Origin of the sequence: Olsenella sp. HMSC062G07 (assembly GCF_001811895.1) — a bacterium.
In the GTDB taxonomy this organism is placed as follows: domain Bacteria; phylum Actinomycetota; class Coriobacteriia; order Coriobacteriales; family Atopobiaceae; genus Olsenella_F; species Olsenella_F massiliensis.
In genome coordinates this window covers 520,371-572,856 of the sequence record NZ_KV806951.1, presented here as the reverse complement: position 1 = coordinate 572,856, position 52,486 = coordinate 520,371, and the positions used below count along the sequence as shown (strand labels likewise).

General features: G+C 65.2%; 47 protein-coding genes. 13 read left to right on the top strand and 34 right to left on the bottom strand.

The genetic code is table 11. The features are described 5' to 3' along the window. Positions 1-306: 306 nt before the first annotated feature. Positions 307-888 carry a manganese efflux pump MntP gene (locus HMPREF2826_RS05755; protein WP_070640022.1) on the bottom strand — a complete coding sequence of 194 codons (582 nt, stop codon included), beginning with the start codon at positions 886-888 and terminating at the stop codon, positions 307-309. 147 nt (positions 889-1,035) lie between these two features. Here HMPREF2826_RS05755 and HMPREF2826_RS05750 point away from each other — a divergent pair, with 147 nt between their 5' ends. Continuing rightward, a complete protein-coding gene (locus tag HMPREF2826_RS05750; RefSeq protein WP_070640019.1) occupies positions 1,036-1,962 on the top strand; it encodes a zinc dependent phospholipase C family protein in 927 nt (308 codons plus the stop codon). 106 nt (positions 1,963-2,068) lie between these two features. On the opposite strand, the gene ligA is transcribed toward HMPREF2826_RS05750, so the two are convergent. Further along, a complete protein-coding gene (gene ligA / locus HMPREF2826_RS05745) occupies positions 2,069-4,282 on the bottom strand; it encodes an NAD-dependent DNA ligase LigA (RefSeq protein ID WP_083307295.1) in 2,214 nt (737 codons plus the stop codon). Positions 4,283-4,575: 293 nt separating this feature from the next. Here ligA and HMPREF2826_RS05740 point away from each other — a divergent pair, with 293 nt between their 5' ends. The 3 genes from HMPREF2826_RS05740 (at position 4,576) to HMPREF2826_RS05730 (ending at position 8,309) form a co-directional block, all read left to right on the top strand. Continuing rightward, positions 4,576-4,899 carry a metal-sensing transcriptional repressor gene (locus tag HMPREF2826_RS05740; protein WP_070640016.1) on the top strand — a complete coding sequence of 108 codons (324 nt, stop codon included), beginning with the start codon at positions 4,576-4,578 and terminating at the stop codon, positions 4,897-4,899. Between the two features lie 29 nt (positions 4,900-4,928). Continuing rightward, on the top strand, positions 4,929-7,568 hold the full coding sequence (locus tag HMPREF2826_RS05735; protein WP_148138343.1) for a heavy metal translocating P-type ATPase: 2,640 nt from the start codon (positions 4,929-4,931) through the stop codon (positions 7,566-7,568). Positions 7,569-7,688: 120 nt separating this feature from the next. Next, complete coding sequence (locus HMPREF2826_RS05730) at positions 7,689-8,309, top strand: NUDIX domain-containing protein (RefSeq protein ID WP_070640010.1); 621 nt, start codon at positions 7,689-7,691, stop codon at positions 8,307-8,309. Between the two features lie 68 nt (positions 8,310-8,377). Here HMPREF2826_RS05730 and HMPREF2826_RS05725 read toward each other — a convergent pair whose 3' ends face one another. The 3 genes from HMPREF2826_RS05725 to pfkB form a co-directional block, all read right to left on the bottom strand. Continuing rightward, positions 8,378-9,130 (bottom strand): DeoR/GlpR family DNA-binding transcription regulator, encoded by a 753-nt coding sequence (locus HMPREF2826_RS05725; protein ID WP_070641193.1) that lies wholly within the window; start codon positions 9,128-9,130, stop codon positions 8,378-8,380. A 200-nt stretch (positions 9,131-9,330) separates the two neighbouring features. Beyond that, a complete protein-coding gene (locus HMPREF2826_RS05720) occupies positions 9,331-10,596 on the bottom strand; it encodes a zinc-binding dehydrogenase (RefSeq protein ID WP_070641191.1) in 1,266 nt (421 codons plus the stop codon). A 67-nt stretch (positions 10,597-10,663) separates the two neighbouring features. Then, the gene (gene pfkB / locus HMPREF2826_RS05715; RefSeq protein ID WP_070640007.1) at positions 10,664-11,593 is read right to left on the bottom strand and encodes a 1-phosphofructokinase; all 930 of its coding nucleotides are present in this window, start codon (positions 11,591-11,593) and stop codon (positions 10,664-10,666) included. 346 nt (positions 11,594-11,939) lie between these two features. On the opposite strand from pfkB, the gene HMPREF2826_RS05710 reads away from it, so the two are divergent. Both HMPREF2826_RS05710 and HMPREF2826_RS05705 read left to right on the top strand, forming a co-directional pair. Continuing rightward, a complete protein-coding gene (locus tag HMPREF2826_RS05710) occupies positions 11,940-13,811 on the top strand; it encodes a PTS mannitol transporter subunit IICBA (RefSeq protein WP_070640004.1) in 1,872 nt (623 codons plus the stop codon). A 986-nt stretch (positions 13,812-14,797) separates the two neighbouring features. Next, positions 14,798-16,090: an Nramp family divalent metal transporter gene (locus tag HMPREF2826_RS05705; RefSeq protein ID WP_083307294.1), complete on the top strand. Its 1,293-nt coding sequence runs from the start codon at positions 14,798-14,800 to the stop codon at positions 16,088-16,090. Positions 16,091-16,166: 76 nt separating this feature from the next. Here HMPREF2826_RS05705 and HMPREF2826_RS05700 read toward each other — a convergent pair whose 3' ends face one another. Then, complete coding sequence (locus HMPREF2826_RS05700) at positions 16,167-17,444, bottom strand: sensor histidine kinase (protein ID WP_148138342.1); 1,278 nt, start codon at positions 17,442-17,444, stop codon at positions 16,167-16,169. After that, the gene (locus HMPREF2826_RS05695) at positions 17,431-18,165 is read right to left on the bottom strand and encodes a response regulator transcription factor (protein ID WP_070639998.1); all 735 of its coding nucleotides are present in this window, start codon (positions 18,163-18,165) and stop codon (positions 17,431-17,433) included. Before HMPREF2826_RS05695 ends, HMPREF2826_RS05700 begins: the two co-directional genes overlap by 14 nt. A gap of 316 nt (positions 18,166-18,481) precedes the next feature. Here HMPREF2826_RS05695 and HMPREF2826_RS05690 point away from each other — a divergent pair, with 316 nt between their 5' ends. Genes HMPREF2826_RS05690 through HMPREF2826_RS05675 form a run of 4 tightly spaced genes read left to right on the top strand, consistent with a single transcriptional unit; the run spans position 18,482 to position 22,961 of the window. Next, positions 18,482-20,215 carry an AMP-binding protein gene (locus tag HMPREF2826_RS05690; RefSeq protein ID WP_246824704.1) on the top strand — a complete coding sequence of 578 codons (1,734 nt, stop codon included), beginning with the start codon at positions 18,482-18,484 and terminating at the stop codon, positions 20,213-20,215. Between the two features lie 13 nt (positions 20,216-20,228). Further along, positions 20,229-21,395, top strand: a complete 1,167-nt coding sequence (gene dltB / locus HMPREF2826_RS05685; RefSeq protein ID WP_070639995.1) for a D-alanyl-lipoteichoic acid biosynthesis protein DltB — start codon at positions 20,229-20,231, stop codon at positions 21,393-21,395. 1 nt (position 21,396) lies between these two features. Beyond that, positions 21,397-22,692, top strand: coding sequence for a D-alanyl-lipoteichoic acid biosynthesis protein DltD (dltD, locus tag HMPREF2826_RS05680; RefSeq protein WP_070639992.1), 1,296 nt, complete (start codon positions 21,397-21,399; stop codon positions 22,690-22,692). Next, positions 22,689-22,961 carry a hypothetical protein gene (locus HMPREF2826_RS05675; protein ID WP_070639989.1) on the top strand — a complete coding sequence of 91 codons (273 nt, stop codon included), beginning with the start codon at positions 22,689-22,691 and terminating at the stop codon, positions 22,959-22,961. Before dltD ends, HMPREF2826_RS05675 begins: the two co-directional genes overlap by 4 nt. A 532-nt stretch (positions 22,962-23,493) precedes the next feature. Here HMPREF2826_RS05675 and HMPREF2826_RS05670 read toward each other — a convergent pair. The 27 genes from HMPREF2826_RS05670 to HMPREF2826_RS05540 form a co-directional block, all read right to left on the bottom strand. Then, positions 23,494-25,653 (bottom strand): FtsX-like permease family protein, encoded by a 2,160-nt coding sequence (locus HMPREF2826_RS05670; RefSeq protein WP_070639987.1) that lies wholly within the window; start codon positions 25,651-25,653, stop codon positions 23,494-23,496. Further along, on the bottom strand, positions 25,643-26,452 hold the full coding sequence (locus tag HMPREF2826_RS05665) for an ABC transporter ATP-binding protein (RefSeq protein WP_070639985.1): 810 nt from the start codon (positions 26,450-26,452) through the stop codon (positions 25,643-25,645). Before HMPREF2826_RS05665 ends, HMPREF2826_RS05670 begins: the two co-directional genes overlap by 11 nt. A gap of 77 nt (positions 26,453-26,529) precedes the next feature. Continuing rightward, positions 26,530-27,585, bottom strand: coding sequence for a sensor histidine kinase (locus HMPREF2826_RS05660; RefSeq protein WP_168163987.1), 1,056 nt, complete (start codon positions 27,583-27,585; stop codon positions 26,530-26,532). Beyond that, the gene (locus HMPREF2826_RS05655) at positions 27,582-28,247 is read right to left on the bottom strand and encodes a response regulator transcription factor (protein WP_070639978.1); all 666 of its coding nucleotides are present in this window, start codon (positions 28,245-28,247) and stop codon (positions 27,582-27,584) included. The genes HMPREF2826_RS05660 and HMPREF2826_RS05655 overlap by 4 nt, the downstream gene beginning before the upstream one ends. Positions 28,248-28,316: 69 nt before the next feature. Next, positions 28,317-28,631, bottom strand: coding sequence for a Gfo/Idh/MocA family oxidoreductase (locus tag HMPREF2826_RS05650; protein ID WP_070639976.1), 315 nt, complete (start codon positions 28,629-28,631; stop codon positions 28,317-28,319). Between the two features lie 26 nt (positions 28,632-28,657). After that, complete coding sequence (deoC, locus tag HMPREF2826_RS05645; RefSeq protein WP_070639971.1) at positions 28,658-29,341, bottom strand: deoxyribose-phosphate aldolase; 684 nt, start codon at positions 29,339-29,341, stop codon at positions 28,658-28,660. Between the two features lie 139 nt (positions 29,342-29,480). Continuing rightward, positions 29,481-30,491 carry a GTP-binding protein gene (locus HMPREF2826_RS05640; protein ID WP_246824703.1) on the bottom strand — a complete coding sequence of 337 codons (1,011 nt, stop codon included), beginning with the start codon at positions 30,489-30,491 and terminating at the stop codon, positions 29,481-29,483. A 56-nt stretch (positions 30,492-30,547) separates the two neighbouring features. Continuing rightward, a complete protein-coding gene (locus tag HMPREF2826_RS05635) occupies positions 30,548-31,606 on the bottom strand; it encodes an NAD(P)-dependent alcohol dehydrogenase (protein ID WP_070639968.1) in 1,059 nt (352 codons plus the stop codon). A 159-nt stretch (positions 31,607-31,765) separates the two neighbouring features. Further along, positions 31,766-32,479: an ABC-2 transporter permease gene (locus tag HMPREF2826_RS05630; RefSeq protein WP_070639964.1), complete on the bottom strand. Its 714-nt coding sequence runs from the start codon at positions 32,477-32,479 to the stop codon at positions 31,766-31,768. 13 nt (positions 32,480-32,492) lie between these two features. Beyond that, positions 32,493-33,446 carry an ABC transporter ATP-binding protein gene (locus HMPREF2826_RS05625; RefSeq protein ID WP_070639961.1) on the bottom strand — a complete coding sequence of 318 codons (954 nt, stop codon included), beginning with the start codon at positions 33,444-33,446 and terminating at the stop codon, positions 32,493-32,495. Then, a complete protein-coding gene (locus HMPREF2826_RS05620; RefSeq protein WP_070639958.1) occupies positions 33,446-33,832 on the bottom strand; it encodes a GntR family transcriptional regulator in 387 nt (128 codons plus the stop codon). Before HMPREF2826_RS05620 ends, HMPREF2826_RS05625 begins: the two co-directional genes overlap by 1 nt. 224 nt (positions 33,833-34,056) lie before the next feature. Then, on the bottom strand, positions 34,057-34,371 hold the full coding sequence (locus HMPREF2826_RS05615) for a DUF4298 domain-containing protein (protein ID WP_210388976.1): 315 nt from the start codon (positions 34,369-34,371) through the stop codon (positions 34,057-34,059). A gap of 142 nt (positions 34,372-34,513) precedes the next feature. After that, positions 34,514-35,959, bottom strand: a complete 1,446-nt coding sequence (locus HMPREF2826_RS05610) for a sensor histidine kinase (RefSeq protein WP_246824702.1) — start codon at positions 35,957-35,959, stop codon at positions 34,514-34,516. After that, positions 35,940-36,677 carry a response regulator transcription factor gene (locus HMPREF2826_RS05605; RefSeq protein WP_070639955.1) on the bottom strand — a complete coding sequence of 246 codons (738 nt, stop codon included), beginning with the start codon at positions 36,675-36,677 and terminating at the stop codon, positions 35,940-35,942. Before HMPREF2826_RS05605 ends, HMPREF2826_RS05610 begins: the two co-directional genes overlap by 20 nt. Positions 36,678-36,695: 18 nt before the next feature. Next, positions 36,696-37,244 (bottom strand): UBA domain-containing protein, encoded by a 549-nt coding sequence (locus HMPREF2826_RS05600; RefSeq protein WP_070639952.1) that lies wholly within the window; start codon positions 37,242-37,244, stop codon positions 36,696-36,698. 141 nt (positions 37,245-37,385) lie between these two features. Continuing rightward, on the bottom strand, positions 37,386-37,844 hold the full coding sequence (locus HMPREF2826_RS05595) for a PTS sugar transporter subunit IIA (RefSeq protein WP_070639949.1): 459 nt from the start codon (positions 37,842-37,844) through the stop codon (positions 37,386-37,388). 64 nt (positions 37,845-37,908) lie between these two features. Continuing rightward, complete coding sequence (locus HMPREF2826_RS05590) at positions 37,909-38,787, bottom strand: ROK family protein (RefSeq protein WP_371440572.1); 879 nt, start codon at positions 38,785-38,787, stop codon at positions 37,909-37,911. A gap of 41 nt (positions 38,788-38,828) precedes the next feature. Then, positions 38,829-39,731 carry a ketose-bisphosphate aldolase gene (locus HMPREF2826_RS05585; protein WP_070639947.1) on the bottom strand — a complete coding sequence of 301 codons (903 nt, stop codon included), beginning with the start codon at positions 39,729-39,731 and terminating at the stop codon, positions 38,829-38,831. A gap of 52 nt (positions 39,732-39,783) precedes the next feature. After that, positions 39,784-40,641 (bottom strand): class II fructose-bisphosphate aldolase, encoded by an 858-nt coding sequence (locus tag HMPREF2826_RS05580; protein WP_070639943.1) that lies wholly within the window; start codon positions 40,639-40,641, stop codon positions 39,784-39,786. A gap of 100 nt (positions 40,642-40,741) precedes the next feature. Further along, entirely contained in the window at positions 40,742-41,842 is a 1,101-nt protein-coding gene (locus tag HMPREF2826_RS05575) for a PTS fructose transporter subunit IIC (RefSeq protein WP_235814994.1), read from the bottom strand. A gap of 56 nt (positions 41,843-41,898) precedes the next feature. Next, positions 41,899-42,216: a PTS fructose transporter subunit IIB gene (locus HMPREF2826_RS05570; RefSeq protein WP_070639940.1), complete on the bottom strand. Its 318-nt coding sequence runs from the start codon at positions 42,214-42,216 to the stop codon at positions 41,899-41,901. 304 nt (positions 42,217-42,520) lie between these two features. After that, positions 42,521-43,393 carry a MurR/RpiR family transcriptional regulator gene (locus HMPREF2826_RS05565; RefSeq protein WP_070639937.1) on the bottom strand — a complete coding sequence of 291 codons (873 nt, stop codon included), beginning with the start codon at positions 43,391-43,393 and terminating at the stop codon, positions 42,521-42,523. 278 nt (positions 43,394-43,671) lie between these two features. Continuing rightward, positions 43,672-44,796, bottom strand: a complete 1,125-nt coding sequence (locus HMPREF2826_RS05560) for a DUF1648 domain-containing protein (protein ID WP_070639935.1) — start codon at positions 44,794-44,796, stop codon at positions 43,672-43,674. Beyond that, the gene (locus HMPREF2826_RS05555) at positions 44,793-45,203 is read right to left on the bottom strand and encodes a GntR family transcriptional regulator (RefSeq protein ID WP_070639932.1); all 411 of its coding nucleotides are present in this window, start codon (positions 45,201-45,203) and stop codon (positions 44,793-44,795) included. The genes HMPREF2826_RS05560 and HMPREF2826_RS05555 overlap by 4 nt, the downstream gene beginning before the upstream one ends. Positions 45,204-45,446: 243 nt before the next feature. After that, positions 45,447-46,235 carry a nucleoside/nucleotide kinase family protein gene (locus HMPREF2826_RS05550; RefSeq protein WP_168163986.1) on the bottom strand — a complete coding sequence of 263 codons (789 nt, stop codon included), beginning with the start codon at positions 46,233-46,235 and terminating at the stop codon, positions 45,447-45,449. Between the two features lies 1 nt (position 46,236). Then, positions 46,237-47,172, bottom strand: a complete 936-nt coding sequence (locus HMPREF2826_RS05545; RefSeq protein ID WP_070639927.1) for a hypothetical protein — start codon at positions 47,170-47,172, stop codon at positions 46,237-46,239. 125 nt (positions 47,173-47,297) lie between these two features. Further along, complete coding sequence (locus tag HMPREF2826_RS05540; protein ID WP_058269864.1) at positions 47,298-48,215, bottom strand: magnesium transporter CorA family protein; 918 nt, start codon at positions 48,213-48,215, stop codon at positions 47,298-47,300. A 265-nt stretch (positions 48,216-48,480) separates the two neighbouring features. Here HMPREF2826_RS05540 and HMPREF2826_RS05535 point away from each other — a divergent pair, with 265 nt between their 5' ends. From HMPREF2826_RS05535 to HMPREF2826_RS05525, 3 genes are all read left to right on the top strand, one after another. Continuing rightward, positions 48,481-49,641 carry an extracellular solute-binding protein gene (locus HMPREF2826_RS05535; protein ID WP_070639924.1) on the top strand — a complete coding sequence of 387 codons (1,161 nt, stop codon included), beginning with the start codon at positions 48,481-48,483 and terminating at the stop codon, positions 49,639-49,641. Between the two features lie 162 nt (positions 49,642-49,803). Further along, positions 49,804-51,522, top strand: a complete 1,719-nt coding sequence (locus tag HMPREF2826_RS05530) for an ABC transporter permease (protein ID WP_070639921.1) — start codon at positions 49,804-49,806, stop codon at positions 51,520-51,522. Positions 51,523-51,525: 3 nt separating this feature from the next. Continuing rightward, positions 51,526-52,486 (top strand): ABC transporter ATP-binding protein (locus HMPREF2826_RS05525; protein ID WP_070639919.1); only part of this gene is annotated, 961 nt, incomplete at its 3' end.

Below are 52,486 nucleotides of genomic sequence, written 5' to 3'. Positions count from 1 at the left end.
GCGGAGCAGGACCTCTACTACCACGACGAGGTCATGCCCGTCATGAGGCGCCTGCGCGCCTCCGTCGACGCCATGGAGAAGGTCTGCGGCCACGACTGGTGGCCCGTGCCCAGCTACAACAGGATGCTGTTCTGGGTCTGAGGGCCCCTTGGCGGCCTGCGCCCGTCAGCGGTTTTCTCGGGTGGATGCCGGGGATGCTCGGCGCCCCCCGGCCAAAGTGTGCGTTGCGAAGGCTAGCTTCTGCGTCTATCCAGGATTCGATTATCAAGTCCCGTCCAAACGTACACGTTGAGACGGGACGCCCCGCTACAGCCCCACGAAGGCCCTCACGCCGATAAGGACGAGGACGATGCCGCCCGTCACCTCGGCGCGCTCTCCCAGGAGGCAGCCGAGTCGCCTCCCGATGACGAGGGTGACGACGCAGCAGGCGAACGTGGTGAGGCCGATGACGCTCACCGCAACGGGCAGGCTCACGACCTGCGCGCGCAGCGAGATGCCCACGGCAAAGGCGTCGATCGCGGTGGCGACGGCTTGGAACGTGAGCTGGGCCAGCGAGAGGTGCCGCACCGAGCCGTCCTCGTTGAGGCCGTTGGGGCACTCGGTTTCGCTGCGCAGCGCCTGCGTCCCCTCTTTGATCATGTTGCCGCCGATGACCAGGAGGATGACGAGCGTCACGACGCCGGAGTACCTCTCGATGAGCTCGGCGGCCATGCCCCCCAGCAGGTAGCCTCCCAGGGGCATGAGCGCCTCAAACGCGCCAAAGAAGAGGGGCATCAGCATAAGCCGCCGCCGGCTCTCGTGGGCGTACGCGAAGGAGTTCGAGACGGTGACGGCGAAGGCGTCGGCAGAGAGCGCCAGGCCAAGAACGACGATGTCAGCAGGACTCATGTCCCTTCCAAGGTCGATATGGTGCCACGGATGCGGCCGCAAGACAGCCAGACCATGGTACCCGAGACGAGCGGACGGCTGGCGCACGCCACCAACAAGCAGAAATCGACTACCCTAGACCTGCCGTCCCTTTGAATCGAGGTCCGCATGCCCGCCATCATCACCCATCACCTCTTTGGGGAGGAGGCCTCCCTCCTCCTGCCCGCCCAGCTCCTCTCCACCGAGGGGGAGAAGCTCGCCTTCCTCCTGGGAAACCAAGGTCCCGACCCCTTCTTCTTCCGAATCAGGGCACTGCCTCCCACGGTCGCCTCCTGCCATGAGCTTGGCAACCGCATGCACGAGGGGCAGGTCTTTGAGGCCTTCTCGAGCCTGCGGGAGGGAGTCGGGCATCTCCGCGCCGCCGACACCTGCGTGGGACGCGCCTTCGTGCTTGGCCTTTTGGCCCACTATCTGCTCGACAGCACCGCCCATCCCTTCGTCTACGCCCAGGAGAACGCCATCTGCGGCGCGGGCGTGGGGCTCGAGGACGCCCACGGGCAGGTCCATGCCCTCATCGAGAGCGACATCGACGTCTGGATGCTCAGGGAGCTGCGCGGACGCGCCGTCGCCGAGGCGACCGCGGCGGGCATGCTCGCCCGAACGAGGCAGATAGGCCAGGTGGCGAGCGCGCTTCTCTCGCAGACGGCGCTCGAGGTCTTTGGCATCGAGCTCAGCGCCAGCGAGTATGCCCGCTGCGTGGATGACTGCGAGTTCGTGTACGCCGCCATCGAGCCGGCGGGCTCGCCCCGCTCTCGCGCGCTCACGGCGCTCGAGCGCGCGGGCAGACGCTTCTCGCTGCTCGACGCCCTGGCGCACGCCCCCGCGAGGGACGACGACTGCCCTGCGGCAAACCTGGCCAGGCGCCCTTGGGCCGACCCTACCACGGGCGAGGTCAGCACCAGGAGCTTTCCCGACCTCTTTCAGGAGGCCCTTGACGCGTGGGGCGGCCTTTCCGAGGCGTACGTGCGAAGTGACGCCGACGCCCTCGGGGCGCGCCTGCGTCAGCGCAACTACAACGGCGAGCTGATGGGCTAGGGCTGCCGGCGTGCTCGGGTCGGCGCACCCGACGCCGCGCTGGCACGGCGGGCGTGTCGGCCACGCCCGAGACCGCACGGCCCCTGCCTGGCGAGGCGCCTTGTGCCTAGCGAGGAGCCTCGCCCGTTGACAGGATGCGCTCAAGAGCGGCCTCGTCGAGCACCGGCACGCCCAGCTGCCGGGCCTTCGTGAGCTTGGAGCCCGCCGCCTCGCCCGCCACCACGAAGCTCGTCCTCTTCGAGACGGACCCTGACACCTTGGCGCCCAGGGCCTTGAGCAGATCGCCTGCCTCCGCACGACTGTGCCTCTCCAGCGCGCCCGTGAGCACGAACGTCAGGCCGGCCAGCGCCTGGGGGCGCTCAGGCCCCCTGCCGAACGACTCGTCCTCAAGGACCACCCCCGCCTGCCGCAGGCGCTCCACGACGGCGACGTTCTTGGGGAGCGAGAAGAACTCGCGCACCGAGGCGGCGATCTTGGGACCGATGCCCTCCACCTGCGAGATGTCATCCTCGCTCGCCGCCATGAGCGCCTGCACGGAGCCAAAGCGCGCCGCGAGCGCCGCGGCGACGTTGGCTCCCACATGGCGGATGCCCAGCCCGAAGAGGACCTTTGCGAGGCCCGCGCGCTTGGACGCCTCGACCTCGGTCATGACCTTGCCGGCGATGGTGGCTCCCACGAGGATGGGGTCGCCCTTGCGATGGTCCTTGGAGCTCGTCTCGTAGCTGCGGCCCGTCTCGACGCCGGCGAGCGTGGGCTCGTCGAGGCGGTCGTAGTAGTCCGCCACGTCCGTGAGAAGCCCCTGCTCGACCATGCGAGAGACGATCTCCTCCCCCAGCCCGTCGATGTCCATGGCAGGACGGCTCCCCCAGTGGATGAGCCGCTCGACGGCCTGGGCGGGACAGTCGATCGACACGCAGCGAACGGCCACCTCGCCCTCCTCGCGCACGACGGGACTCCCGCAGGCGGGACAGGCGTCCGGCATGTCCCACAGGGGCCTGGCCTCATGGGCCCGGGCCTCGTCGCCCTCGACGACGGGACCGACGACCTCGGGAATCACGTCGCCCGCCTTATGGACCACGATGACGTCGCCCTCGCGGACGTCCTTGCGGCGCACCTCGTCGATGTTATGGAGCGTCGCCCGCGCGATCGTGGAGCCGGCGACCACCACCGGGTCAAACTCGGCGACGGGCGTGAGCACGCCGGTGCGACCAACCTGCACGCGAATCTCGCGCAGCACGGTGCGCCTCTCCTCCGGGGGAAACTTGAAGGCGACGGACCAGCGCGGCGCCCGCGCCGTAAAGCCCAGCGCCTGCTGGGCGGCAAAGGAGTCTACCTTGACCACGACGCCGTCGATGTCGTAGTCAAGGTCCTCGCGATGGGCGAGGGCCTGCTCGCAGAAGGCGTGCACCTCGGCGGAGCTTGCCACGCGGCGGGCGTGGGGGTTTACCGAGAAGCCGCACGCGCGCAGCCACGAGAGGAAGTCCCACTGCGTGCGCACGGACAGGGTCGCCTCGTCGGCGACGGCATAGATGAAGGTCCTGAGGTCGCGCAGCCTGGTGATGCCGGCCTCCTTCTGCCTGAGGCTGCCGGCGGCGGCGTTGCGGGGGTTGGCAAAGGGCGGCCGTCCGGCGGCGTCATTCTGCTCGTTGAGTCGGACGAAGCTCGTCTTGGGCATGTAGACCTCGCCGCGGACCTCGACCTCCCAACCCAGGCCGCCGCCTTCGACGGCACCAAGGCCCGCGCGCGCCAGCGCCCGGGGAACGTCCTTGATCGTGAGCGCGTTCGCCGTCACGTTCTCGCCGGTCGTGCCGTCGCCGCGGGTGGCGGCGCGCAGCAGCTGGCCGTCACGATACGTGAGGGCGATGCCCAGGCCGTCGATCTTGAGCTCGCAGGTGTAAGCCACGGGGCGCTCGGCCGTGGCGACCAGGGCCTCGTCCGTGCGCGCGAGCCACTCGTCAAGCTCGCCGAGGTCCATGGCGTCGTCGATGGAGTACATGCGCCTGGCGTGGCGCACGGGCTCGAACTGCGCCGACACGTAGCCGCCCACGCGCTGGGTGTAGCTATCGGGCGAGACGAGCTCGGGGTGCGCCGCCTCGAGGGCCTTGAGCTCCTGGAGGTGACGGTCAAAGTCGGCGTCCGACATCTCGGGGTCGTCAAGGGCGTAGTAGGCGAAGGCGGCGTGGGACAGGATCCGGTTGAGCTCGGCGGCACGGACGGCGGGGGCGGCGTCGCGCCGGGGCGCCGCGGGCGTCCGGACCTCGTCCGTGGACAGGGGGCCGTCCTCCCCGTCACGCAAGGGCAGCTGCGCATCATCTGACATGGAACCCCGCCTTCCGGTTGCCGTCTGGTCACATGGGTCATTATGCCATGGGCTCGCGGCGACGACGGCGTGGTCACGCCTGGCTCATCGATGCCCGACGCGACGGGATGTCGCGCCACGATGACGTTCGACGCCGTGACGCCCGGCAGGATGACGCTCGCCCCAGGGATGACGCCCACGTCTCTCTCTTTGTCTGAAACTCTTTGTCTGAAATATACCGCGTAGGGGTATAGTACTGACGACATGACATACCCTACTTGGGTATATGAACCATTCGATGTGGGAGGCATATCATGGACGCCCAGACCGAGGCCCACCCCGCCTGCGCCGGCCGCGACCACAAGCACACGCCGCGGTCGCAGGAGCTCAAGCGCACGACCGTCAACCGTCTCAACCGGGCCATCGGGCAGCTGGGGGGCGTCAAGGCCATGATCGAGGAGGACCGCTACTGCGGAGACGTCCTCACCCAGCTGGCGGCCGCCAACAGTGCCGTCAGAGCCGTGTCCCGGATGCTGCTCAAGGATCACCTCGAGACCTGCGTGGTCGAGCAGATCCAGGAAGGCAACACCGCGGTCATCGACGAGGTCATGACGCTTCTCAGGAAGTTCGGCGCCTGATGGCGGGCGTGGCGAAGGGAGGTCGCACCATGGCACGCACCGCTCCCGTCAGGGAGACCTTTGACGTCACGGGCATGACCTGCGCCGCCTGCCAGGCGCGCGTGCAGAAGGTCGCCTCTCAGGTCGCGGGCGTCACGAGCGCACGCGTCAACCTGCTCAAAAACTCGATGGACGTGGCGTATGACGGCAGCCCCGCCACCGTCCAGGCCGTCATCGACGCCGTCGGCAAGGCGGGCTACGGAGCCGCGCCGCGCGGGCCCCTCCCGCCCGCGCAGGCGTGCTCGCAGGACGCTCGGCCCTCCCCCGAGGCGGGAGCCTTCGTCGACCCCGCTATCAGCGCCAACAAGGCCACGCGTGCCGGGCTCCGTCAGCTCGTCTGGTCGTCCGTCTTTGCCCTCCCGCTCTTCTACGTCGCCATGGGCCCCATGTTCGGCTGGCCGCTCCCCTTCCGACTGGGAGCCCCGGAGGGGCTGGGAGTGCGCGCCCTCGTCCAGCTCCTGCTGAGCGCCCCCATCCTGCTGGTGAACCACAGGACCTTCTCGCGGGGCTTCTCGTCCCTCCGGCAGGGGGCGCCCAACATGGACTCGCTCATAGCCATAGGATCGTCCGCGAGCTTTGCCTACAGCCTCGTCACCTTGGGGCAGATGCTCTGGGCCTACGGGTCGGGACGGCCCGAGGAGGTCATGGGCCTTATGCGCTTCCTGTACTTTGACTCGGCCGGCATGATCTTGGCCCTCGTCGCCCTGGGCAAGTACTTCGAGGCGCGTGCCAAGGGCAAGACCACGAGCGCCATCAGCGCCCTCATGGACCTTACGCCCAAGACAGCCACCGTGCTCAAGGACGGCAGGGAGACCCAGGTGCGCGCCGAGGATCTCAGGGTGGGTGACCGCGTCGTCGTGCGTGCCGGCGAGTCCATGCCCGCCGACGGCGTCGTCGCGCAGGGCAACGCGTCAGTGGACGAGTCCGCCCTGTCGGGCGAGCCTATACCCGTCGAGAAGGCGCCCGGCAGCCCCGTGACGGCGGCGACCGTCTTGCAGCGCGGCTGGATCGGCGTGGACGTCACCGCCGTCGGCGCGGACACGACCCTGGCCGCCATCATCCGTCTTGTGGACGAGGCCACGAGCTCCAAGGCGCCCATCGAGCGGAGGGCCGACCGCGTCGCCGGCGTCTTCGTGCCCATGGTGCTCGGCCTTGCGGCCCTCACCTTCCTCACGTGGTGCGTCATCGGCGGTCCCGACAGGCTCTCCGCCGCCTTCGAACATGCGGTCGCGGTCCTCGTCATCTCGTGCCCCTGCGCCCTGGGGCTGGCGACGCCCACGGCCATCATGGTGGGCACCGAGCGCGGCGCGCGCTACGGCATTCTCATCAAGAGCGCCGAGGCCCTCGAGGCCGCCGGCTCCCTTGATGCCGTCGTCTTTGACAAGACGGGCACCCTCACGGAGGGCGCGCCGCGCGTCGTCTCGCTTGACGTGGCGCCCAGCGTCACCGAGGACGATCTGCTCCGCCTGGCCGGCGCCCTCGAGCGCAAAAGCGAGCATCCGCTCGCGGAGGCCATCTGTGCCTGCGTGGACGAGCGCGGCGTGCAGGTCTCGGACAATGTCAGCTCCTTTGAGCAGGTCGCGGGCGGGGGCGTCCGCGCCCGGGTGGACGGGGGCGTCGTGGTCGTGGGCAACGAGCGTCTCATGGGCGAGGAGGGCGTCTCGCTGGGAGAGCTTCGTCAGCTGGCACAGCGGGCCGCCGCCCAGGCGCAGACGCCGCTCTTCGTGGCCAAGGACGGGGTCGTCCAGGGCCTCATCTCGGTCGCCGACCGCCTTCGTCCCAGCGCGCGGCCCACGGTGGAGCGCCTGCGTCGTCAGAGGATACGCACCGTTCTGCTGACGGGTGACCAGAGGCGCGCGGCCGAGGTCATCGGACGCGCCGTCGGCGTCGACGAGGTCATTGCCGACGTGCTCCCCGCCGACAAGGAGCGCCACGTTCGTGCGCTTCAGGAGGGTGGCCACCGGGTCGCCATGGTGGGCGACGGCATCAACGACGCCCCCGCCCTCGCCCGGGCGGACGTTGGCATGGCCGTCGGGGCGGGGACCGACATTGCCATCTCCAGCGCCGACATCGTCCTCATGCGCTCCGACCCCGCTGACGTCGCGAGCGCCATCGAGCTCTCCCGAGCCACCCTGCGCGACATTCGTCAGAACCTGTTCTGGGCCCTGCTCTACAACTGCGCGTGCATTCCCGTGGCCATGGGCGTCCTGTCCCCATGGGGCGTCACGGTCAGTCCCATGGTCGGCGCCGCCGCAATGGGGCTCTCGTCCGTGTTCGTGGTGACCAACGCGCTCAGGCTCTTTGGGTGGCACCCCTCGGTGGCCCGCGAGGCGACGCCCCCCGATCTTTCTTCCTCCTTTGCCCACGAAAGCTCACGGCGGGAACCCGCCGCGACCATCAAGAAGGGAACGAGCGACATGACGACCAAGACCATCAACATTGAGGGCATGATGTGCGCACACTGCGCGGCTCACGTGACCGAGGCGCTGGAAGGCCTCAAGGACGTCAGGGACGTCCGCGTGTCCCTCGAAGACGGACAAGCCACGCTCGACGCCGGCCCGCTCGTCTCAAACGAGCGCCTGCAAAAGGCCGTCGAGGCCGCCGGCTACACGGTGACGGGCATCCGCTGAGCGGTCGTGCTCGAAAGCGCGGATGGCACGCGGCGAACCGGGCGCAGCGTCGACCTCGGGACGTCGCGTGCCCGTGCGCTAAGCTGAGGCTGACGGCAGGCGCGAGCGGATGGGGGCACCATGGACGACGCGATGGCGCGAGACGCGCACGGACTCACCGAGGTGGAGTTTCTTGCCGGCTATCGGCCCAAGGACTACCCTCGCCCCTCCCTTACGGCAGACGTCTGCGTGTTCAGGCGCACGCCCCAAGGCGCCACGCACCTGCTCCTCATACGGCGGGGCGGCCATCCCTGCCTGGGCAGGTGGGCCACCCCCGGCGGCTTCTGCAACCCCGACGAGTCCGCCGACCACTGCGCCGCGCGCGAGCTTGCGGAGGAGACGGGCGTCGCGAATCTGGACCTTGAGCCCCTCGCGCTCTACAGCGCGCCCGGTCGGGACCCGCGCGGGTGGGTGGTCTCGTACGCGTTCGTGGCCTGGGTCGATGAGGACGTCACCGTGCGCGCGGGCGACGACGCCGAGCGCGCCGTCTGGTTTGGCCTTGACGCCCGACGCCGGGAAGACGTCGTCACGCTGGCGCTCAGCGCGGGTGACGTGCGGCTCTCCTTGGAGGTTCGCGAGACCCGCGCGCCCCTCACGGGGCGCCGTCGCGCCCAGGTGCTACGGCAGGAGGGACTCGCCTTTGACCACGCGCGCATCGTGGCCGACGCCTGGCTCCTGCTGCGCGACGCCGGTCGCCTCTAGAGGACGGGACCTCACGAGCCCGCCTGCCAAGCGGCACGTGAGGTCAAACGGCACATGAGGCGCACGACCTAGAGCACCTCGACGCCCGCCTCCTCGCAGCGCGTCACGAAGTCAAGAGAGAGTCCCCCGTCCGAGACGACGCAGTCCACATCAGTGATGTCGCAGATGGGAAAGGTGCTGCGCTTGCCCTCCTTCGTCGAGTCGATGAGCACGACCGTCTCGTCCGCCCGTTCCACGCAGCTCGCCTTGAACACGGCCTCGTCACCGGAGCCGCAGGTGAAGCCGCCGCGGTTCTCATAGCTTGTCACGCCCAGAAAGAGCTGGTCAAACGCGAGGGAGCCAAGGTTCTTGACCGCCCGGGCACCCGTGACGCTCATGGACTGCCGGTTGAGCTCGCCTCCCACCACGTAGGTGGTGACCTGGTCGAGGTTGGCGAGCTCCATGGCGACGGTGAGCGAGTTGGTGAACACGAGCAGGCGCTGGTTGGGCAGGGCCGTGGCAAGCGCCGTCGTCGTCGTGCCGGAGTCGATGAAGATCGTGGTGTCCGGGCGGACGAGCTCGATGGCCTTGAGCGCGATGTCGTTCTTCTTTGCGACGTTTCGCGCCTTGCGGTGCGCAAGCAAGTCGTCCGTGCCCACCGCATAGTCCACGGAGCGCGCGCCCCCGTAGACGCGAATGATGCTGCGCTGCTGGTCAAGGACCTTGAGGTCGGTGCGCAAGGTCATCTCGCTCACGTCGGGAAGCTCCTTCTTCAGCTGGGCAAAGACGATGCTTCCCTCGCGGTTCACCAGGTCGACGATCTTATCCCTACGCTCGGCCATGTCCATATGATTTACTCGCTCTCTCATTTTTGAAACAACAGCGTCTCTAGCATACCCGCCCTTGAACGCGCCGTCACATAAAAACGGCGAGCGTGCCGTTCGCACGCTCGCCGCCTGTGTGACCTTGGGAGACCCTGGTTGGCATGCCGTCAGTCAGGGTCCGCTTTGACGCCCTCGACCGTGCCCGCTTTCGCTCCCGTCTACTTTTGCACCCAGTTGTCAAGCAGATAGCGCTCGGCCTTTGGGCTCCACAGCCCCTTGTGGGCGTCAACGATGTCCGCGAGCTCACCGTAGCGGGCGTCCTCCCCCGCCTTGGAGCGCAGGTCGTCCAGGGCTATGAGCGGCATCTCGATGTGCGTGTAGATGAGCTTCTTGCCGCCGGGAATCTTGGGAAGGTTGAGCGTGGTCTCGGGGGCCGCGTCAAGGCCGCCCACGTGCGTGACCATGACGGCGGGGTCAATACGACCTGCCGCCGTGAGCTCGAGAGACTCGATCTCGTCCGCCGTGTTGCCGCCCGTGGTGCCCATCACGTGCTGCGAGCCGTAGTGGACCTCGTAGAAGTTGATAGGCGCCTGGAAGTTCTTGTCGGTGGGGCCGGCAAAGAAGTTGAGGCAGCCGTCACGGCCCAGGATGAGGCTCGACTGGGTGACGACGGCGGCGACGGGAGCGTAGCACAGGACGTCATCGTAGCCCTCCCCGCCCGTGATCTCACGCAGGGTCGCCACGGGGTCGTCCACGACGCCGGTGTTGACAAAGTGCAGCTCGATGCCCTCGTCCCTCAGGACCTCCTCGGGCGGGAAGAGTCGCTCGGCGCGGTCGAGGCGCTCCTGGTTGATGTCGGCCACCACCACGAGGCCCGGCCTGCGGTCGCAGTGCAGCGCATAGGTGAGGGCGCCGAGACCCATGGGGCCGGCCCCCGCGTTGATGCAGAGCCTGCCGCCCTCGCGGATGCCCATGTCGTGGGTGTAGACACCCATGCGGGTGTGATAGGCGGCATGGAACGCGCCGATGGAGCAGCTCATGGGCTCGGCGAGAGACGCCTGGTAGTAGGCCTCGCCCTCGTAGACGAGGAAGCAGTCCGTGGCAAAGACCTCCTGCGGGAGGATGCAGTAGGTGGCATCGCCGCCGCAGAACTCGTAGGAGTAGCCCGGAGAGTCCATGGATCCCTTGTAGTTGAGGGCGGGCTGGATCGTGAACTTCTGGCCCGGCTTGTACGTGTCGGCATACTTGGCGCCCACCTCGACGATGTCGCCGGCAAACTCGTGGCCGGTGATGGCGGGATGCTCGGCCACGTCGGCGTGGACGCGCTTGTGCTCGGGACCCAGGATCGCCATCTTGTACGTTGACATGCAGATGGAGTCCGTCACCACCTTCACGAGCATCTCGTCGTCCTTGATCGGGGGAAGCTCGAACTCGTCGATCCTGATGTCATATGCTGCGTGGAGACGTGCTGCCTTGGCCTTCATGATGCCCCTTTCGTTTACGTGCGTTGACTGGAACGTCCTCGTGCGCCGCAGGGAGGCGCGCGTCACGCTAAAGCTCCTCTACGGTCACCTTGCCGGCCAGGTCGTCCACGAGCGAGCGGGGGGCCGCCTGGGTTCCCGACTGCATGACGTTGGCGGCGCCCGTCGCCACGCCCAGACGCGCGGTCTCCTCGATCGAGAGGCCCGCCTGCTGCGCCACCGCGACGGCCGCCACGACGGAGTCCCCGGCGCCGACGGTCGAGCCCACCGGCACCTTGGGCGCGCGCGCCCTGACGGTGCGCTCGGGCGTCACGAAGAGCGCCCCCTCTCCCCCCAGTGAGACGACGACGCGCCGCGCGCCCTTGTCCATGAGCTCATGTGCCGCGGCCACTATGGAGGCGGTGTCGGGAAGGTCGCAGCCGACGAGGTCCGCGAGCTCATGGTCGTTGGGCTTGATGAGGGCCGGGCCCGCCGCGATGCCCGCCGCGAGGACCTCCCCGTCTGCGTCGAGAAAGGCCTGGGCGCCCGCCTCTGAGATGGCCTGAATCCAGCGGGCGTAGGTGTCGGTGGGCGCACCCTTGGGCAGGCTGCCCGCCAGGACGACGACGTCGCCGGCGTCGAGGTCGGCGAGGAGGAGGTCAAGCAGGGCCTCAAGGTCCTCGGACGTCACCAGGGGGCCCGGTTCGTTAATGTCCGTGTTGGTATGCCTTGCCTTGTCCACCACCTTGAGGTTGGTGCGCGTCTCCCCCTTGGGCGTGACATGGACGAGGTCGATGCCAAGCTGGCCGACCATGTCTGCGATGCGGCTTCCCGTGGAGCCCGCCAGCAGCGCGTAGGCCTTGGAGCTGCCGCCCAGTTCCTTGATGACCTTGGAGACGTTGATGCCCTTGCCGCCGGCGTCGATCCTGACGTCGGAGATGCGGTTGACCGCATCGACGGCGAACCCATCAACCTGGACCGTCTTGTCAAGGGCCGGATTGAGACAAACCGTGCGAATCATGCTAAACCCCCCGATTCCGTGACCGCGCCCAAGGTCCTGCCCCCTGGGCGCTTGCAGCCTAATACGATGACGGGACGTCTGATGAAACACGTAGCTTTTGTTTCAACAGTAACTTCATAGTAATAACGTTAGCTCTCTTGTCAATATAGGCTGATTATTTCGTAAAATAATCGCCTTTACTACCGATTAACCTGTTTTTTCGACCGTTCACCGCTTGCATCTGTACAGTTTTGTTTTGTTGAAACCAAAAAGTATATTGTGCATTCAACAACAGTTATGTTGTGCCGACTGTTTTTTCAACGAGTGTGACAGCAGGTACCCGTAGGAGAGAGGGAAGGGGAACGCAATGGCAACGGCACGAGAGAAGGTGGCACGGTTCGGTAAGTTCTTATCGGGCATGGTCATGCCAAACATCGGCGCCTTCATCGCCTGGGGCTTCTTGACAGCCCTGTTCATCGAGACGGGTTGGATACCCAACGAGCAGCTGGCGACCGTCGTCGGGCCCATGCTCAAGTACTTCATCCCCGTGCTCATCGCCGGCCAGGGCGGCTACGCCGTCGCCGGCAACCGCGGCAGGGTCATCGGCGGCATCGCCGTGTTCGGCGCCATCATGGGCAGCGACTACACCATGCTCATGGGCGCCATGCTCATGGGGCCCTTGGCCGGCCTAATCATCAAGAAGTGGGACGAGTGGGCTGACGGCTGGAAGCCCGAGGGCCTTGAGATGCTCGTCGACAACTTCTCGCTCGGCCTCATCGGCCTTGGCCTCGCCATCATCGGCTTCTTCGGCATCGGCCCCTTCATGGGCGCCATCCTCGTCGTGCTGCAGGCCGGCGTCCAGGCCCTTGTCAACCTTGGCCTGATGCCCCTGCTCGCCATCTTCATCGAGCCCGCCAAGGTGCTCTTCCTCAACAACGCCATCGGTAACGGCATCTTCGTTCCCATCGGCACCGAGCAGGTCAAGTCCGTCGGCGAGTCCATCATGTTCATGCTGGAGTCCAATCCCGGGCCTGGCGTCGGCATGCTTCTTGCCTATGCCGTGCTCTGCCGTGACAAGGACACGAAGCAGTCCGCGCCGGGCGCCATCATCATCCAGTTCCTGGGCGGCATCCACGAGATCTACTTCCCGTACGTGCTCATGAACCCTCGCGTCATCATTGGCCCCATCGCCGGCAACATCGTCGCGATCCTGTTCTCGGTCATCTTTGGGCTCGGCCTCGTCGGTCCCGCCTCGCCCGGCTCCATCATCGCGTTCATCTCCATGTCGCCCAAGAGCCAGGTCCTGCTCATCCTCGTGGACGTCGTCCTCGCCGCCGCGGTCTCCTTCTTCGTGTCGGCACCCTTTGTCCGCAGCTACGTCGCCGTCGGGTCCGACGATGACGTTGACGGCCAGGGGACCATCGACGCAGGGTCCGCCGTTGACCCCACCGCAGGCGCGGCGAGCGCCGTCTCGAAGATCGTCTTTGCCTGCGACGCCGGCATGGGGTCTTCCGCCATGGGCGCGACGCGCTTCTTCCGGCGCGTCAAGGAGATCCGCCCCGACATCAAGGTCGAGCATGCCTCCGTGGACGAGATTCCCTCCGACGCCGACGTCATCGTCTGCCAGAAGATGCTCGCCGAGCGGGCTCGCAAGGCCGCCCCTCAGACCGCGCAGTTCGTCGTCATCGGCAACTTTATGAACGACCCCGCGCTCGACGCCCTGCAGACCCAGCTCACCACCAACGTGCAGATGCAGCACGCCGCCGTCGCGGCCACCAACGCCGCGTCGGCAGCCATCGAGGGCGCCGGCGGAAAGACCGCCTGGAACATCGGCGCCGCTGACGTCTCTCTTGGCAACGTCGCCACCGACAGGGAATCTGCCATCCGCGCCTGCGGGGCGATGCTCGTCAAGCGCGGCTACGTGGACGCGGCCTATGTTGACGCCATGGTCGAGCGCGACCGCGAGGTGAGCGTCTACATCGGCAACGGCGTCGCCATCCCGCACGGCACCAACGAGGCGAAGAGGCACGTCAAGTCCACGGGCGTCGTCGCGATGCAGTTTCCTGAGGGCATTGACTTCAACGGCGAGAAGGCCTACGTGCTCTTTGGCATCGCCGGCAAGGGAGACGAACATCTGCAGGTTCTCGCCAAGATCGCCGATGCGCTGTCCGACGAGACGCGTGCCGACAAGCTCCGCACCGTCACGGACGTGACGTCATTCCTCAAGGTCCTGGGGTAATAAGGCCCTAGGGCAGCAAGGCCCTGGGGTGGCGAAGGCGCAGGGCGTGGTCCTTCCGGGACTGGGCGCCGAACCAGTCCCGGATCGATCTCAGGTCGGTCCCGATCCAGCGAACGTCACGCCGCAAGAAAGCGCCACGCTGCAAGAAAGCGTCGCGCGGCAAGAAAGCACCACGCTGCAAGAAAGCATTACGCTGCAAGAAAGCACCACGCCAGAGCTAATAACTGATGGGCACCCTTGCACTCTGCGGTACCCCATACGGGAGCGGCCAGTGGAAAGACCACGAGCCGCTCCCGTCTTTGCGCTGCTTGCCACGTTGCACTTTTCGGCGCGAAACGGCGCGGCGCAAAATGTCTACCAAGCCCGTCAGCAGTCTGGAGACGACAGCGAAAACCGACCCGAGAACGACTCCGGAGTCAGTCCGGGAAGCGAGCCGGAAATCAACCCGGGGACTGCCCCTTGGCAAGCCGCCCCTTGGCAAGCTGCCTCTGGGCGACGGTCGCTACTCGGCAGGCTGAAGAATACCTCTGAGACCACAATCCAGGAGATTATCAGTGACCAAAACGGGGCTGTCCTGTCACTAATTTTGCGTTTCCCCAGGATTCGCAAAATTAGTGACAGGACGCAGCGCTTCTGGTCATTAAATTCTGAACGCTGATACACCCGGCCCTCTGGGCACCCGGTCCCCTGGGCACCTGGGCACATAACAACCCGGCGTCCGCACCTCTCGTTAGCCAAAACACGACGGACATATCAAAATATCGCTGAAATTGGCCGCATTTTGTAATGTATGTCGTGTTTTGGCTAAGGCGTCCCATACGACCACGCTGAGCTCATCCGTAATGCCTGGAGTATCCTAGGCGCATGAGGCCCGACCAAACGAGGCCCCGGCCCGGGAGATCCCGGCCCAAAATGCCCTAACCCCTGCAACCCCCGGCCGGAAGGCTCCCCCCAGCCGGAAGGCTCCCCCAATCCGAGAGGCACCTATGCAATCCCCCGACAACCCCAGCGCCACGTCGCCCGCCGACGGCCTCCTTCGCAAGATCTTTGGCAGCCACCACAGCGGACAGCGAGGCGGTCTTGACATCCTCAAGTTCATCGGCCCCGGCTTTCTCGTGACCGTGGGCTTCATCGACCCGGGCAACTGGGCCAGCAACATGGCCGCAGGCTCAGCGTTTGGCTACTCCCTGCTCTGGGTGGTTACCCTATCCACCGTCATGCTCATCGTCCTGCAGCACAATGCCGCGCACCTGGGCATCGCCACCGGCCTGTGCATGAGCGAGGCCGCGACGCGCCACCTCCCCCGCTGGGTCTCGCGACCCGTGCTCCTCACGGCCGTGCTCGCGACCCTGGCAACCACCATGGCTGAGGTGCTGGGCGGTGCCATCGCCCTCAACATGCTCGTTGGTCTCGACCTGCGCCTGGGCGCCGTCCTCGTGGGGGCTGCGTCGCTCTCCCTGCTGCTGACCAACTCCTACCAGCACGTCGAGCGCTGGATCATCGGCTTCGTGTCGCTCATCGGCATCTCGTTCCTCATAGAGCTGGCCTTCGTCAAGGTGAGCTGGGTGCCGGCCGCCGCCGGATGGGTGGTCCCCACCCTGCCCGGCGGGTCCATGCCCATCGTCATGAGCGTCCTGGGCGCCGTCGTTATGCCGCACAACCTCTTTTTGCACTCCGAGATCATCCAAAGTCGCCACTTTGAGACCAAGGGGGACGACGCCATCAGGGAGCGCATGGACTACGAGTTCACCGACACCCTGTTCTCCATGATCGTGGGCTGGGCCATCAACTCCGCCATGGTCATCCTTGCCGCCGCCACATTCTTCCAGCACGGCATCCTCGTGGACGACCTCGCCCAGGCGGCGTCGGTGCTTGCTCCCATGGTCGGCCCCGCGGCGAGCCTCATCTTTGCCCTGGCCCTGCTCATGGCGGGACTCAGCTCTTCCGTCACCGCCGGCATGGCGGCGGGCACCATCACGGCAGGCATGTCGGGCGAGCCGTACGACATCCACGACCGTCACTCGTCGCTCGGCGTCATAGCCACCTTCGTGCTGGCGGTTGTCGTCATCTTCTTCGTGCGGGACGCCTTTGAGGGGCTCGTCTGGTCGCAGGCGCTGCTGTCCGTACAGCTGCCCGTCACGATAGTGCTGCTCATCTGGCTCACCTCGTCGCATCGGGTCATGGGACGCTATGCCAACGGACCCTCCCTCAAGCTGGTCCTGTGGGCCATCGCGGCCATCGTCATCGCCCTCAATGTGATGCTGCTGCTCAACGTGTAGGGCGCATCGTGGCGCACCGTCGCACGCGAGCAGCCAAAGGGAGACGAGCCAGCCCCCCAGGCCACACGCGAGCGCGCTAGGCCTCGAGCCCAAACGTGATCCGCCCGTCGTCACAGCATGCCCAGACCTTGCCCCCCAGGGCATCGACGGCGGCCTTCACGACGGCCAGCCCGATGCCGTGCCCTCCCTGATAGGCACGCGACCCGTCCAGCCTGAAGAAGCGTCGGAACAGCTCGGGATGCGAGCCCGGCGCCATGCCCGGCGCCTCGTTCGAGAGCAGAACTCGCGCGCGTCCCTGGCCGGCGGCGCACACGGCAAAGCGTACCTCGGAGCCCTCGGGCGAGTGCTTGAACGCATTGTCCAGAAGGATCGAGACCACCTGGGCGAGCATGCCCGCGTCAGCCCGACAGCGCACGTCAGGCGCGATGTCGCACACGAGGGGCCTTCCGGACGCCAGCGACACCGACTCAAACTCCTCGGCAAGGCTCAGCGAGAGGGCCGAGACGTCCACGTCTTCCAGGGAGAGGGCGCCTGCCCCCTCGTCCGCCTTGGCCAGCGTCAGCAGCTTGTTGGTGAGCTCCTCCAGACGCTGCACCTGATGCTGGATGCTGCGCGTCCAGTCGCTCTCGCCCGACTCGATCTCGATCACGTCCGTCGCCGACCGTATGATCGAGATGGGCGTCCTCAGCTCATGGCTCGCGTCGGTCACGAAACGCCGCTGGCTGGCGCGGGCCTCCTCAAACGGCTTGGTCGCCGAGCGCGCGAACGGCACGATGACGGCGGCAAAGGCGGCCAGGCCCAGGAGCCCCATGATGACGCTGGCTTGCAGGAAGTCATAGAAGTACTTGAGGTCATCCTGGATGTACAGGAAGATGATCATGGTCCCGTCGGCCATGGGGACTCGTCTAAAGCGGTAGCTTCCCATGATGCCGCTTGGCACGTCGGATTTTAGCGCGGCGGAGGCCATGGCGTGCGCGGACGCGTCGTCAACCGACGCGATGCTGCTGAGGTCGCTGTCAAGCTGCTCCCCCTCGGGCGAGAACGTGACGGTGAAGTAGCGGGCGTCATAGGGCATCTCCTGCAGCGCCTCCACGGTGATGTCGGGCACCTCGTCCCCACCGGAGCCCATTATGGTGTAGCCGCGCAGGTCGCCTCCGGCCACCTCGATGAGGTTGAGGACCAAATCCACGTTACGGCACATGTTGTGCCAGCTCATGAGGTTCACGCCAAGCAGCACCAGCGCCAGCACGACTGTCGTCGCGAGCATCGCCACCAGGGTGATGTCCCGACGCATGCGGCGTACGTCGCTCGCCGGACGACCCCTCAACAGGGCTGCGAGCCTACCCGCGCTCACTGCGCACTCCCCTGGCGTCTTTTTTGCCCCGCGACGCGGTCGACGTGGACCCTTCAAGCTCAAGGCGATAGCCCAGGCCACGCTCCGCTGAGATCTTGACCCTCGAGCCGACCTTGCGAACCTTCTTGCGCAGGTTGGAGATGTTCACCCACAGCGCGCTGGACTCCGTGTCAGACAGCAGACCCCAGACGTCACGGCGCAGCTGATCGATGCCTGTCAGCCCGTCTCCGTGGGCAAGGAGCAGGACCATGACCTTCAGCTCGTTGGCCGTCAGGCACACGTGTGCGTCGCCGCACGTCAGCTGGGAGTTCCTCTCGTCAAGCGTCAGGTCGCCAAAGCTCAGTCGAGGCCTGACAGACCCGGGGCTCGTCCGCGTGAGCGCCCGTATGCGCGCCAGCAGCTCCTTGGCCGAGAAGGGTTTCACCAGATAGTCGTTGGCACCGGCGTCCAGGCCGCGGACCCGGTCGTCAATGTCGGCCCGTGCCGTCAGCAGCAGCACGGGCACGTCATCGCCGCGCTGGCGCAGGGTGCGCAACACGGCCAAGCCGTCCGCTTTGGGCATCATGATATCCAGTATGACCAGGTCATAACCCCTGCAGTCAAGCTGGTAGAGGGCATCCTCCCCGTCGAGGGCCACGTCAACCTCATAGCCCGCGTGATCCATGATGGCCGCGAGGGCCTGCGAGAGCTCCCTCTCGTCATCCGCGAGCAGCAGTCGCATCGCGCCTCCCCGCCGTCTTGCTCCACACCGTCGTACTCCCCACTGCCCTGCCCCCGTCACGTTGCTTCCGTTGCCGAAGGTCTCGCTAAAGACATCGTAGCGCGTCGGTCATCGGCGCCTTGGCGCGAGCCAGCGCCAAAGGTTCGCCTTAGGCAGCATCCGTACCGTGGCCCCAACGCGTGAGGGCCCCACGCGCGAGGGTCCCATCACGCCCCCCCCGCTCGGGATAGCCTTTCGCTCGGGGGCAGACGCACGACCCGCCGACGTACCCGCCCGCTCAAGGCGGCCTGAGGCCGCCGCCAAAGGAGGGATCGACATGCCGAGCATGACCATGAAGACTCGTGACGCAGCCGCCGCAACGCCGGCCACGGCCATGGCCACGACCACGACCGCGACTCCCGTCGCCGCGCACGCACCGTGCCCCGGGCTGTGGGGCGGCACGAACACGCTGCTCGAGAGCGTGTGGTGGACGGCCGTGGCACGCCCCGACACGCCGGCGTTTCGCAGCTTTGGGACGCCCGCCATGAGCTACTCCGAGCTCTGGGACCTGTCCGGCGTCATTGCCGACGCCATTGCCGGCGTGCGGGACGACCGCCTGCCCGTGATCGTGCTGGGCGCCAAGTCTGCCACCACCGTCGCGGCGTTTCTCGCCTGCCTGCGGAGCGGCCACGCTTACGTCCCCGTGGACGTGTCCACGCCCGCCAGCCGCATCGAGGATGTCGCCTCGCAGCTGTCCTGCGGAAACGCCGAGGGCCGACTCCCCCTGATGGTGGTCACGGCCCCCGACGCGCCTGCCGTCACGGGAGCCGTCACCGTGGACGTCTCCTCCTGTCGCGTCTCGCCCCGTCTTGAAGACGCGGGCGGGCCGGGCGGCACGGCTGCGGGTCCCTCGGCCCCTCTCCTGTCGGACGCCGAGCGTCTCGGATGGGTCTGGGGCGACGAGACCCAGTACGTCATCTTCACCTCGGGGTCCACCGGAAAGCCCAAGGGCATCGAGGTGTCGGCGGAGGACGTGGGCAACTTTGCCGCGTGGATGGACGCGTTTCCCGTGGTGCGCGAGGGGTCAAAGACCTTTATCGACCAGGCCTGCTACTCCTTTGACCTCTCGGTGTACGAGCTCGTCGGCGCGCTCACGACCGGCGGTTGCCTCTATGCGCTCTCTGTCGATGCGGCACGCGACTACGCCCGGCTCTTTGAGGAGCTTGCCGACTCCGACGCCCACGTGTGGGTGTCCACGCCGCCCTTCGCCGACCTCTGCCTGGCGGACAAGGCGTTCTCACGTGAGCTCCTGCCCCATCTGGGGCTCTTCCTCTTCTGCGGCGACACCCTGCGGCACCGCACCGCAGACGCCCTTCTTCGGCGTTTTTCGGGAGCCCGCGTGGCCAACACCTACGGTCCCACCGAGTCGACCGTCGCCGTCACCTATTGCGAGATTGACGAGCGAACGCTCTCGTCTGACGCCGCGCTGCCCGTTGGCGTCGCTCGTCCCGGCACGGAGCTGCGCGTGCTGCGCACGGACGGTCCCGACGGCCCTCTTGGCGAGCCCTGTGCCACGGGAGAGACGGGAGAGATCGTCATCGTGGGCGACACCGTCGCCAAGGGCTACTTCAACGACTCCGCCAAGACCGCCTTCGCCTTTGGCGAGGCCATGCTTGCCGACGGCCGGCGCGTGCGCAGCTTCCGCACGGGCGACCTCGGCCACCTGGACGAGGACGGCATGCTCCACTACGAGGGACGCATGGGGTCGCTCGTGAAGGTCAACGGGTTTCGCGTGGAGCTTGGCGACGTGGAGAACCACCTGGCCTCCCTCGACGGCATCAAGGTTGCCGTCGTCGTCCCCATCATCAGGAAGGGGCGCGTCTCGCTGCTGCGCGCCTTCGTGGTCCTCGACCACGCGACGCCCCGACAGGCCGACACGCCGCAGGCCATTCGCGAGCGCCTCGGCCGGCGCATCCCGTCATACATGGTGCCGCGCTCCGTGAGGGTCATCGACCACATGCCCCTCACGGCCAACGCCAAGATTGACCGCAAGCTCCTGATGGTGAGCTGAGAGGCGCGCGCCCATGTCGTTCTACATCGACCCCAGCTTCTTCGTCCTGCTCGTGCCCCTCTTTGCGGGCGCGGCCTTCCTCGGCCTGCGCGAGAGGTCCCTCAGGCGCTACGGCTTCGTGACGTCCCTCCTCATGCTGGGCCTACTGTTTGCGCGCACGCCCGCCCAGGCCGCCTATGCCGCCGGCTACCTGGCCCTGGTTGCGGCGACGTCCCAGTGGCTCCTGCGCGACCCCGGCAGCAACCCGCGCTTCCGTGCGAGCCTTGCCGTTGTCATCGCCCCGCTCGTGGTCTGCAAGGTCAGCGGCGTCTTCGGTGCTGACCTCATGGGCTTCGTGGGTATCTCGTATCTCACCTTCAGGGCGGTCCAGGTGCTCGTGGAGACCCACGACGGCCTCGTGGCCTCCCTGAGCGTCCTTGACCACCTGTATTTTCTGACGTTCTTTCCTACCTTCGTCTCGGGGCCCATCGACCGGAGCCGCCGCTTCGTACAAGACGTCAGGCGCATCCTCCCGCGCGACGAGTACGCGGGCCTCTTGGCCAAGGGCATCCTGCTCGTGCTGCTGGGCATGGTCTACAAGATCGTCCTGGCGGCGCTTGCCAAGAGGTACTACATTCCCGTGCCGCTTCTTGCTCCGGCGGGTGACATCTGGTGGCGGCTGCTCATCCAGCTCAAGATATGCGGTGCGTACGGGCTGTATCTCTTCTTTGACTTTGCGGGCTACTCCCTGATGGCCCAAGGCATCAGCTACGTCCTGGGCGTCAGGACGCCCCGTAACTTCAGGGCGCCCTTCCTGGCGACGAGCATGGCTGACTTCTGGAGGCGCTGGCACATCACGCTTTCGTCGTGGCTGCGCGATTTCGTGTTCATGCGCCTGGCGCGCCGTCTCATGAGGCGTCATCGCACGCTGGGCCGCCTGCGCGCCTCGCAGCTCGCGCTGGTCGCCAACATGCTGCTCATGGGGCTGTGGCACGGCATCACGGTAAATTACGTGCTCTACGGCCTGTTCCATGGCGTCATCCTGGCGCTTGAGCGAAGCTGGGAGAAGACGTCCCTGTTCAAGCGCTGTCGTTACCAGGCGTGGTACCGCCTGTGCTCCTGGGCCGTGACCATGATGCTGGTGTTCGTGAGCCTTGCCCTCTTCTCGGGCCAGGTCTCCCTGCTCGTGAGAGGGGCATGAGATGGGACGATCCCCTGACGCGCCAGCGGCGGCGAGGGCAAAGGCAGCTGCGGGGACGGAGCTGTCTCGCCGAGCCTTCCTGGGCGCCACGCTCGGCGGCCTTGCAACCCTGGGGCTGGGCCTGGCCGCCGCCGGCCACGTGATAAATCCCGACCGGCAGGGGTGGGCGGCAGATGACTCGCTCGTCTATGACTACGTCGTGGACACGCTCAAGTTCGGCGCCATCGACTGGGTTGTCAGCACCATGTCGCCATATGCGCGCCTGGCGCTGGGGTCGTCGGAATTCTATGTGTCATCCCAGCTCGTACCCCAGGTGCCGCCCAACGTGTTTGGGCTGAGCAACTGCGGCGTGGACCTCACCTACGTCGGGGAGGCCTACGACCAGTGCCTCTGGCACGCCATCGCGGCGGGCGCGTACGGCAATCGCGTGCGCAACCGTGAGGCCCTGCTCTTTCTCTCGCCCCAGTGGTTCTTCAAGAACCCCGACGCCAACAACAAGTTCAGCCAGCGCTTCTCGTACGAGCTCTATCGCGCCTTCGCGCGAAACGCGAGCGTCTCGCGCGACTCAAAGCGCTACGTACGTCGCCGGGCGGAGTCGTTTGGCATCGCCTCGACCCTGCTGTCGGCGGCGGCGGATGACGGGGTCCTGGGCATGCTCGACGACCTCACGTATCACCAGGCCGAGCAGCTCAAGATCGAGAGGGGCCTCCCCCTGTTTGCCTCCCGTGCCTTTGCCAAGAGTGACGCGCGCCTCGCGGGCGTGGACACCGGCGAGCCCGATTGGGCGGCCCTGCTCGCCCAAGGCGACCTGGACGGCGCCGCAGCATGCACCAACAACCCCCTTGGGGTCAACGATGACTTCTGGACCCGCAACGGCTGGCAGATGTTTGAGCTCAACCAACGGTTCAATGACGCCGACAGCGAGTACGGCGACTTTTCCTGCGCTCTGGACGTCATGCTGGAATGCGGCCTGAAGCCCCTCGTGGTGCTTCAGCCCATGCATGGGGCCTGGTTTGACCACCAGAAGGTGCCCGCTGACGCGCGCAGGGTCTGGTACGACAGAATCATCCATATCTGCGATGACCACGGCATCGCCTATGCGGACTTCTCGCCCTGCGAGTACGAGCGCTACTTTTGGTCTGACACCGTCCATCCCGGCTGGCGTGGATGGGTGCGCATCGAGAGCGCCATCTTTCACTTCCTCAACGGTCGGGATGATGACTTCGTGGGCGGTGCCGGCTTTGGCGGCGTGACGGGAACGGGACTTCAGACGCTCAGGGGGGTGACGCTCCCATGAGATCTGCGGAGGAGGGCGCCGTCGGTGCGGAAGGCCGGGCGAGCCGCCGAGGGTCGGGCGCCAGGCGGTCGGACCGCAGGGGGTCGGGCGCGACGTTTACGCCGCTTGCCGATGGCAGGCGGGCCATCCTGGCGTTTGGGGAAGCCCATCCGATCCTGGTCTGCCTGGGGGCCTACCTTGCGGTCATCTCCATGGGTGTGCTGCTCGTCTGGTTCGTGTTCTTCTCGGGCCTCAGCGCGCCCGCAGGCCTCATCTACGCGGGCTTCTAGACAAGTCTGGCCGTGCGCGCGGGCCGGTCGCGTCGCCCGGCGCACGGGCCGAACAGGCCGGTGCGCCGTTTGACCTACTGGCGCGCATCGGACGCCGTAGCCAGAACACGACATTCGTTACAAAAAACGGCAAAATTCGACAATGTTTTGATACGTTCGTCGTGTTCTGGCTAACGAAGGCGAGGGCGTCGCGACACGGGGGGCGCTATGGCGCTGGTTGACGCGACATGATTCCCGCCGGCGGCGCGAATCGGGCAGCTCGGTGCGGGCACCGGGGCCCTCACCGGGCTTCGAGCCGGGACCCGCACCGAATACCACGACAGAGGCGCAATGCTAATGACCGGAAACTCTCAATTTGGGCACTATTTTTTTGAATCCTGGGGAAACGCAACATTACTGACAAAAAGCTCGCGTTGATGTCATTAATAATTCCTGGATTGCAGCTGCAGCTGTAGCCCCCGGCTGCCGGGAAACCGACCCCTGGGCTGCAGCTGCAGCTGCGGCGGCGGCCTTCGGGCTGCCGGGACCGTCCCTATGCCAGCAGTCTGCGCCCCAGCGCCCCTCGCACGATCGCGGAGCAGTACAGATACGTGACGAGCAGGTACCCCCCATAGACCACGACGACGATGCCGACGGCGAGCGACACGGGAACGAGGGGCGAGACGCCAAGGGCCGAGAACAGGTTGCGGTTCATGACCCAGATGACGCAGGCCGTATGGCAGAGCGCAAGCGCCAGCGGCACCAGGAAGTACAGGAGCGTCTGGGTGCGCACGCTTCCCAGAACCTGCCTCCTTGTGCAGCCGAGCTGCGCGAGCGTGCGATAGCGCCCCACCGAGTCGACCGTGGACGAGAGCTGCTGCACGGCCAGCACGGACCCCGCCGACACGAGCAGGACGAATCCCAGGTAGAGCGCGAGGAAGGTGATGAGCATCTTGAAGCCGAGCGCCTCCGTGCGCGTGGAGTTGGCCGAGACCGCGAAGCTCAGCGGCCAACATCCCATGCCATAGTCATACCCCTCTCGAAGGTCCTCCTCGGAAGGCGGGAGAGCCTCGGCAAACGCCTTCTCCATGAGCGCCTCCGCCTGGTCGGCATCGACGCCGTCCGCATATCGCACGTTGAGCATGCTCATGTCGGGCAGGCCCCTGATGGCGCGCAATGCGTCGATGACGTCGTCGGGCACGATGAGGACGCACTGCACGTCGGGCAGCTGCGTCACCCGAAGCACCTGGCGCACGAGCTGGCGCGACGACCTGAGCTCGACGCCCCCCACGCGCAGCGTCCCCCCGTAGGACGAGACCGCCTCGGACAGGCCCTTGGTGAGGTCAAGGCAGTTGTCCACGGCGTAGGTGCCCGCAGGCAGCGTCACCGGAGGATGACCCGACAGGGCGCGCGTGGCGTTGAGCTGGCTCACGCCGATGACGGAGACGCCGTAGCGCAGGAGGGTGGCGTCCTTGTACAGCGCCGAAGACTCGACGTCGTAGCCCACCGTCTGTGCCAGCTTACCCCCCGTGAGGTCGGGATCCGACCATATGTCCACCTGGGCGCTCTGGCCCACCAGCTCGCGCCAGGTGGCGGAGCGAGTCGCAAAGTAATCCGCCGCGCTCCAGTTTGAGGCGTCAAGCCGCTCGCGCGTGTTCTGGGCCTTGTCAGCCTTGTCACTGTACTGGTCGAGGTCGGCAAAATGAAACATGGACGCGACGATGGAGTGGTCAAACTGCGTCCCTTCCTCGAGGGCCGAGGAGAGCACCGAGGATACGCCCATGCCCACCGAGAACGACGTGACGCCAAAGAAGAGCAGCACGCACACGATCCAGAGCGAGACGAAGGCCGTGTTGATGCGAGAGGCGAGCTGGCGCATCGTGAACGGTGACAGCTCCCTCAGATAGAGGCCGCGCGTGCGTCGCACGATGCCGACGACAAGGCCCGCCACCGAGGACACGAACAGCAGGGAGCCCACGAGCATGAGCGCCGTCGCGGCGGAGAACTTGGCGTCACCCACGTCCAAGAGGCCGTTGAGGGCCAGCAGCCTGTAGGCGTACGCCAACAGCGCGACGCTCACCACGAAGCACAGCGCCGAGGGCAGCACCCCGCGCACGCCCACGCGCTCTGACGCGCTGCGAGCGGACAGGAGCGTCGCCAGCCGGCAGCGACTCACCTCGATGACGTTGAGGACGCCCACCACGACGAATATGACGACAAAACACAGGACGGTGCGGCCGAGCGCGGTCGATGACAGCACGAAGCGGTAGGAGGAGAGGTCAAGCGAGAACATCGACATGCTCGCAAAGCACAGGAGCTGCGAGAGCACGACGCCCAGGGCGAGGCCCGCCGCGAGCGAAAAGAGTCCCACGAGAGCGGTCTCAAGAAGGACGATGCCCGCAACCTGGCGCGCCTTCATGCCCAGCAGGAGGTAGGTGCCAAGCTCATGCTTGCGGCGACGAAGGATGAAGCGGTTGGAGTACGCCACCAGAAAGCCGAGCACGCACGCCACGGCCACCGAGAAGAAGGCCATCACGCGGTCGATGGTGGCGACCATGTCCGACCTGCCCGCGTTGACGTCGGTCATGAGGCGCTGGTCGGCGATGGAGTTGAAGGCATAGAACACCATGACGCCCAGCAGGAGCGTCACAAAGTAGATGGTGTAGTCCCGGGCGCTGCGGCGCACGTTTCTGACGGCGAGCCTAGCCAACATGGGACACACCCCCGCCCAGGAACGACACGACCTCCATGATGCGCCCAAAGTATCCCTTGCGGTCGTCGGTGCCGCAGACCACCTCGTTAAAGAGCGTCCCATCCTTGATGAAGACCGTGCGCTGCGAGAAGGACGCCGCGTAGGCGTCGTGTGTCACCATCATGATCGTCGCGCCGGCGTTGCGATGGATCTTCTCGAGCGTCTCCAGGAGCACCCGGGCACTCTTGGAGTCGAGCGACCCCGTGGGCTCGTCGGCGAGGATGAGCGAGGGGGCGCCCACCACGGCGCGCGCCGCGGCGACGCGCTGCCGCTGGCCGCCCGACATCTGGTGGGGATACTTGTCGAGCACGTCCATGACGCCCAGGCGCTCGGCGACCACGCGCACGCGCGGGCCGATCTCCACGGGACGCGTCCCCTTGATGGTGAGCGCGAGCGCCACGTTCTCAAAGCCCGTGAGCGTCTCGACGAGGTTGGCGTCCTGGAAGATGAACCCCAGGCGCTCCCGACGAAAGCGCGCGAGCTCCCTGCCCCTGAGCCTCGTCACGTCCTCGCCGCCAAGGCGGATGCTCCCCGACGTGACGGCGTCTATGGTCGCCACGCAGTTGAGCAGCGTGCTCTTGCCGGAGCCGCTCGGCCCCATCACGCTCACGAACTCCCCGTCCCTCACGGTAAGGCTCAGGTCGTTAAGGGCGGTGGTCATCGCCCCTCCCCTGCCATAGACCTTGCCGACGTTGTCTATGCAAAGAAGGTCCTCTCGGGCATGACGACCCGATGACGGGCGTACGACATGTTCAGCCATGACACTTCCTTTCATGTGGTTGTCCCCATGCTATGGAAGCGTCTTGCCCAAAGCCATCGAACGGTCTTACCCCTTCCTTACGATGTCGTAAGGAAGTCGAAGGAGGTGTCCGCCAGGGCGAGGCGGCCGGCGTCGTGGGGAAAACCCACAAGGACGCGCGTGCCCTCACCCTCCTCGGAGGCCACCTCGAGAATGAGCCCCATACGCTCGCAGATGCGGGCGGCCAGGTAGAGCCCCATGCCCGTGGATCCCTCGCCCGCCCGTCCGTTCTCGCCCGTGAAGCCGCGGTCAAAGATGCGAGGCAGGTCACGGGCGGGAATGCCCCTCCCGTCGTCCGCGACGCAGAGCTCGGTGAGGCGCCCGCCGGAAGGGCCGTCCGTGACGCGAGCCGAGAAGCGCAGATGGGTGGCACCGTACTTGGCGGCGTTGACGACGACCTGCGACAGCACGAAGCCCACCCACTTGGCGTCGGTGGGCACGACGAGCTTCTCGGGGACGAGAAGCTCCGGCGTCACGCCGCGCTCGATGAGCAGGCGCGCCTCGGCCTTGCAGGACGCGCGACAGAGGTCCGCAAGACGCGTGTCCCGAATGACGTAGTCCGCCGCAACCGAGCCCACGCGCGCGTACCAAAGCGCCTGGTCGACAAGGCGAGACACGCGGGCCAGCTCACGGCGCACGGCATCCGGGCCGTCCGCCCCCTGACGGCCCGCCGCGAGCGTCGCGGCGGTGATCGGTGCCTTGACCTCGTGAATCCATCCCTCGACGTACTCCCGGTACTCGCGCGAGGCCCGCCTCTCGGCCTCTACGTCCGAGGCGGCGGAGGCACCCATCGCCTGGAGAGCGTCGTACACGAGGGCCGCGCGGTTGCTCTGCGGGTCGGGCACGAGCGTGGCGAGCTGCCAGGCATGCTCAAGTGACCTCGGCAGTTTCAAGAGCGCCGTGAGAAACCGAGCGTCGGCCCAGCGCGACGTCACCGCAACGACCGCTCCCCCCAAGGCGAGGGAGAGCGCCACGAGGGCGACGACGCTCGCCCCCAGGCCGACGAGCGCACAGACGCAGCACGCGAACGCCGACGGGACGAGCCACGCGACGACCTGGACCACATGGTCCTGCAGCCACTCCCCCCACGTCATAGCGAGTAGCCCCATCCGCGATGTGTCACGAGCGTGCCTGCCGGCACGCCGAGCGTGGCAAGGGCGCCGCGCAGGCGGTTGACGTTGACCGTGAGCGTGTTGTCGTCCACGAACTCGTCCGACTCCCAGAGCTCGCACATGAGGTCCGTCCTGCTCACGACCGCGCCCCGGACGCGCACGAGCGCGAGGAGGATCCTCAGCTCGTTGCGGGTGAGGTCCGTCGTCGCCCCCTCATACGAGGCCGTGGAACGTGCCGCGTCCACGGAGATGCCGCGCCAGTCGATGGCCTGGTGCGCGGTTGCGTTACAGCGGCGAATGGCGGACTGCACGCGGGCGAGGAGAACCGCCGGGCTGTAGGGCTTCGTCACATAGTCGTCCGCGCCAAGGTTCATGGCCATGACCTCGTCAAACTCGCTGTCTGACGAGGTGAGGACCACGATGGGCACGTTGCTGTGCCTTCGCACGTCGCGGCAGGCCGAGAGGCCGTCGGCCCCGGGAAGATGCAGGTCAAGAATCACGCAGTCAGGAGCAGCCCTGAGAATCTCTCCCACGACGTCCTCAAACTCGTCGCACGTCGTGACCGCGTAGCCATTGAGGCCAAGGAGCCGCGCGCACTCCTCGCGCAGCGCGACGTCGTCCTCGACGACCAGCACCCGTGTCATCGCTATCTCCCTTCCGCGTCCGCCGGCGTCACCGGCAGCCACCAGCATAGGGGATGCGGGCCCGCGACGTCACGCCACGACGTCCCGAGGCTCAAGGGCCCCGGGACGTCGATGCGCACGCATGCGAGAGCGGCCGCGTCGAGGGCGGGCGGCAGTCACGGTCTCGACGCTGGTGGCGTCCACCGCCGCGTCGACGATGGCCTCGCGATAGTCCGTGTAGGTGTTGGCGACGCCCAGCTCCTTTCGGGCGGCGGCGAGGCCGCCCTCAAAGGGGTCGCACAGGACGACGAGACGGGCTTCCCGAACCCTCCCGTTGCAGTCGCGCGCATGAACGAGGCCCGCGCGCCCGCATCCGATGAGGCACGCCCCAAGGTCGTCAGCCATGCCGGCCCACTTTTTGTGACTGAGCCCTACTCGAGGCCAGCGGCCCTCATCTCCTGGACGATCTTGATGCCCGAGGAGGTGCCCAGACGCGTGGCGCCGGCGTCGATCATCGCCTTGGCAGCCTCCCAGGAGCGAATGCCGCCCGCAGCCTTGACCTGCACGTCGGCGCCCGCATACTCCTTCATGAGACGGACGTGCTCCACCGTCGCGCCAGCCGTGCCAAAGCCCGTGCTCGTCTTGACGAAGTCGGGCTTGACCTCGGAGGCGATCTTGGCGGCAGCGATGATGTCCTCCTCGCGCAGGTAGCAGGTCTCAAAGATGACCTTGCTCGTGACGTTGGCCTCGCGACCGAGGGCGACGAGGCGCTCCATCTCAGCCTTGATGTAGTCGTAGTCGCGCTCGAGGAGTTTACCCACGTTGAGGACGTAGTCAAACTCCTGGCAGCCGTCCTTGATGGCGTTGGCGACCTCGGCGGCCTTCGTCTCGATGGTCGTCTGCCCCAGAGGGAACGAGACGGCGGCGCCGGTGAGCACCTCGGAGCCCTCGAGGAAGCCTCGGCAGAGGCTCACGGGATAGGTGTTGATTGCCACAGACTTAAAGCCGTACTCCTTGGCCTCGTCGCAGAGCTTCCTGAAGTCCTCCGTCGTGGCATAGGCGTGCAGGTTGGTGTGATCGACCATCGCCGCAACTTGCTTGACCGTGTAGCCCATGGTGCCTCCTTGTCGTGTGCCGCTTGTTGTGCCTGCATCCTGCTGTGTTGTGCGTCGCATCTTATATTTTAACTACAACGATGCGTGAGCATGCGCCCGCGAGCGTGCCACGCGCGTGATGGCGCTCGTACGGCTCGTGTCACTCGTGGTGGCGCTCGTGATCGTGATGGTGCTCGTGGCGAATCTCGGCAACGTCGCGCCACAGCGCGGGGACGAACACCTCGCGAAGCCAGCTTCTCCTAAGCTCGTCCCCGATGAAGACGCAGTGAGACTCCGTCGGGGCGCCGGAGGCTGCGGCGTCTCCCGTCACGGCCCAGGCCCGCTCAACGAGGTCAAAGCGAAGCCACTGTCCGCCGCAGGGAAGCGAGCCCTTGGCACGAGCCAGGTGGCCAAACACGCCCGCGGAGAGCGCGTCCAGCACCCACAGGAGATGCGACGGGGAGGGTAGCTCGGCATGGTCAAGCGCAAGCGTCTCGAGCTCGGGCGTCTCGTCCAGGGTCTCGTTCCCCTCGACTCTTGAGCGTGAGTCCCGCTCGTGCCCCCCATCGCCAGGCTCGAGGAGCGCGGCCCACCATGCGTCGGGCAGCTCGCCGTAGGGGTGACCCACGACCTGCGCCTTGGGGTTGAGCTCTCGCACGAGGCCGACGACCGGATCAGCGTCATCCACCGCCCTGATCTTGGAGACGACGACCGTCCCCGCGGCCCTCAGCTGATCGTCGAAGATCTTGCCCTGACGGCGGCGCTGATTCTGCCACGACTGCGCGTCCACGATGGTCACCGGTGGCAAAAGCTCAATCCTCTCCCAGCTCACCTGCGTCAGGTTATCCATCACGTTGCCGAGCTTCGCGACACCCGTGGGTTCCACGACCAGGAACTTTGGATCGAGCGTGTTGGAGATCGTGAGTACCGAGCTGGCGAAGTCCTGCTTGCCCGAGCAGCAGATGCAGTTCTCGACCGACTCCCAGACCTTGAGATCGCTGTCATCGCGCAGGCGGCGGGCGTCCACGTCAGCCTCGCCGTACTCATTCTCGTAGATGACGACGTCCTGGCCCGTGCGCCTCACGAGTTCCTGGATGAACGTCGTCTTTCCCGCGCCGAGAAACCCGGATACGACCAGAATCCTCACGAGCACCCCCAGAGTCCTTGCCATGTCAACACAAAAAAGGCGGGGCCGCCCCAGGGACGGCCCCGCCACGCCACAAAGAGCTAGTCGATGACGACGACCGGCTTGATGAGGTCGGCAGGCTTGTCCCTCATGAGGAACAGCGCCTCCTCGAGGTGATCCCAACCGTGGAAGACGTGGGTGCACTCAGGGTGCAGGTCAAGACGGCCGGCGGTGACGAGACTGGAGAGCTTCTCCATGCGTAGGCGCCCGCCAGGCATGAGACCGCCGCGGATGTCCTTGTGACCCATGCCAACACCCCACTCGACGCGCGGGATGTTGATGTAGTCGCCCGAGCCGAGGTAGTTGACGTTGCCGATCTTGCCGCCGGGCTTGAGGGCCTTGACGGCAGGCTCGAAGGTCTCGACGGTGCCGCCGGCGATGCAGACGCGATCCACGCCCTTGCCGCCGGTAAGCTCCATGACCTGCTCATCGATGGGACCGTCCTTGTAGGAGATGAAGTCCGTCGCGCCATAGCCCTTGGCGGCCTCGATGCACACGGGGCGGGTGCCGACGGCAATGATGCGCGAGGCGCCGCGCAGGGCCGCGCCCGCGACGCTCATGAGGCCCACGGGGCCGATGCCGATGACCAGGACGGTGTCGCCCAGCTGGACGTCAGCGAGCTCGACGGCATGGAAGCCGGTAGGAACCATGTCGGACAGGATGCAGGCGTCTGCGGGGTCCATGCCCTCGGGCATGAGGGCGAGGTTGCCGTCGGCGTCGTTCACGTGGAAGTACTCGGAGAACACGCCGTCCTTGAAGTTGGAGAACTTCCAGCCGGCGAGCATGCCGCCGGAGTGCATGGAGTAGCCGGCCTGGGCCTCGAGGGAGTTCCAGTCGGGCGTGATGGCGGGAATGAGGACGCGGTCGCCGGGCTTGAAGTCCTTGACCTCGGAGCCCACCTCGACAACCTCGCCGGAGGCCTCGTGGCCCAGGATCATGTTGTGACGCTCGCCGATGGCACCCTCCCACAGCGTGTGGACATCAGAGGTGCAGATGGCGACGGCGAGCGGCTTGACGATGGCGTCGAGCGGACCGCACGCGGGCGTGTCCTTCTCGATCCAGCCGGACTCGCCAATTTTGAGCATGGCATAACCCTTCATGGAACACCCTCTTTCTGCTAGCTAACCATTGACGTTGCTGTCGGGAGGCCCCTCATGCGACGGCCTCCTCTGCCTTCATGCATTCTAGCATGGGAGCGTGCAGACGCGATGGTTGCCGCGGTGCACGGCATGTCCACAGGCCACGAGGACGCGCGACCCTTACATGCTGCGCGTCTCGAACAGCATCACCGAAACGAGGGCGCTCATGCCGTAGAGCGCGAGGGCGACGGCAAGCGCGAGGGCGACGGCGAGAGGCGCCGTGGCAGCCATCGGGGCAGCAAGGTCTCCAAGGAGCGGCGCCAGCGTCGTAAAGCCCAATATGGGCAGCAGAAGCACCACCATCGAGGCGATGCGCGTTCCCTTGGTGACTCCCAGGCGCACGATAAGCGGCAGGAGCACGGACGCCGCCACGAGCAGGGACGTCATGGTGAGGCAGACCGAAACAAGAAGCTCCTCGGGCGAAAAGACAAGCGACGTGAGGCCGTCCAGGACCCCATGCGCGCCACCTAACGGAGACGCCAGGCAGACGACCGCAAGGGCCACGAGCGTGCATACGACCGCATCTGCCGCGGCAACCACGAGCACACCCACATACCGACACAGCACCAGGTCGCGGCGGGAGCAGGGAAGCGTCATGCGAAACGACCCCCATCCGCCGACCTCGTCATTGGCGAACACACCAAACATGTACAAGTAGGCGACCATCGCGACGACGGTGGACGCCGCAACCGGCACGGAATGCGTGGTGGCAGCTATGAACCCGGCAACGACGACGCCGGTGATCAGCGACTGCCTAAGCGGTCGCGCCATGACCGTCAGGTCAACGCAAAGTGCCCTTCCCACCATGGACCCCCTCGGCACGGGCGCGTTCATCTCATGTCCTCTTTCATCTCATGTCCTCTCGATGCAGGCCCCCTTGACGCGGGTCCTCTCGTCGTGACCTCGTCGCGGCGTCTTGACTTACCGCGTCATCACCTCGCGGCACGCCCGTCAGGACGAGGGCAAGATACTCGTCCAGACTCGCACGGTCGATGTGAAGGCCCGGGTGCTCCCGTGCGACGCTGCGCCTATTTGGCACCAGCACGTCCACGCTGTACTCGTTGTGACGCACGCGAATCCCAAGATCCATGATGTCGCCAAGCTCATCCGAACGGCAGCGCACGATGCCCGCGTCGTCGCAGATCGCGTCACGGTCAAGGTCAAAGAGGATATGCCCCTCATCCAGACAGGCCACTCGGTCGGCGACGCGCTCGAGGTCGGACGTGATGTGACTCGAAAGCAGCACGCCACCCCCCTCCGCCGCCATGAAGTCGCGAATCAGGTCAAGCGCCTCCCCGCGAGCGATGGGATCGAGTCCGGCCGTCGCCTCGTCCAGCAGGAGCAGACGGGGGCGATGGGCAAGGGCAAACGCCAGCGAAAGTTTCATGCCCATGCCGCGGGAGAGGCCCTTGACCTGCTTGTTAAGGCCCAGGCCAAGGTCATGGCACAGGCGGTCAAATTCTCGGCCGTCCCAGTCCTGATAGACGGCCCGACCGATTCGCGCGACGTCCTCGACGCGCGTCTCTCCCGCAAAGGGGCAGCTGTCGGGAACAAAGCCCACCTTGTCACGAGCTGCGGCAAAGGCGGTCGAGCGGACGTCGGCGCACACGCCCAGGACCTCCGCGGTGCCGGCGTCAGGAAGCACCACGCCCAGCAGGAGCCTGATGAGGGTGGTCTTGCCGGAGCCGTTTCTGCCCACCAGCCCCAGGACCATGCCCTCCTCCAAGGAGAGGTCCACCTGGTCGAGCACGAAGTCGCCATAGCGCCTGGTCAGCCCCCGCGTGCAGAAAAGACGTGCCATCATATCCCCTCTCGTGATGCGTCAGCGAGCAGGTCGAGCATCTGATGCAGCTCCGCAGGGTCGATGCCCGCGCTCAGGGCCTGGTCAAGCGCCTGGGAAAGAAGCCTCTCGACCTGGCGCCGGCGCCCCTCGAACAACAGCTCGCGGTTGCCGCGGGCCACGAAGCTCCCCTTGCCCTGGACCGTGTCGATGAAGCCCTGGCGCTCAAGCTCCGCATAGGCCCGCTTGGTCGTGATGACGCTGATGCGCAGGGAGTTCGCAAGCGAGCGGATGGAGGGGAGCAGCTCGCCCTCGCTCAGCTCGCCGGCAAGGATGGCGTCTCGAAGCTGCGAGGCGACCTGCTCGTAGATGGGCTGGTCACTCGCGTTTGAGATGATGAGGTTCACGCGCGCCCCCTGGTTCCACTCTCGTCACACGAATGTATATATACACTATATACAGTTGTGGCCGATCGGTCAACGCCCGCCTGCAAAAGGCCGACGCCCGGCGCTGGCAGAATCGTTCTGGGAGTTCCCTGCGGTTTTGCCCGGGGATAGATGACTGCGTCATGGGGCATGAAGCCCGAGGCGCTAAGGGCGAGGCACGACCTCGCAGGCGTGGCGCGCCCCCATCAGCGGTCGCGAATGACGACCGTCGCCAGCTCCAGCATGCGTATGGCCAGCTCGACGTTCTCCCCCATGAGGTCAAAGACGGCGTCCTCGGAGAGCACGCCGCGAGGGAGGTCGTCGGGGAGAAGCCCCTCGTTGTCGGCGGCGACGTCCTGCATGTAGCCACCCTCGACATAGTAGTCCCTGAGCAGCAGATAGGACTTCTGACTGCGCTCAAATTCATCCAGCGCCGCAGCGAGGCCGGCGGCCGCGGCGGCATGCGAGTTGAGGATGGACTCCATCTTCGTGATGCGATCTATGCGCTCAGCCGTGTCCAAGGTGCCGTCCTTTCAAACGAAGGCGTCCTCCGGTGAGTGACGAGTCGTGCCCGTCAGGCGAATCATAACGCAGCATGCGGACGTGCGCGCCTGTCAAGCCGGGACGCGCGTGCCATGGACGCGGGTAGAGGGCCCCTCCCCTCTACCCCTGACGGGGCAGATACATGGTGAAGCACGACCCCACGCCCTCGCGAGACACCAGGCCGATGCTGCCCCCGTGCCTCTCGACGATCCACTTGGCGATGGAAAGCCCCAGGCCCGACCCGTGCTGGCGGGAGTCGCGCACGTTCTCCGCCCGGTAGAAGCGATCAAAGACATGCGTCGCCGACGCCTGGGTCATGCCGATGCCCTCGTCCCTCACCCGGAGCAAGACGCCGTCCCCATGGGCGACGTGACCCGCACCCGTCGCATCCGCACTTGGCGCACCTGCGCCGGGGGCGTCCGCGCCCGCGACGTCCACGTCCAGGGAGATGCACGAACCCGCAGGGGAGTACTTGCGAGCGTTCTGCACCAGAATCCGCAGGCACTGCTTGACCATCGCCACGTCCACGACGGCCTCAAAGGAGGCGTCAGCGCACGCGGCGTCACCAAACTCGCGGCTGTACTCATGCTCGGCGTCTATCATCCGCGATTCCTCCCACACCTCGCGGGCGAGCGAGGCGAGGTTGGCGCGCACGAGGTTGAGGTCGTTTCTGCCCGAGTCGCCCCGGGCCAGGAACAGCAGCTGCTCCACCAGCTCCTGCATGTGGGCGCTCTCCTGCTTAAGGGCATGGATGGACTCGTCCAGCACCTCCGGGTCGGACTTTCCCCACCGATCGAGCATGTTCACGTATCCCTGAACCACAGCTATGGGCGTGCGCAGCTCGTGGCTCGCGTCATTGACAAAGCGCATCTGCTGGAGCTTGGCCTCGTGCATCCTGCGCAACAGACCGTTAAGCGCCACCTCGATGCTCGCGAGGTCCTGGTCGCCCGTGGACACGCGAGGCTCGTCCACACTCGCCCGGTCTATGGCCTGCTCAAGCGTCTGGATCTGGCTGCCTCCCAGACTGCCCGCCCGCCCCAGCTCCTCTGCTCGCAGGGCCAGGTCGTTGAGGGGGGCGAGCGCCCGCCGCACGCGGCGCTGCTCGTCAAAGAATCCCAGCAGGCCCAGCGCCTCCACCGTGCCGACCACCACGGCGAGCGGCCAGAGGTCAAGCAGGTCGGCGCCAAGCGGAAACGAGCGCGCCGCAGACGGCGGCACGGTGACGACATAGCGCAGATCGGCGAGGTTGGCGCGGTTTGGCATGCTCGCCGTCACGCTGACGCCATCCGCCGGCGCCAGTAAGAGCGGGCCCCAAAAGCTCCCCGACGGGAGCTGGTCATTGTAGCCATGAATCAGGATAGCGGTGGCGCAGGCGAGCAGCAGCAAGTCAAAAAGGAGGTAGCCAACCAGCCGCCGCCACCAGTATCCCCAGCTTATGGCCCAGGCCGTGGACGAGAAGCGCCCGGTCGCGCGACCGGGCCGACCAAAGCGGGCCGGTGCGGCGGCCGTACAAGTACGCGCGCCCTCGCCCTCGCCGCGCATCCCGTCAGACCTCACGAATGACATAGCCAACCCCCCGAACCGTGGAAATGAGGTTCGAGTCACAGCCGACGGCGGCGAGCTTGGCGCGCAGGTGGGCAATGTGCACGTCCACGTTGTTGGTCTCGCCGACGAACTCGTAGCCTAGCGCCTCCGTCGCAAGGCGTTCGCGGCTCACCACGACGCCCACGCGCTCCAGGAGCACTCTGAGCACCTCAAACTCCCGGTTGGTCAGCTCGACGAGATGCCCCAGGGCGCGGACCTCCCGCCGCTCCACGTCAAGCGACAGTCGTGCGGGAGCGGGGGTAAAGACGGGCCCGTCCCCCTGCGCCGCCCCCGCCGAGACGCCTGCGCCCACCGCAGGCGAAGCGGGGTGCGCGGGGGTCTCGTGCCGCCTGAGCGCCAGGCGGATGCGAGCGAGCAGTTCCTCGATGGCGAAGGGCTTCGTGACGTAATCATCGGCCCCGGCGTCGAGGCCGGCGACCTTGTCCATCACGGCGTCGCGGGCCGTCAAGAGGATGATGGGCGTCTCCTTGGCCTTGCGCAGACGCCTGAGCACCTCCATGCCGTTAAGCCCCGGCAGAAGGACGTCAAGCAGGATGAGGTCGTAGTCGCCGGCCAGGGCGAGGTCCAGGCCCGCCCTGCCGTCCGTCGCCTTGTCCACGTCATAGCCCTCGTGCGTCAGCTCAAGCTCGACGAAGCGTGCGATTCTCTCCTCGTCCTCGACGACCAGAATCCTGGTCATGAGAGCTGCGCCAGCCCATTAGTCATGATTGCCCGTCACATCCCTCTTGATGGTCGTGACGGCGTCCGCAGCCTTGCCCATGGCGTCATTCACGTCCACGGTGACGCGCTCGACGCCCTCCAGGCGGTACCGCACGTCAAAGAACAGCCCCAGGATGAGGAGCCAGATGGTGGCTCCCCATAGGAAGATGCCAATGATGGGAACGAGCACGGGCACGTTGATGATGTCCTCCTTATGGCGCGTCGCGATGAACTTGGTGCGCAGTCCTTTGCGCAGCAGGCGCTTGATGACCTTCCATGCGCCACCGACGTGCCCGGAGAAGTCAGACTTGCTGCTTGATGCCCGATAGGCGCTCTGCGCGGCGATCATCTCGGCAGAGACGGGCGTCTCGGCCTCGTTGTCGGCGGTGGCGTAGCTCGCCGAGCGCGGCGCCGTCTTGCCCGCACGCTCAAGCCAGATGATGGCGTCGAGCACATCGCCGCCCGTCATCTCGAGGGCGTTCTTGGCGTCTCCATAGCTGACGTCGCACTTTTCGCGCACGAGCTCAACCTTGTCAATCAGTTCCATGGCCACGAGCCTCCCTGAACCAAGAAGGACGCCTGTCGTCCTTGCTGATGCCATGGTCCGACATAAAGATTAAGCGATTCTTGGGAGAGAGTTAAGAACGCATGAGTTTTTTTGCTGACGAGGCAACGGCAGCGCCTGCCGTCACACCTCTTCCAGCCGCTCGTTGATGGCACGCACGATTGCCTCGGCGTCATCGGCATCGCGCAGCAGGGACTTGAAATCGTCGTCCATGAGAAGGACGGCCGTCTTGGAGAGCAGCTTGATATGCGTGGTACCCGCCTCGCCGTCAGGCACCAGCAGGGCGACGCAGATGTCAACGGGCTGCTCGTCAAAGGACGGCCAGTCAAGTTTTGACCCGTTCTTGTAGACGATAATCGTCGCCGCCGTAATCGCCGACGATTTGGCATGGGGGATGGCGAACCCCTCCATCATGCCCGTGGGACCCATGTCCTCCCGCTGGAGGAAGGACCGATAGACCGCGTCAGAATTACTGGTCACCCCAAGTTCGCAGGCCTTGTCGGCCAGGTCGCGCAGCACTTCGTCCCTGCTGGCGGCGTGCCGTCCCAGCATGACGTTCTCAACACCGATGAACCCTGCCATGCACGTACCTCCTACATCGCCCTCCTGGCATACGGCCCCTCTACGCATGAGGCCTTTCGCATGTTCAATCGCCCCGAAGCGCTCGCCTACCCAACTCCAGCGCCCCCAGAATGCCCTGATCCCCTGCGCAACCCGACGGGACGATATACGTGTCGAGGTCCTCGATCTCGGGCGTTCTGACGTATCCGGCCAGAATACTTGACATGCCTGCACGTATCAGGGGGAACAGCTGAAGTTGGCTCATGACGCCGCCCCCGAGAACTATCCGTCGCGGGGCATAGCAGAGGACGTAAGTCGCAAGACCTTGCGCCAGATATGCCGCCTCAAGTTCCCAGACGTCATCCCTACCTTCCAAATCGGCGGCAGGCCTGCCCCACCTGCTCTCAATGGAGGGACCCGAAGCAAGCCCCTCAAGACAGCTCGGATGGTAAGGGCAGACGCTTGGCAAGCCGTCGCCTTCCACACGCGTTACGGGAATGTGTCCTGCCTCTGCGTGAAGCATCCCATGCAGCAGCTTGCCGTCCACGAGCACGCCAGCGCCGATACCAGTGCCGACCGTCACATACACCAGGCAGTCCAGACCCTTGCCGGCACCATACGTCGCCTCGCCCAAGCAGGCGGCGTTGACGTCAGTGTCATACCCTACCGGAACGTTCAGGTCGCCAGCCAACGCCCCCCGAAAGTCAACGTGCCGCCAGGCGACTTTGGGCGTCTCCAGCACATAGCCGAAGGACGCGTCGGAAGGATTCACGCACGTCGGACCAAACGCACCGACGCCCAGGGCATCTATGGAGCGCCCGGAAAACCACTCGACCATCCGAGCAATCGACGAGGCAGGGTCGGTCGTCGGAAACGCAGTCCGCTCAAGAATGTCGCCGTCCTCGGTACCCACGGCAAGCCCCATCTTGGTGCCGCCCGCCTCGATGGCCCCTATCCTTGACACGCCGACCACTCCCCTCAACGGACGCGATTCAAACGAGACGATTACGCAAGCCCCTGACGCCACGGGGAGATACCCGCCTCGCGGAACAATGCCGCCTTGCCCACGCTGTCAAATAGGCGCATCTTCTGCGCGAGCACCCGCTTACCCGCCTCGATGCACGCCGGGAAGAGGTTGTTGGGGTCCCATCCCGAATCAGGACGCTGAAGAATCTCACGGGCTGCGACAAAAAATGCGCTCTTGTAGTCCGACGAGATGTTCACCTTCTGAATGCCGATGCGCACCGCTTCGGCAATCTCCTCGTCCGGGTTGCCTGAGCCGCCATGCAGCACCAGCGGGACGTCAACGACCTCCTTGATCTTTTTGAGAACGTCCATGCGAAGCTTGGGGGTGACGCCCTTGGGATACAGGCCGTGACAGGTCCCGATGGCGACGGCAAGCGAGTCAACGCCCGTGCGCTCCACAAAGGCCTTCGCGTCATCGGGGTCGGTGTATGTGACCTCCGTCATGCCGCCCTCAATCGTGGTGCCGGTAGTTCCAATAGTGCCCAGCTCGCCCTCGACGGACACGTCAAGCATGTGGCAATACCGCACGACCTCGGACGTCTTGACGACATTCTCCTCAAACGGGAGAAGCGAGCCGTCAATCATGACCGAGCTGAACCCGTCGTGGACGGCGCGCATGACGGATTCGATGGAGTCGCCATGATCCATGTGCAGGACGAAGGGAACATGGCTGCTCGAGATGCGGGCGACCATGTACCGTGCAAACTCGTCCTTGCAATAGTCAAGCTCCGTCGGATGAACTGCGATGATGGCAGGTGAGTCATTCTCTTCGGCGGCCTCGACGACCGTGCGGAACAGGTTTGACTCGGAGACGTTGTAGGCCCCGACGGCAAAGCCCTTGCTCTTTGCGACCCCCAGCAGAGTGCTCATGTTCACAAGCATCGTTATCACCTTTCAGTGGACGTGGTCTCCCTCGACGGCAGGCAAGACGCGCCTACCATGCCCTACCCTTGGAGCCCGCGAGCTCGATATAGCTCTGGACGACCTTGGAGGCCTCGAGATAGGCCCTGTGCAGAAGCTCCGGATACTCTATGTCGGGATCAGTCTGCAGGGCCTTCGCGACGAAGTCGCGCTGCGCGATCATGTAGTCGGTGCCAACGTTAATCTTGTTGATGCCGCACGCGATGGCCCGGCGGATGTTCTCCGCACCCGAACCCGAACCGCCGTGCAGCACCAGAGGCACGTCAGTCGCGCTCCTGATTGCCTCGACGATCTCAAAGTGAAACGTCGGCACATATCCCTGGGGATAGTCACCGTGAGTGGAACCAAAGGACACCGCCAGGGCATCGACGCCTGTCTTCTGGATGAACTCTATGGCCACGTCGGGGTTGGTGTACATGGCCGCCTCGGTAAATCCGGCACCCGTGCCCACGAGTCCCATGCTGCCGACCTCCGCCTCGACGCTTGCACCGAACTCCTGGGCAAACTCGACGATTGACCTCGTGATTCTCACGTTTTCCTCAAACGCGTGCCCCGACGCGTCAATCATGACGCTGGAGAACCCCTCGTGCAGGCAGCGCTTCAGGTGCGCGACGTCGCTGCCGTGGTCAAGGTTGATGGCGACGGGAACGGGAGCCTCCTGAGCCATGCGAATGATCGGGCGTGTGAGAACGTCGCAGTCAAAATAGGCTTTCACATGGTCCTGGAGCAAGTCTATGATGATGGGCGAGCGCATCTCGGTGGCGGCATGGATGACGCCGGCCGCAGACTCAAGGTCGAAGGCGTTGATCGCCATGACGGCATAGCCTTCCTGACGTGCCTTCTGGAGCATTCCGCGCATTGACTCATACATGCTTCCGCACCCTTCGTGATCGTTGTGAGGCAGTCAACGTGATATCGGGCCAGGCCCTTCGTGCGGCGTGCGCCGCCACCTGCGGCGCACGCCCGACGCACTAGGAGAAGCTCAATCCGGAGAGGTCAACCTCCTCTTCCTCCTTCTCGGTCCCGAGATCGTCAATCTCCTCGGGCTTGAGAGGCTTCTTGATCAGAAGCAGGATGACTGCGGTGACGAGCGAGCCCGCGAAGAGCGCCACGAGTGCCCAGCCGGGATTGGTCATGGCCGGCACGACGAACATGCCACCGGAAGGCACCATGGACTCGACGCCCATGGAGAAGGCGATGGCACCACACGTCGCGTCACCCAGCGCGGTGGCGATGACGGTGCGAACGAGGTCGTTCATCGCGATGGGGATGACGCCCTCGGTAATCATGCAGACGCCCATAGGGAACGCAACCTTAACGTTCTCGACCTCGGAAGCCTTGAAGATGGGCTTCTTGAGGAGGCGCGACAGCACCAGGGCGAGCGTGACGCCAAAGGGAGGAACCATGGAGCCCAGGACCTTCACGGCCTCGGGTCCATAGATGCCGTCTGCCATCATGCCGTCACAGATGAGGTTGGGAACCTTGGAGATTGCTCCACCATAGTCAAGGTGCTGGATGAAACCGAGGATGAAGCCGTACATGACCTTCTGGCTCTGGTCGAGCCCCGTGATGAAGGCAGTCAGGGCGCCGGTGAGCGCGGCGATGGGGCCGCCCAGGACGAAGACCATGATGACGCCGGCGACGATCGCCGTGATCGTGGGGATGATCATCATCGGCATGAGCGCTTCCGCCCACGAGGGCACCTTGAGGTACGTCTCAAGCACGAGGGCGACATAGCCCGCAATGAGGCCGCCGATCATGCCCCCGAGAAAGCCCGCCCCCAAAAACGAGGCGACCTGCCCCATGAGAAAGCCGGGGGCAAGGCCGGGACGGTCGGCGATCGCATAGGCGATGTAGCCCGCGATGAAGGAGGGAAGCAGGCCCATGCCAAAGACGCCGATCGTGGTGAGGGCGTCAGGAATGGTCATCCCGGTGAGCTCCGTGACGTTTTGCCCACCGGTCAGATTGCCAATCGCTATGAGAAGTCCGGATGCGACGACGAGTGGGAGAAGGTAGCTAATTGCGGTAAGGACGGGTGCCTTGATGCCAACCCTTTTCATCTTTGATGCCATAACGCGACTCCTTTGAACAAACAGTCTTATGCAAGCGCCCGGGCACGCTAGGTGACCTAGGCGTCCCTCTCGAGTTCCTCATGTAACTTGCGAATGATCTGCTTGGGGGCCTTGATCGCGAGGCCGGTGGGTATCTTCATGACCTTCTTGCCCTTAAAGCGGTCGGTCCCCTCCACATGGACGTCAACGCACAAGAGCACGCAATCCGCTGCGGCGATCTGCTCGGGGGTGAGCTCGTCTTCCACGCCGATGGTGCCTTGGGTCTCCAGGTGAATTTCGTCGCCCGCAGCTTGGGCGGCATCCACTATCGCCTTCTTCGCCATGTAGGTATGAGCGATGCCGCTACAACACGCGCAAATGCCCACTATCCTCATACGCACTCCCCTTCCCCCTCGTTGACGGTCACGCGACGTTCCACATCTCCTCATGTGGTGGAACGTTTTTCCATGATACATATTTATTTGAAACACAATTCCTTTTAGCGTAATGCCCCTGCAATCGGTAGAGATACTGCGGCGAGTGGCATAGTTCTTTGCATGACCTGCCGGTAAATACCTATTTATTGAAACAAGTGAAAACTCATTTCATTACTGTATGGCCTGGTATAAAGAGAGTGGAATTCCGCTCAAGACGGAATAATTCACGTCGTACAAAAAATGGCGTCAGGGTGTTTCAGCGCTAGCAAAGCGTCGGCGTTGACTCCTTGTCCCGGCCCAGGCTCTTCTGCTCGAGGCGCGCCAGGCCACGCGCGCTCTTCCAAGTCGTGAGCAGGAAGATGAAGATCGTCTCCACCAGAAAGTCCTCTGCCATATGCGTCGAGAACTGTCCACCCGTCAAAATCTGATCGCGTGTCACCGAGGTCAGCTGCACATTTGAACGCTGCGCAAGCTCGGATCCAGGATTTGAGGTGAGGAAGACGATTGGCGTCCCGCTGTCCTCCGCGTTGTCAACTATCGTCTCAAGCCGCCGCGAATATCCTGAGGCAGAAACGACAAACAGAAGGTCGCTTCTCCTTAGCGACAGGGAGGACAGAATCATCTCCTCCGTCGTGGCGGGGCAATGCGCCCGAATGCCAATCTGCCCCAGCTTGAATGAGAAGTTGGAGCAGACGGGAATCGAGTTTCCCACCGCAGCGAACAGAATGGTGTCTGACTCCATGATTAGGTTGACGACCTGGCAAATCTGCGCTTCTTTTAGACGAGCCGCCGTCCCAGCAAGCTCCTGGATACGATTTTCAAGGACATAGGACACGGACGCCTCGATGTTGTCCATCGACACCTCAGAAACGTTCTCCCCCGTCTCGGCAGCGGTCCCCGTCTGTTCGCTTGCGATTGCCAGCCGTAAGTCCGAAAAGCTCTCAAACCCGATGTGTCGCACGAAACGCGAGACGCTAGCACTTGACGTTCCGCTTCCCTGGGCGATTTCTCGAACGGAAAGGCGAGTCACGTCAGCCGTATGTTGCACGATGAAATCCGCAACTTTTCGCTCAGTCTCGGAAAGGGACTCATAATGCGCGAGAACCTTATCGATGGCGCTCCTCCACTCAACCATGACCCTTCCCATCCACTGAACGCCGCAGGCATGCTATCGACATCAGGTCGTCTCACGTATTGGATATTTATTTCATAGTACACCGTTTATTGAAACTCTTGGCATGAGCGAGAAGGCACGTCCACTAGTGTCCATATTCTCCCTTCCAGTGGCACAGAGGCGGCAGATACCACGCCAAAGTCGAGAACTGCCCATCCTGCCCCGATACAAGAAGGGCGCGACCTCATATGGTCGCGCCCTCGAAGGCGCACATCCCCACGGAATCACACAACAGCGCCTCATCCCTGCGCCGACCAGGCGAGTGCCAGCGACGTCAGCATCACGACAATCAGCAGCGCGATCAGGAGCGCCCCGGCGGGACGCGCCAGGTTGACGGTCCATCCCACCCCAAAGCGCTTGGGAACGAAGACGCTCGGATCGTCGGGGTTCCAGTACAGAATGCCACCCTTCCAGCGCGCGTCCTCGGCGTCGGAGGGCATGTCGGGAGCAGTCGTCATGCCGAGCTCTGCACCCATGCGCCGAGCCAGGCGAGAGCCGCCCTGTCCGTAGTAGATCGCGATGACCACCTGCGCCACGACGATCGCCACCGCAAGCACCACCGTGAGCGCGCCCGCGTCACCGAGGCTAATGACACCCAAAAGCGCAAGGTAGAAGCCCATGCCCTCAAACAGGGTGAGCGCCAGGCCACAGACGAGCAGCGTGACCGACTCCGCCCGGGCGAAGGCCCCGTAGGCATAGGCCGAGACGGACGGAGCCGCAGGGTCCACGGGCCGTCGTGACCGCACGATGACCATGGACGAGCAGGCCATGACCGCAGCGGTGACAGCGGCCAGCATCACCGGAAAGAAGACGGCGTGAGGGGACTTTGGCTCCCAGCTGTCCACGATGCCGTCAAGCCCCGCATGCATGGGAAGCATGTCCGGAAAGCGCCCGTAATTGATGGCGCCAAACGCAGCCAGGCCGAGGATGGCCGGGAGGTAGAGGAGGTTGGTCCATGACGGCAGAGGCTGGGGCGCATCTTCGACGACCGAGGCCATGCGAACATCCTGACGTGCCGACCAGCCTCGGTCCAGCTTGAGAGCGCGAACGCGGCGACGCAGGACGAGCATGAGCGCCACGGACGCCAAGATTGGCACGAAGGACCCCGCCAGAATGACGGCAGGCAACGACGACGCGCCCGCCACCAGCAGGGACACCGCGCCGCCCACGACGCAGGCCAGCGTCACGACGAGCATCACGGCGGCATAGCCGCGGCGGTAGCGCACGACGGAAGGGGCGTGCACGGCGGAGCGCGGGATGGTGATGGTGAAGCACTCCGTAGGCGGGACGACCCAGGGCACGACGGCCAAGGCTGCGCCGATAAGCACGACAGGCACGCAGGCAAGAGCTACGAAAAGGGTCATGACGTCTTTCCTCCCCTGGTAAAGGCAGCCTGCGCCGCCTCGGTCACAAGACGAACGAACGCCTCCTGGTCACCTCCGCTGGCTCGCCACTCAGTGGCAAGACGCCCGACGAGGGCGCTTGCCTTGCGTGCCTGCGCGGAGGTTAGCTCGGCGATGGGGCCAGGGCTCGGCACGTCCGCAACCAGCGCCCCTTGACGGCCGCGCATGACCACGAAGCCCTCGTCGCGCAGGACCGCATAGGCACGATTGACGGTGTGCAGGTTGACGCCCAGATCGCTGGCAAGCGTGCGGACACTCGGCAGGCGGTCCTGGGGCTGAAGCTCTCCCGACGCGATGCCGGCGACTATCTGGTCTCGTATCTGCAGGTAGACCGGTCGTTCCTTGAACTTGTCAATGCCCAGGAACATATGCCCTCCCCTCTCGCGCCCGCCATCGGGCCAAATCCGGCGACGCTTGTTTTTGTTATATGTGTACTATAACACTTACAACAGATGGGGCAAGAGAGGTATTTTCCGGCAGGGCACACGGCGACGCCGGCGGCCAGGAGGCCGTGAGAAAGCACGACGGCGCAGGGCGAGCATGAGCGCGCGGCACGGCTCGAGCCCCAACAGGCGGGACACACGGCGCAACAAGCAAGACTGACATGCGGCCTAGGGAAGCACCCAGCGCACGTCACCCTCACCCACCAGGTCAAGCGTGACGTCCGCCTCGCCATGAGCGTCAAGGATGCGACGAACGTTGGGGCCGTCGACGCGGCGATAGTGGGCGAGCGCCTCGGCGGGCGCGAGGCCCCCTTTGACCTTGCGACGCACCAGGCGGTCGCGCAGCTGTTCCTCCGAGGCGCGCAAAAACACGGCATCGTCACACAAAAGTCGCAGGTCGCACCAGCCAGGCTCGTCCAGAAGCAGCCAGTTGCCCTCGACGAGGACCACGTCGCCCACGATGGGCACGGCATCTGCGACCACGTCATGGATGCGCCGATCATAGCGAGGCCACGGCTCGCGCGACCCCGCACGAAGACGACGCAGGGCGCCCGTCAGACCCGCAAGGTCAAAGGACTCGGGCGCCCCCTTGATGGCGGCAAGGCACACGGGCCCCATGCCCTGCGGCATCGTCACCGCATGCGACGAGAGGTATGCCTGCGCATGATGGAAACCGTCCATGCCCAGGCACTGCAGGCCCTCGCAACATCCCACATCGCCAGCCAGCCTCACGAGGAATTGACCCAGCGTGCTCTTGCCCGCGCCCGGCGGGGCGCATAGGAATACCACCAGGGGACGCTCCCCTTTGGCGTCCTCGCATGGCCTAGCCGCACGACGCAGGTTTTCCCAGCGCCGCAGCAGGCGCATGAGCACCGTATTCACGCAGCCCGCCGAAAATGACGCCGGATAGGAAAAGCCGTTCACCTCGAGCTCGTAGGAGAGGGCGACGGCGCCCACGCTAGGCCCTTTTTCCCGGAAGCTCATGGGGCCGCGCGACGGGCGCCGCCGCCCGCGCGCCCAGGGCGCTGGTCAGCGCCAGCTTCACGATGTAGAGGGCGGCCAAGGGCACGAGGACGGGAATGACGAGGGTGGTCACGGCCATGACGGCCAGGCTCTCCACAAAGGCGCTGAGCTTGTCCTGCGCCCAGGTGGTAACGTTGCCAACCGCGCTGGCGGCGTCTCCCACCGCCGAGACGGCACCGTTGACGGCGCCGGAAAGCTGCCCCATCAGGTCTTGCGGGACGTTCTCGCCCGAACCGGTCGAGTTCTCCGCGGCGGGAGCCTCAACCGTCGTCTGGTCGACGGACTCTATGGCGGCGTTGATCGACTCGTCATAGGTTTCCTGGATCTTGTCGGTTAGCATGACCGTGGCCGGGATGGAGCCCCAGACGACGACGCCGATGAGGACCAGGTGCACCGAGAAGGCAAAGAGGATGCCCTTCCATTGGTTGTACCTGGGAAGCAGGGCGGACAGCGCCCCCATCGCGCAGCAGATCGGGATGATGATCCCAAAGACCACAAAGCCCAGCGTCGTCAGGAGGTACTTTTCCAGAAGGATGGCGCCCAGGATGATGGTGAAGTCCTTGCTGAACCCCGCCAGCTGGTCCGAGATGGCGCTCCCTGCGTCACCGGGGGCGAGCGAGATGGTCGTCGACGCAATGGCAGACGAGACGGACAGGCCCATGACCGTGCCCTTCTTCTGGTCGAGCACCTCGATCTGGTGGGCATAGGTCTGGGGCGTCGAGAACGTCCTGGCAAGCACCGTGACGGAAAGGACCGCAAGCAGGAGCAGGACGACGACGCTCGCCAGCTGGGCTTGCGAGAACCTCGGGCGCCTGTCCGGCTCGACCCTCTCATGACGCGCAATCTGGTCGGCTCTCTCGATCGTGTCCATGGCTGCCTCCGCCTCTCCTGACGCACGATGCACCCCACCCGCTAACTCAAGCTTCAAAGACCTGGCCCTGCCCCGCCAACGTGGCACTCACGCCCATGGGGCACGTCCGCGCTTCCCTTTGACCCCTACAGCCACCCGCGGCGCTTGAAGTACCCATAGCAGCCCAGCACGATGACGACCGACGTCAGGACCACCAGGGGATACCCCCACTCCCAGTCGAGCTCGGGCATGTTACGAAAGTTCATGCCGTACCAGCCCACGATGAGCGTGAGCGGGGCAAAGATGGCCGTGACCACCGTGAGCACGGTGACGATGTGGTTCTGCTGCACGTCCAGGTGCATCTTGTAGAGGTCGCGCATCTGGAGGGCCTGGTCGCGCAGGGTGGCCGCCTGGTCGTGCATCTTGTCCAGCCGGCCGTACGCGACACGAAAGTAGCGCAGGTCCTTCTCGGGAAAGAAGCCGTTCTCGTTGGCCATGAGCACGCCCATGAGGTCCATGAGGTGGTCATAGTGGTCGCTCAGGTCTCGCAGCTCGCCGCGCATCTCGTTGATGCGTCGCGACGCGTGGGGCGCGGTGCCGTCCATGATGGCGATCTCCATGTGGTCGAGCTCGCGCTCGTACTCACGCAGCAGCTCGGCGTCTCCGCGCACGATCCTAGTGACGAAGGCCGAGAAGAAGCGTGCCAGGCTGGGGTCGCGCCACCGCCGGATGCCTGACATGTCCCTCACCAGCCGCTCGGCGGTAAGGGCCGTGTCAATGAAGACGATGCCCTTCTCATCCATGGCGAAGGCAAAGCAGGCCTCCGGGCCGTCGGGGTCGGCGCGGTCCGGGATGAAGATGGTGCCCGTGATCGAGTCGTAGTTTGCCTCAGCCTGCGTGTCAAACACGGCCGTGACGTCCGGCTCGAAGTCTATGCCCATGTCAAAGTCATGCTCGCGACGACGCCACTCCTCAGGCGTGAGGATCGCCACGAACTGACGCCCGTCCGAGAGAAGCTCGGACTCGTCGCACTCCACGAGCGTCTCGTCGATGAGGTAGAACATGGCGACTCCCTAGGCTGCGCGCATGTCAGACGCACACAATCCTACCCTAGCTCCGTCACACGTGCAGACGAAACGGCGCCCGCCTTGCGGCGTACCGCTGAGCGCCCCGCATCCTCATCTCACGGCCGGACCAGGGCCAATACATCACGTCTTAGGTAAGCTATATGTAATGCCCGCATAAGCAGCTGTGCATGCGATCAGACGCGTGGCAGCACCAAGCAGAAGATGCCGGGCAGAACGTAAGAACGTGGAAAGAGGGGAACGCATGAAGAGCATCTCTCGTAGGAACTTCCTTGCGGCAACGGCAGGCGTGACGTCGGTGGCGGGACTCGCTGCCTGCAGCGGGTCGGGATCGGGCTCCGCCTCCTCCAGCGCCGGCGGCAGCGACGACAGCCTGGACAGGATCGCCTCGCAGGACGTCATCGACGCCGGCAAGAAGGACGGCACGCTCGTGGTCTACGGCTCCGCCGAGGAGGCGCACGTGGCCGCCTGCTGCGAGAACTTCCAGAAGCTCTTTGGCATCGAGACCCAGTACCAGCGCCTCTCCACCGGTGAGGTCGAGTCCAAGATCGAGGAGGAGAACGGCAACCCGTCCGGCGACGTCTGGTTTGGCGGCACCACCGACCCCTACAACGTCGCCGTCACCAAGGGCCTGCTCGAGCCGTATAAGGCCGCCAACGCCTCTCACCTGATCAGCGACGCCTACAAGGACGCCGACGGCTGCTGGTATGGCATCTACAAGGGCATCCTCGGCTTCTTCTACAACAAGGATGAGCTTGAGCGCAAGGGCATCGACGCCCCCAAGGACTGGCCCGATCTCGTGGACGAGAAGTACAAGGGCCTCATCTGGCTGTCCAACTACAACACCGCCGGCACCGCCAAGCTCGTCCTCAACACCGTCATCCAGAAGTACGGCCATGACAAGGGCATCGAGTACCTGGTCAACCTTGACAAGAACATCCAGGTCTACACCAAGTCCGGATCCGGCCCGTCCAAGAACGTCGGCACCGGCGAGTGCGCCATCGGCATCGGCTTCCTGCATGACGCGATCTACCAGATCGTCGACAACGGCTATGAGAACATCGGCCTGGTCATCCCCTCCTCCGGCGCCTCCTTCGAAATCGGCGCCACGGCCATCTTCAAGGGCGCAAAGCACCCCAACGCCGCCAAGCTGTGGATCGAGTACGCCCTCTCGCCCAATTGCGTCGAGCGCGCGCAGGAGGTTGGCGCCTACCAGTTCCTCGTGCTCGACGACGCCAAGCAGCCTGAGGTGGCCTCCAAGTACGGCCTCGACCCCAACAACGTCATGGACTACAACTTCGAGGACGCCAAGGAGCACACCGAGGCCTACGTCAGCGACATCATGACGGCCCTCTCGCAGTCCGGCTCCAACACGAGCGACCCGAGCCGCTTCCAGACCGAGTAGCCCGCAGTCTGGTCCCCAGGGACAGGTCCGTTTGCTTGCCAGGTGGATGGCATGCCCATCCACCTGGCTTGCGTTGGGGGCGACCAGACTGCTCGCACGAAGGACTCATGACCGCAGGACGCCTGTGCCAGGGCACCCACGTACCATCCGAGGAGGGAAACGATGGCAAGGAACCAAGGCGCCGAGCTCGATAGGAAGAAGCTGATGGCCGACCCCATCATGGTCACGACCATCGCGGTTCTCATCGCGTTTCTGACGCTGTTCATCCTGTATCCGCTGGCCATCCTCATGGTGGACAGCGTCGTGGGCGACCACGGGCCCACGCTGGACATCTTCCGGCGCGTCCTGGCGATGCCCGCCTTTGACAAGGCCATCGCCAACACGCTGAGGGTGGGCTTTCTCGTAGGCATCCTGGCCTCGCTCATCGGCCTGCTCTTTGCCTACGTCGAGGAGTACGTCCAGCTCAAGACGAGGTTCATGGACGGCCTCTTCAAGGTGGTGTCCATGCTGCCGGTGGTGTCGCCGCCCTTCGTCCTGTCGCTCTCCGTCATCATGCTGTTTGGCAAGTCGGGCATCATCACCCGCTTTCTGCTGGGCATCTACGACAACAACGTCTACGGCTTCTGGGGCATCGCCCTCGTGCAGACGCTCACGTTCTTCCCCGTCTGCTACATGATGTTCAGGGGTCTGCTCAAGAACATCGACCCCTCCCTGGAGGAGGCCGCACGCGACATGGGCGCCTCACGCTGGAAGGTCTTCACGTCCGTGACCTTCCCCTTGATCCTGCCGGGCCTGGGTAACGCCTTCCTCGTGACGTTCATAGAGTCCATCGCCGACTTTGCCAACCCCATGCTCATCGGCGGCTCCTATGACACGCTTGCCACCTCCATCTACCTGCAGATCACCGGGGCCTACGACAAGCAGGGGGCTGCGGCGATGGCCGTGGTCCTGCTCTTTATCACCCTGGTGATGTTCGTCGTCCAGAAGTACGTGCTCGAGGCCAAGTCCACGGCGACGCTCACGGGCAAGGCGAGCCGCGCGCGCATGCTCATCACCGACGCCTCCGTGCGCATCCCGCTCACGATTCTGTGCGCCGCCCTGGCCATCTTCGTGGTCATGATGTACGTCTGCGTGCCCTTTGGCGCCCTCTTCAGGACCTGGGGCTACGACTTCACGCTCACCACCAAGTGGTTCAAGCAGGTCTTCACCATGCATCACGGGCTCGAGGCCTTCCGCGACTCCTTCGTCCTCTCGCTCGTCGCCAGCCCCATCACGGCGCTGCTCTCCATGATCATCTCCTACCTCGTGGTCAAGCGCAGCTTCCGGGCCAAGGGCTTTATCGAGGCCGTCTCGATGCTGGCCATGGCCGTCCCGGGCACCGTCCTGGGCGTCGGCTACATTCGCGGCTTCTCGGGTGGCATCTTCCACACGGGCGTGCTTCAGGGCCTCTACGGCACCGGCGCCATCCTCGTGATCGTCTTCATCGTGCGGTCGCTGCCCACCGGCACGCGCTCGGGCATCAGCGCCCTACGCCAGATTGACAAGTCCATCGAGGAGTCCGCCTATGACATGGGCGCCAACTCGCTGCAGGTGTTCATGACCGTGACGCTCCCGCTCATAAAGGACTCGTTCCTCTCGGGGCTCGTCACCGCCTTCGTGCGCTCCATCACGGCCATCTCGGCCATCATCCTGCTCGTGACCCCGCAGTTCCTGCTCATCACGGTGCAGATCAACGAGTTCGCTGAGAAGGGGGCCTATGGCGTGGCCTGCGCGTTCGCGACGATCCTCATCATTATCACCTATGGCGCGGTCCTGCTCATGAACCTCGCCATCAAGCGCTTTGGCACGAGCGCCAAGCTAACGACAGAAGTGGAGGGCTAGACGATGTCCAAGGAGAAGAAGGGCGTTCGCCTGGAGCACATATCAAAGATCTACCAGGACCCCAAGACGGGCAAGGACTTCTATGCCGTCCACGACGCCAACATCAGCATCGAGCCGGGCGAGTTCGTCACGCTGCTGGGCCCCTCGGGCTGCGGAAAGACCACGATCCTGCGGATGATCGCCGGGTTCGAGAGCCCCGACGAGGGGGAGGTCTACCTGGGCAACGAGGCCATCAACGAGCTCACCCCCAACAAGCGCGACACGGCGATGGTCTTCCAGAGCTACGCCCTGCTCCCCCACTACAACATCTTTGACAACGTGGCGTATGGCCTCAAGCTGCGCAAGATGGACAAGGCCACCATCCGCGAGAAGGTCATCAACATCCTGGGGCTCGTGGGCCTGGAGGGCATGGAGGACCGCATGACCAACCAGCTCTCCGGCGGTCAGCAGCAGCGCGTGGCGCTGGCGCGCGCGCTCGTGCTCGAGCCGGGCGTCCTGCTCTTTGACGAGCCGCTTTCCAACCTCGACGCCAAGCTTCGCGTGGACATGCGCACCGAGATTCGCCGCATCCAGCACAACGCCGGCATCACGGCCATCTACGTCACGCACGACCAGTCCGAGGCCATGGCCCTCTCGGACAAGATCATCGTCATGAGGAAGGGCCTCGTCGCGCAGATCGGCGACCCGCAGACCATCTACTACCACCCGGTTGACGAGTTCGTGGCCGACTTCATCGGCGAGTCCAACTTCCTCCGGGGCGACGTGGTCGAGCGCGATGGGGCGACCGGCCTCGTCGACGTCGCGGGATCGAGGATTCCCGTGGCGGACGCGGGTGGCAAGGCCGTCGGGGACGCCGCGACGCTCGTGCTGCGCCCCGAGTCCGTGCACGTGCAGGACAAGGGGGTCATGCGCTGCAAGGTGACGCTCTCGCGCTTCATGGGCCACTACCAGAACTACCACGTGC

Coding starts and splice junctions, on each gene's coding strand:
- HMPREF2826_RS05625 (WP_070639961.1), bottom strand. CDS start 33,446: ATGGCACGTCTTTTCTGCACGCGGGGGCTGACCAGGCGCTATGGCGAC.
- HMPREF2826_RS05755 (WP_070640022.1), bottom strand. CDS start 888: ATGAGTCCTGCTGACATCGTCGTTCTTGGCCTGGCGCTCTCTGCCGAC.
- HMPREF2826_RS05720 (WP_070641191.1), bottom strand. CDS start 10,596: ATGAAGGCCAAGGCAGCACGTCTCCACGCAGCATATGACATCAGGATC.
- deoC (WP_070639971.1), bottom strand. CDS start 29,341: ATGGGCTACACGGTCAAGCAAGTTGCGGCGATGGTCGATCACACCAAC.
- HMPREF2826_RS05725 (WP_070641193.1), bottom strand. CDS start 9,130: ATGGCCGAGCGTAGGGATAAGATCGTCGACCTGGTGAACCGCGAGGGA.
- HMPREF2826_RS05585 (WP_070639947.1), bottom strand. CDS start 39,731: ATGCTTGTGAACATGAGCACTCTGCTGGGGGTCGCAAAGAGCAAGGGC.
- HMPREF2826_RS05670 (WP_070639987.1), bottom strand. CDS start 25,653: ATGTTGGCTAGGCTCGCCGTCAGAAACGTGCGCCGCAGCGCCCGGGAC.
- HMPREF2826_RS05600 (WP_070639952.1), bottom strand. CDS start 37,244: ATGGAACTGATTGACAAGGTTGAGCTCGTGCGCGAAAAGTGCGACGTC.
- HMPREF2826_RS05560 (WP_070639935.1), bottom strand. CDS start 44,796: ATGACCCTTTTCGTAGCTCTTGCCTGCGTGCCTGTCGTGCTTATCGGC.
- HMPREF2826_RS05735 (WP_148138343.1), top strand. CDS start 4,929: ATGGCACGCACCGCTCCCGTCAGGGAGACCTTTGACGTCACGGGCATG.
- HMPREF2826_RS05730 (WP_070640010.1), top strand. CDS start 7,689: ATGGACGACGCGATGGCGCGAGACGCGCACGGACTCACCGAGGTGGAG.
- HMPREF2826_RS05580 (WP_070639943.1), bottom strand. CDS start 40,641: ATGTATGAGTCAATGCGCGGAATGCTCCAGAAGGCACGTCAGGAAGGC.
- HMPREF2826_RS05535 (WP_070639924.1), top strand. CDS start 48,481: ATGAAGAGCATCTCTCGTAGGAACTTCCTTGCGGCAACGGCAGGCGTG.
- HMPREF2826_RS05675 (WP_070639989.1), top strand. CDS start 22,689: ATGAGATCTGCGGAGGAGGGCGCCGTCGGTGCGGAAGGCCGGGCGAGC.
- HMPREF2826_RS05750 (WP_070640019.1), top strand. CDS start 1,036: ATGCCCGCCATCATCACCCATCACCTCTTTGGGGAGGAGGCCTCCCTC.
- HMPREF2826_RS05630 (WP_070639964.1), bottom strand. CDS start 32,479: ATGAACGCGCCCGTGCCGAGGGGGTCCATGGTGGGAAGGGCACTTTGC.
- pfkB (WP_070640007.1), bottom strand. CDS start 11,593: ATGATTCGCACGGTTTGTCTCAATCCGGCCCTTGACAAGACGGTCCAG.
- HMPREF2826_RS05740 (WP_070640016.1), top strand. CDS start 4,576: ATGGACGCCCAGACCGAGGCCCACCCCGCCTGCGCCGGCCGCGACCAC.
- HMPREF2826_RS05555 (WP_070639932.1), bottom strand. CDS start 45,203: ATGTTCCTGGGCATTGACAAGTTCAAGGAACGACCGGTCTACCTGCAG.
- HMPREF2826_RS05660 (WP_168163987.1), bottom strand. CDS start 27,585: ATGACGTGGGGGGAGTGGCTGCAGGACCATGTGGTCCAGGTCGTCGCG.
- HMPREF2826_RS05610 (WP_246824702.1), bottom strand. CDS start 35,959: ATGTCATTCGTGAGGTCTGACGGGATGCGCGGCGAGGGCGAGGGCGCG.
- HMPREF2826_RS05710 (WP_070640004.1), top strand. CDS start 11,940: ATGGCAACGGCACGAGAGAAGGTGGCACGGTTCGGTAAGTTCTTATCG.
- HMPREF2826_RS05690 (WP_246824704.1), top strand. CDS start 18,482: ATGCCGAGCATGACCATGAAGACTCGTGACGCAGCCGCCGCAACGCCG.
- HMPREF2826_RS05640 (WP_246824703.1), bottom strand. CDS start 30,491: ATGGCAAGGACTCTGGGGGTGCTCGTGAGGATTCTGGTCGTATCCGGG.
- HMPREF2826_RS05650 (WP_070639976.1), bottom strand. CDS start 28,631: ATGGCTGACGACCTTGGGGCGTGCCTCATCGGATGCGGGCGCGCGGGC.
- HMPREF2826_RS05605 (WP_070639955.1), bottom strand. CDS start 36,677: ATGACCAGGATTCTGGTCGTCGAGGACGAGGAGAGAATCGCACGCTTC.
- HMPREF2826_RS05575 (WP_235814994.1), bottom strand. CDS start 41,842: ATGGCATCAAAGATGAAAAGGGTTGGCATCAAGGCACCCGTCCTTACC.
- HMPREF2826_RS05595 (WP_070639949.1), bottom strand. CDS start 37,844: ATGGCAGGGTTCATCGGTGTTGAGAACGTCATGCTGGGACGGCACGCC.
- HMPREF2826_RS05655 (WP_070639978.1), bottom strand. CDS start 28,247: ATGACACGGGTGCTGGTCGTCGAGGACGACGTCGCGCTGCGCGAGGAG.
- HMPREF2826_RS05540 (WP_058269864.1), bottom strand. CDS start 48,215: ATGTTCTACCTCATCGACGAGACGCTCGTGGAGTGCGACGAGTCCGAG.
- HMPREF2826_RS05635 (WP_070639968.1), bottom strand. CDS start 31,606: ATGAAGGGTTATGCCATGCTCAAAATTGGCGAGTCCGGCTGGATCGAG.
- HMPREF2826_RS05705 (WP_083307294.1), top strand. CDS start 14,798: ATGCAATCCCCCGACAACCCCAGCGCCACGTCGCCCGCCGACGGCCTC.
- HMPREF2826_RS05665 (WP_070639985.1), bottom strand. CDS start 26,452: ATGGCTGAACATGTCGTACGCCCGTCATCGGGTCGTCATGCCCGAGAG.
- HMPREF2826_RS05570 (WP_070639940.1), bottom strand. CDS start 42,216: ATGAGGATAGTGGGCATTTGCGCGTGTTGTAGCGGCATCGCTCATACC.
- dltD (WP_070639992.1), top strand. CDS start 21,397: ATGGGACGATCCCCTGACGCGCCAGCGGCGGCGAGGGCAAAGGCAGCT.
- HMPREF2826_RS05545 (WP_070639927.1), bottom strand. CDS start 47,172: ATGGACACGATCGAGAGAGCCGACCAGATTGCGCGTCATGAGAGGGTC.
- HMPREF2826_RS05530 (WP_070639921.1), top strand. CDS start 49,804: ATGGCAAGGAACCAAGGCGCCGAGCTCGATAGGAAGAAGCTGATGGCC.
- HMPREF2826_RS05695 (WP_070639998.1), bottom strand. CDS start 18,165: ATGCGACTGCTGCTCGCGGATGACGAGAGGGAGCTCTCGCAGGCCCTC.
- ligA (WP_083307295.1), bottom strand. CDS start 4,282: ATGTCAGATGATGCGCAGCTGCCCTTGCGTGACGGGGAGGACGGCCCC.
- dltB (WP_070639995.1), top strand. CDS start 20,229: ATGTCGTTCTACATCGACCCCAGCTTCTTCGTCCTGCTCGTGCCCCTC.
- HMPREF2826_RS05565 (WP_070639937.1), bottom strand. CDS start 43,393: ATGGTTGAGTGGAGGAGCGCCATCGATAAGGTTCTCGCGCATTATGAG.